The organism is Streptomyces spirodelae, assembly GCF_017676385.1.
Taxonomy (GTDB): domain Bacteria; phylum Actinomycetota; class Actinomycetes; order Streptomycetales; family Streptomycetaceae; genus Streptomyces; species Streptomyces spirodelae.
Genome location: NZ_JAFFZN010000001.1, coordinates 285,305 through 340,491, shown reverse-complemented (window position 1 = coordinate 340,491; position 55,187 = coordinate 285,305). Strand labels below are relative to the sequence as shown.

The following is a 55,187-nucleotide window of genomic DNA, read 5'->3' as shown; positions in this document are numbered from 1 at the left end:
AGATTGTCCGCGGCGTTGTCGCTCTGCCGGACAGCGGCCGCGCACAGGGCGCGCAGCGTCATCTCCTCACCCACGTGCTCACTGGTCACGGGGGAGTGCGGGAGCAGGTCGTCCTTGTTGACCTCGATCGTCTTGTCGAGGCCGTCGATCCGGTGCTTGTCCAGAACGGCGGCGGCCGTGAACGCCTTGTGGGTCGAAGCGTAGGCGAACCGCTGGTCCGCGTGGTAGGAGACCTTCCGGCCGCTGCCGGTGTCGACGGCCCGGACGCCGAGCCGCGCGTCGTACTTCCGCTCCAGCTTCTTGAACGCCGCCGCCACCTTCTTGTCCGTGGCCTTGTCCGGGGCTTTGTCCCTGGCGCTGTCCAGGGCGGTGGTTGCCGAGCCGGACGACTTGGCGGAGGCGTCGGCCGACCCGTCGGCGCCGCAGGCCGTCAGCGGCAGGACGAGTGCGAGCGTGCCGAGTGCGCCCATCGTGGTGCGCCGGAATCTGGTCGTACGCATGGGTGGTCGATACCTCCTGCTGTGCGGGTGCGGTGGCCCCGGGCCCCCGGGGGCCCCGCCAGGCTGCCGGGTGGTGCGTCATGCCGTCCAAGACCGGATCGCGCCGATCGATGCGGAAGCCGCATGGCCGGGCCCGCCGACGGCCACATAGAGTGGCGGGCGTGGATCTTGTCGGTGCCTGCCGCGCCTTCGTCCACGTCGGCGAGCGCGGCAGCTTCACGGTGGGCGCGGCGGCCGCCGGGATGTCGCAGTCGGTCGCCAGCCGCCGCGTCGCCGCGCTGGAGCAGCACCTGGGCGAGCGGCTCTTCGAGCGCGGCTCACGCCATGTCCGGCTGACCCCCTTCGGGCGGGAGCTCCTCCCCGCCGCGCGGCGGCTCGTACTCGCAGCCGAGGAGCTGGCACATGAGGCGGCGACGGCCCAGCGCAGGCCCTTCCGGCTCGCAGTGCCCGACACCTGCCCCGCTCCCACGCTCGCCCGGCTCGCGGCGGCGGCCCGCGGAGAGGGCATCACCCTGGAACTGCGCACCGCAGCGCCCGCGGTACGCCCCCACCTGGTCCGCTCCCAGCAGGTGCGGGCCGCACTCGTCGCGGTGCCGCCCGACCAGGCCCGCTGGCGCGTACCGCTCGGGCTCGCCTCGGTCGCCCGGCCGCACGCCCGCCGCCTCTACCTGGAGACGCTGCGCCCCCGCCGCACCGACCAGGGCCCGCTGCGCCGGGTGTGGCTCCAGCCCGAGGACGACGTACCGCACGTCCGGGACCGGATGGCACGGCTGCGGGACGCCGTCGGGCTGCGTCCCGCGCAGCTCTCCGTCGCCACCGGCCTCGCCCAGGCGGCCGCCGAGGTGTTCTCCTCTGCCGACCTGCTGCTGTGCTCGCCGGTGCAGGCTCAGGAGTTCGGCCTGCACTGGCGTCCGGTCGGGGAGCTGCGGCTGGAGCGCACGTTCGGCCTCATGGCAGCCGAGGAGAGCGACGCCGAACGCCTCGGGACCCGCCTGGGCGAAGTGCTCGCCGACTGCCTGGGCGCGGGAGCCGAAGCCGAGCACGAGAACGCCGAGCACGCCGAGAACGCCGAGGACGCCGAGGACGCCGAGGACGCCGAGAACGCCGAGGACGATGCGGCGCACACCGGCACCGCCGGGACCGAGGAGGAGGCAACCCGATGATGAGGGCCGACGATCTGCCGCGCGAGCTGCGCCGGGCCCTGCGGGACGGCGGACTGTCCGGCTCGTTCCTCGTCCGCGATCTGCGCACGGGCGAGGAACTGGGCATCGATCCGGACCTGGAGCTGCCGGTGGCCTCGCTGGTGAAGGTGCCGCTCGGGATCGCCACGCTCGACCGCGTCCGGCGGGGCGAACTCGACGGCGCTCAGCAACTGGAGGTGCGGCCGGGCCGCGTCACGACCCCGGGGCCCACCGGGATCACCCGGTTCCGGCACCCGGCCAGGGTCGCCCTGGACGACCTGCTCTATCTGAGCACGTCCCTCAGCGACAACGCCGCCGCCAACGCCCTGTTCGCCCTCACCCCGCCGGGCGAGGTGGACGCCATGCTGTGCCGGATCGGGATTCAGGGCATGGCCGTCCGGCACGCTCTCGGCGAGCTGACCGACACCCCCGCCGAGCACCTGTCGGCAAGCTCCGCCTATCTGGCGCACTCGCTCGCCATCGGCGCCGGAACCAGCGGCCACGGCCACCGGCTGCCGCAGCTCGATGTGACCCGCGCCAACTCCGGCACGGCGCGGGCCTTCGTCGATCTGCTGGAGGCGCTGTGGACCCCCTCGGCCGTCGACCCGGACGTGGCCGCGCGAATGCGCTCCCTGATGGCCGACAACGTGCTGCGCCAGCGGCTCGCCCCGGACTTCAGCTCCGATGCGGCCACTTGGGCGTCCAAGACGGGAACGCTCCTCAATCTCCGCCACGAGGTAGGCGTCGTCCACCATTCCGACGGTGCGCTCTTCGCCGTCGCCGCGCTCACCGAGTCGCAGGTACCCGCGGCGGCGCAGCCCGGAGCTGAGGCGCTGATGGCCCAGGTCGCCAGGGAGCTGCGGGACCACCTCAGGAACGGCTGAGCCGAGCTGCCGACGGCTGAGCCGAGCCACCAGCAAGGCCGATTCCGGCCCGATTCCGGCCCGACTCCGGGGTGACGCCGGGGGGGATTCTGCGTGAAGTTGCGCGCGCAGTCGCTGTTTCGAGCACTTTCGAGCTCTTGACACCGGGTGTTGGAGGTCGGTTTACTCCGTTGCACGTCGTAGGCGAGCACTCGACGTCAGAGGTACGCCCAGCCGGTATGCGGTGCGCCGCGAGCCCGGACTGAGTCGCCAGGACCCTGTGTGTCCGAGGCGGGGACGTGCCCTCCACCCCTGGAGTTCGACGATGTATCCCGACCGTCGACGTCCGTACCGGGCTCTCGGCGCAGCTGCCGCGGCGGCGACCTTCCTGCTGGCGGCCGCCCAGGCGAGCAACTCCCCGGCCTCAGCCGAGACCGATACCGCGGCCGGACCCCGCGCGGCGGACGTGACCCTCCCTCCGGCACACGCCGGGTTCGACTACCAGATCGGCGGCCCTTACCCGCCCCCAGACGGCGTCGAGGTGGTCAGCCGTGACCACTCCGTACAGCCCGCCGAGGGCCTGTACAACATCTGCTACGTCAACGCCTTCCAGACCCAGCCCGGCGCCGCGGGCAGCTGGGATTCCGACCTGCTGCTGCGCGACAGGTCCGGCGAGGTCGTCTACGACGGCGAGTGGGACGGCGAGGCCCTCCTCGACATCCGGACCGAGGACAAGCGCGAGCGGATCGCCGCGAAGGTCAACACCTGGATCGACTCCTGCGCGGCGAAGGGCTTCCAGGCCGTCGAGCCGGACAACTTCGACAGCTACGACCGCTCCGAGGGCCTGCTGACGGCCGATCAGGCCCAGGACATGATCCGCCGTCTGGCCGACCACGCGCACAGCAAGGGACTGGCCATCGGCCAGAAGAACGCCGCCGAGCTGGCCGACTCCCGCAAGGCCAACGGGCTGGACTTCGCCGTCGCCGAACAGTGCGGCGAGTGGAACGAGTGCGACACCTACACCGAGGCGTTCGGCGACAAGGTCGTGGTGATCGAGTACACCAGGGACGGGATGGCCACGGCGTGCAAGGGCTGGGGCGACCAGCTCAGCATCGTCCGCCGCGACCGGAACGTCGTCACCCCGGCCGACGACGCCTACGTACGGGAGACCTGCTGACGGCCGTCCGTCGGCACGCCCCGCAGCGGTCGAAGCCTCTTTCCACCACCTGTTCCCGGCCCGGCCACCGTGCTGTGCGCGGCGCGCCCGTGCAGCTCTCTCCGCACTGATCCCCGGGGCCCGCGCTCCGCACCGTGACGCCCCGGCCCCGCGTCGGGAACGCACTCCCCTTGCGTTCCCGGCGCACCCCGCACACCCCGCTCCGCGGGGTCCCGGCCCCGTTCATCCAGCACATCCGCGGCCGCGATGTCGCCCGCACCCCTTCACCGGAGGTACAGATGGCCGTACCCCAGAGCGTCCCCCTGACGGCTCCCTCACGTCGCCGGGTACTGCGCCGCGGCGGCGCGTTGGCGCTCACGGCGCTGACCGGGTCCGCCGTGTCCGGCTGCGCCACCGGCAAGGACGACGGCGTCGGTGCCGACGGCCGGGTCACCATCGAGCTGTGGCACGGCCAGGCCGACACCGCGCGGGCGGCGCTGCGGCGCCTGGTCGCCGACTTCCACCGCAGCCATCCGCACATCCGGGTGGACATGGGCGGCGGCGTGCTGGCCGACTCGATGCTCCAGAAGATCACCGCCTCCCTCGCCTCGGGCGCCTACCCGGACATCGCCTATGTCTTCGGCTCCGACCTGGCCAACGTCGCCCGCAGCCCCCAGGTCGTCGACCTGACGGACACGGTCGGCTCCGCGCACACGCCCTGGCGGAACTACTGGTCCCCGGCCCGGGAGGCGGTCACCCTCAACGGCCGGGTCAGGGCGGCGCCCGCGCTGCTGGACGCGCTCGCCGTCGTCTGCAACAAGAAGCTGTTCGCGCGGGCGGGCGTACCGCTGCCCAAGGCCGGCTGGCGGTGGCACGACTTCGTGGACGTCGCCCGCAAGCTGACCGACAGGGGCGGCGGCCGCTTCGGCACCGGCTGGCCCGGCGCGGGCGACGAGGACACCGTCTGGCGGCTGTGGCCCATGGTCTGGGACCTGGGCGGGGACGTGATCGGGGAGGACGGCCGCAGCATCGGCTTTGCCAAGGAGGGGGTGCGAGCCCTCCAGGTCGTCGAGCAACTCGTACGGGACAAGAGCGTCTACGTCGATCCGAAGCCCGGCGGCGAGCAGATGTACCAGGTGTTCCAGGGCGGCCGGATGGCCATGGCCGTCACCGGGCCGTGGCAGCTCCCGGACATCCGGAAGGCCGGGATCGACTACCACGTGGCCCCGCTGCCCAGCTTCTCGGGCCGCCCCGTGACCATCTCGGGCCCCGACACCTGGACCGTCTTCGACAACGGCTCGGCGCGGGTGCGCGCAGCCCGCACCTTCGTCGACTGGCTGATGCGCCCGGCGCAGGACGTGCGCTGGGGCGCCGAGGCCGGCAGCCTGCCGCTGAGCAGGCAGGCGCAGGGACTGCCGAGCTGGCGGCGCGAGGCACGCCGCACCGAGGGACTGGCCACCTTCACCCAGGCGCTGGAGGGAGCCAGGGTGCGCCCCACGCACCCCGCCTACCCCGAGGTCTCGCAGGCGCTGGGGCAGGCCCTCATCTCCGTACTGCTCGGCCGGAGCAGCCCGCGTGCCGCGATGCGCGCCTGCGCCGACGAGGCCGACGCCGCCCTGCTGATACCCCGCTGAGGAGCCCCGATGCCACACCATCCCGCGCCGTTGACAGTGGCGGACCCACCCGGCCGGCCCGTGACCACGCCGGGCGGCACCGCGCAGGAGCCGGAGACCGGCCGCCGCAGGTGGCGTGCGGCCAGTCTGCGGCAGGCGCACCGCAGGGAAGCGTCCACGGCGTGGGCCTTCGTCTCACCCGCTGTGCTGATCATCCTGGGCCTGAGCGTGCTGCCCGTGGTCTGGTCGCTGCTGCTGTCCTTCCAGGCCAACGACCTGGTCACCCCGAGCCGTTGGGTCGGTCTGGACAACTACCGGGCGCTCGCCGCCGACCCGCACTTCAGCCAGGCGATTCGCAACACCCTGCTGTACACGGCGCTGTTCGTACCGCTCAGCCTGGTCGGCGGCCTGGCGCTGGCTCTCGCGCTGAACCGGCGGATCCGCCTGGTCGGGGCCTACCGCACGCTGATCTTCGTGCCGTTCGTGGTGTCGGCGACGGCCCAGGGGGTGCTCTTCTCCTTCATCCTCGACCCCGAGTTCGGCGTCGCCAACTCGATGCTGTCGCGGATGGGGCTGTCCGCGCAGGGCTTCCTCACCGACCCGGGACAGGCTCTCGCCGTGCTCGTGGCCATCACGCTGTGGAGCGGCACCGGCTTCTGCGTCGTCGTCTACCTCGCAGCCCTCCAGGACGTCCCCCAGTCGCTGATCGAGGCGGCGCGGCTGGACGGTGCGGGCCGCCGGCATGTGCTGCGGCACGTCACCCTTCCCGCGCTCGCCCCGGTGACCGTCTTCCTGGTGCTGTGGCAGACCATCCAGTCCCTCCAGGTGTTCGACCTGGTCTACGTCACCACCAAGGGCGGCCCGCTCGGCTCCACCACGGTGATCGTCTACTTCATCTGGGAGCAGGCGTTCAAGAGTTTCACCGCCGGATACGGGGCCGCCGCCGCGTATGTGCTGGCCGTGGCGCTGGGTCTGGTCGGCGTCGTGGCGCGGATCGTCCGGGGCCGTACGCACACCGAAGGAGCCGTACGATGACCCTCACGGCGCCGAGAGCCGGCACCACGCACCCCGCCACGGCGGACGAGCCCCGGCCCGGCAGCGCACGGCGGCGGATACGGCTGCCCTTCAACGCCTGGCATCTCCTGCTGGCGCCGCTGGCCCTGGTGTTCGCGCTGCCGCTGGTGTGGCTGCTGCTCAGCTCGGTGATGAGCGACGCGGAGATCAACCGGTTCCCCCCTGCGCTGTGGCCCTCGGGTATCGACCTGGGCGGGTACCGGTACGTACTGGGCAATGCGCTGTTCCCGCGCTGGTTCCTCAACTCGCTGATCGTCTCGGCCGTCGCCGTCGCCGCCAATCTGCTGTTCGGCTCGCTGGGCGGTTACGCCTTCGCCCGGATGCGGTTCGCCGGCTCCAAGGTGCTGCTGGTCCTGATGCTGGCGACGATGGCCGTGCCGTTCCAGCTCACCATGATCCCCACGTTCCTGGTGATGAAGCGGCTCGGGCTCATCGACACCCTCGGTGCGCTGATCGTGCCGTCCCTCGTCACCCCGTTCGCGGTCTTCCTGCTGCGGCAGTTCTTCCTCTCCCTGCCCCGGGAGCTGGAGGAGGCGGCCTGGATGGACGGCTGCTCCCGGCTGCGGGTGCTCTTCACGATCGTGCTCCCGCTGTCCCGGCCCGCGTTGAGCACCGTGGCCGTGCTGACGTTCCTGACCACGTGGAACGACCTGACCTGGCCGCTGATCGCCATCAACCACGACACGCAGTACACGCTCCAGCTCGGCCTGACCACCTTCCAGGGGCAGCACCACACGCGGTGGTCGGCCGTCATGGCCGGGAACGTGCTCACCGTGCTGCCCGTGCTGCTGGCCTTCCTCGGTGCGCAGAAGTCGTTCATCCGCTCCCTCACCTCAACCGGCCTCAAGGGGTAACAGCAACCATGCCGCACAGCCACGATCTGGTCGTTCTCGGCGACGCCAACCCGGATGTCGTCGTCGGACCAGTGGACGAACCGCTCGCCTTCGGGCAGCGCGAACAGCTCGTCGACTCCGGTGCGCTCACCCTCGGCGGCTCTGCCGCGATCATGGCCTGCGGCGCCGCGCGGCTGGGGCTGTCGGTCGCGCTCGTGGGCCGCGTGGGCGACGACGGGGCGGGGCACTTCGTACGCGACGCGCTCGCCGCACGCGGCGTCGACATCTCGGCGCTCCGGGTGGACCCCGAACTGCCCACACCCCTCACGGTCGTGGTCACCCGGGGCAAGGGCCCGGCCGGTGACCGGGCCATCCTCACCAGCCCCGGCGCCCTGGCCGCCACCGACAGAGACGACGTACCGCCCGGGCTGCTCAGCTCGGCGCGGCACGTCCACGCCGCCTCCTACTTCCTGATGCCCCGGCTGGCGCGCGCCCTGCCCGCGCTGCTGCGTACGGCACGCCGCCACGGCGCCACCACATCGCTGGACACCAACGACGACCCCGCGGGCCGCTGGGACCCGGAGGGGCTGGCCGCCGTGCTTCCCGTCACGGACTTCCTGCTGCCCAACGCCGCCGAGGCCGTCGCCCTGGCCGGCGCGGGCACGGGAGCGCGACCCGGCGCCGGGAGCTCGCTCGCCGAGGCCGCGGCACGGCTGGCCGCGCGGGGGCCGGTTACCGTCGTCAAGAACGGTGCGGACGGCGCCTTCGCCCACGACGGCCGCACCCTGGTGCACACCCGCGGTATCACCGTCACCCCGCGCGACACCGTCGGCGCCGGAGACAGCTTCGACGCCGGTTTCGTCGCCGCCATCCTCGCCGGACTTCCGCTCTCCGGGGCGCTGGAGACGGCCGCCGCCTGCGGTGCGCTCTCCACCCGCGCGCACGGCGGCACGCCCGCGCAGCCCACCTGGGAGGAAGCCCGCGCCCACACAGCCCTTCTCGCCACCACCGACTGAGAGAGCGTCATGACCACCAGCACCACCCCCAAGATCAGTTTCATCGGGGCCGGCAGCGTCGTCTTCACCCAGGGCCTGCTCGCCGACCTGTTCGCCTTCCCCGAGTTGCGGGGCGCCCGTATCGCCCTGCACGACATCGACCCCGAGCGGCTTCGGACCGCGGAGGCCGCGGCGCGGCAGATCGCCCAGGTGTGTGGCGCCGCCCCCCACATCACCGCGCACGCCGACCGCCGCGCGGCCCTCACCGGTGCCGACTTCGTCATCAACAGCGTCCAGATCGGCATGGGCGAGGCCACCCGCACCGACTTCGAGGTGCCGGCCCGCTTCGGGGTGCGCCAGACCATCGGCGACACCCTCGGCGTCGGCGGCATCTTCCGTGGGCTGCGGACGTTCCCGTTCCTCAAAGCGCTCGGGAAGGACATCGCCGAGGTCTGCCCGGAGGCGTGGCTGCTCAACTACACCAACCCGATGGCCATGAACGTCCAGTATCTCGCCCAGGCCACCGGGCTGACCCGGGTTGTGGGGCTGTGCCACTCGGTGCACTGGACGATGCACGGCCTGGCCGAACTGGTGGGGGTGCCGTTCGACGAGGTGACCTACCGCGCCGCGGGCGTCAACCACCAGGCATGGGTCCTGCAGTTCGAGCACAGCGGCATCGACCTGTACCCCGAGCTGGACGCCCTGATCGACCAGGACCCGCAGCTTCGCCGCCGCACCCGCGTCGACATGTACCGCAGGCTCGGCTATTACCCGACCGAGACCAGCGAGCACTCCGCCGAGTACGTCCCCTGGTATCTGCACCACGACAGCGAGATCGAGCGTCTCAGGCTGCCGGTCGGCGCCTATCTGGACATCGTCGCTGAGAACGTGGCCGAGTACGAGCGCACCCGCGACACCCTCGCCGCCGGGCGTCGCCTGGATGCCGAGGGAACGATGGAGTACGCGCCGCAGATCATCCACTCCGTGGTGACCGGCACACCCCGGACCGTCTACGGCAATGTGCCCAACCGTGGACTGATCGGCAACCTGCCCTCCGAGGGCACCGTCGAAGTGCCCTGCCTGGTGGACGGCTCGGGCGTCCAGCCGACCAGGAACGGTCCGCTGCCCGCCCAGTTGGCCGCCCTCAACCGCACCTATCTGAGCACCACCGAGCTGGTCGTACGCGCTGCCCTGAAGGACGAGCCGACCGCCATCCGGCAGGCCGCCATGACCGACCCCGCCACGGCCGCCACCCTCTCGCCGGAGTGCATCTGGGAGCTGTGCGACGCCATGGTCGAGGCCCACGGGGACCGCCTCCAGCCGGGGCTGCGCACCCTGCTGGGGAGCTGACGGGGGCCGGGCGGCTCTTCGTACGCGGGGCCGCCCGGCCGGCGCGCTACCCGGCTGTGATGCCCCCGCCGACCGTGTACCCGCGGCCCCCGGCGGTGGCCGAGACGGTGTACCCGTCGTCCGCGCTGCTCCGCTTCCCCGAGCCGTGGTCGTACTGCCCGGCGAAGACATGCCGTCCCGGCGGCACGGTGCGGCCCTTCTTGAGCGTCCACCGGTAAATGAGAGCGCCGTTCTCGTGCCGTACGTCCTCCTCGAAGTCGCCTGGCGGCCGGGTGCGCCAGGAGCCGGTGGACGTCAGCGGAGTCCGCTCCGCGAGGCGCAGTTCCACCGTCAGCGCGGAGAGCGGTTCCTCGGTGCGGACGGTGACCTCGGTCTGGGACCAGTAGTCGTTGCCGCCCGGGTCGAGCGCGCCGCTGGACCGCAGCGGCCCCGCGACCGCCGGGGGCCGGCCGGTCCTGGGCTGCCCGGCGCTCGGCGCCGGCTCCGTGGAGGTACGGACGGTCGGAGGGCGGCCGTCCCCGGCGGCGGACCGGTCCGGGTGCTGTGCCCACAGCGCCGTGGTGCCGCCGAGCGCCAGCACCACCACGAGGGCGCCGGCCGCGGCCGCCACCCGTGGCCAGGTACGGGTACGGGGCCGCTGCCGGTGCGTGGGTCGGGGCCCACGTCGCGGGCCGCGGTGCGGCTGCCGGGAGGCGCCGGGCTCCTCGACGGCACGCGCGATCCGGGCGAGCATCCGCGCGCGGTCCGGCTGGTGTGCGGCGGCCGCGGCACGCAACCGGGCGTCGAGCGGCTGCTGGGTGCCGGGCTCCTCAGGCTCTTGGCGCACGTTCATCAGGTGTACCGTCCTGTCTTCCCTCCGCGCAGCGCCAGAACGGTCTCCACGCTACGGGCCGCGTCCTGCTCGGTGGGTGTCAGCAGCCTGGCTAACTCCGCCATGCCCCGTGAGGTCTGGCTCTTCACCGTGCCGGTCGATATCCCCAGCACCCGTGCTGTCTCCCGTTCCGAGACGTCGAAGGCGTGCCGCAGCACCACGCAGGCGCGCCTGCGGAACGGCAGCCGGGCGAGCGCCTCGCGTACGTCCAGGACCGCGGGGACGTCGGGGCCGTCGGCGGGCTCCTGATGCCGCGTCCAGAACAGCGCGATCCTGCGGCGTTCGCGGACGCGGCTGCGGACGTGGCTGCGCGCGAGGTTGGTGACGACTCCGCGTGCGTAGGCCAGGGGGTGCTCGGCCGTGCGGACGCGGTCCCACTGGTTCCAGATCACCACGAAGGCGTCCGCGGCGAGGTCGTCCGCCTCGTCGGAGTCGCCCAGCAACAGATGGGCCAGTCGGGCGAGTTCGGCGTGGCACCGCTCGAAGAAGGCATGGAACTCGCTCGTCGGGGAATGCACGGAGCCCCTCCCGTTCGATATACCGGTCACCTACCGCTATTCCGCACACCCCCGTGCGGCGGTGAGGTTACCAGGGAGTCGGGGGGCTCCGGAGGCTGTTGTGCCGACCCGGCGAACCGGCCCGTTCCCGCGGCCGGCAGCGAGCGGTTTAGGCTCGGCGGATGGCCAAGTACTTCGACGTGCACCCCGAGAACCCGCAGCGCCGCACCATCAGCACCGTGGTCGAGAGCATCCGCGCAGATGCCCTGATCGCGTATCCGACCGACTCCTGTTTCGCTCTGGGGTGCCGACTGGGCAGCCGGGACGGCATGTCCCGCATCCGCTCCATCCGCAACCTCGATGAGCGGCACCACTTCACCCTCGTCTGTCAGAACTTCGCGCAGCTCGGACAGTTCGTGCACGTCGACAACGATGTGTTCCGCGCGATCAAGGCGGCCACCCCCGGCCGCTACACCTTCATCCTGCCCGCGACCAAGGAGGTGCCCCGCAAGCTGCTGCACCCGAAGAAGAAGACGGTCGGTGTGCGCATCCCCGACCACGTCGTCGCGCAGGCACTGCTGACGGAACTCGGTGAGCCGCTGCTCTCCAGCACTCTTCTCCTGCCGGACGAGGAGGAGCCGATGACGCAGGGCTGGGAGATCAAGGAGCGGCTCGACCACGTGGTGGACGCCGTGGTCGACTCGGGCGACTGCGGCACCGAGCCGACCACGGTGGTGGACTTCTCCTCGGGCACCGCCGAGATCGTCCGCACCGGGGCCGGGGACACCGCGCGCTTCGCGTAGGTACGCCGAACGGGCACGGGGAGTGTTGTACCGGGCCGCAGCCGGGTACCCCGGCAGGGGCCGGACGATCCGGGAAGAGCCCCGCACCCACCCCACAATGAAGGAGCAGCAGTGAGATTCGGTGTCTCGACCTTCGTCACCGACCAGGGCATCGGGCCCGCCGCGCTGGGGCGCGCCGTCGAGGAGCGCGGCCTGGACTCCCTGCTGATCGCCGAGCACACCCACATCCCGGTGGCCCGGCGCACGCCCTACCCGGGCGGCGGGGACCTGCCGGACGTCTACTACCGCACCCTCGACCCGTTCGTCGCGCTCAGCGCGGCCGCCTCGGTCACCGAACGGCTGCTGCTGGGCACCGGCGTCGCACTGGTGGCCCAGCGCGATCCGATCACCACGGCCAAGGCGGTGGCCTCCCTCGACCTGGTCTCCGGCGGACGGGCCGTCTTCGGGGTCGGCGTCGGCTGGAACCGGGAGGAGATGGAGAACCACGGCACCGACCCGCGCAGCAGGGGGCGCCTGGTGGACGAGCGGCTGCGGGCCATCCGTGAGCTGTGGACGGCGGACAAGGCCGAGTTCCACGGGGAGTTCGTGGACTTCGATCCCGTCTACTCGTGGCCGAAGCCGGTCCAGCGGCCGCACCCGCCCGTGTACGTGGGAGGCGGCGAGGGCGCCTTCCACCGTGTGGCGGCGCTCGGCGACGCCTGGCTCGCCAACAGCGTCCCGCCCGGGGAACTGGGCCCGCAGATCGAGAGGATGCGCGCCGTCGCGGGCCGGGACGTCCCCGTGACCGTCTACGCGGTCTCGAAGAAGCCGGAGGTCATCGAGGAGTACACCCGGCTCGACGTGGAGCGGCTGCTGTTCCACCTGCCGACCAGGCCGGAGGCCGACACCCTCGCATACCTCGACCGGCTCGCCGACGTGGCCGGGCGCTTCAGCTGAGCGGCCGGGAGCGGCTGTGCCGGGAATGACGGGGGAGGAGGCGCGCCGGCGATTCGCCGGGGCCCGCCTCGCCCACCTCGCGACGGTCGACGGCTCCGGCCGCCCGCACCTGGTTCCGGTGGTGTTCGCGGTGCGTGGCGACACCGTGGCGTTCGCCGTCGACCACAAGCCGAAGCGCACCTCCCGGCTGAAACGGCTCGCCAACATCGGAGCCGACCCCCGGGTCAGCCTCCTGGCCGACCACTACGACGAGGACTGGGACCTGCTGTGGTGGGCTCGTGCCGACGGCACGGCCGCGGTGCTGCCACCCGCTGACGCGTCGGCCGCCTCCGCCGGGCATGTGCGCCTCCTGAGGGAGAAATACCGGCAGCAGTACGGCGATCACCCGCCCGCGGGGCCCGTTGTGGAGATCGCCGTGGCGCGCTGGACCGGTTGGCGGGCCACCGGCTGACACCTCCGGCGCCGACTGCACCGCCGGGCGCCTGCCGGCCGTTCAGGACGACGGCGTGGGGCGGACGGCGAGGATCGCGATGTCGTCGTCGCTGTCGGCGCCCAGCCCGATGAGGAGTTCGTCGCAGAACTCGGTACGTGCGTGCAGTACCGCGTTGGTCGCCAGCTCGCTGAGCAGCAGTTCGGCGGTCTCCGCCGGCGGGGTGAGGGGCGCGGCGGGCATGACTGAGCTTCAGGGCCGCGGCGGTGCCGTTGCCGGCCAACTCTCCGGCGTGGCGCGCCGGAGCTTCCCGGGTGGTCAGACCTGTGGGTGACGGATGAGCGACAACGGCACACGAGCGGGCCGACCCTGTCAGCTGCCCAGCGTGCGGCCTATGGCCTGAGAGCCCGCTCCAGCCGGAACCGTTCCAGGACCACCGGGGTGGAGTCGTCCACGGTGAAGGAGGGGTCGCCCAGCAGGCGGCGCAGCTCATCGCCGTGCCAGAACCGCTCGTGTGCCGCACGCCACTCCGCCAGCGTGGTGTGACCCTCGCCCTCGTCCACCGCGTGCGCGGTGTCGACCTCGCCGAGCGGTACGACGCGTACCGCGACCACCTCGACGACGGCGACCGGCCGTTCCTCGGAGTCCACCACGACGGCGCGTCGGCCCACCTCGGGCAGCGGCTCGCCCTCGGCCTCGTACGCCCGCAGCAGTCCTGTGGTGGCGGTCTTCCTGCCGTCGAGGATCGCCGCCACCAGCCGGTCGCGGAGCGGTCCGGGGAAGGCGAACTCCTCCCGCGGCAGTGCGTCGAGATCCGGTTCGAAGGTCATGGCGCATGAGTTTACGGCTCGGGCGGCCGCCAGCCGCACGCGCGTTCGGCGGGTCAGCGGGGGAGGGGCAGGCGGGACTTGGAGGCGGCCACCAGTTCGGGGACGGTGGCCAGCTTGGCCCGCGGCCGGCCGGTCCGGCTGCCGCGGGACTGCTCGGCGCGGTCGATCGCGGCCATTCCGCGTGCGTCGACCAGGTGTCGGCTGCGGCGGCGCGCCAGGCGCCGGAACGCCTTCCCCGAGTGGGCCGGCTCCGGGAGCGAGCCCTCGGCGGCGTCGCTCAGCAGCGCGGCGACGGTCTCCGCGGCGCAGGCCCGGTTGGCGCCGATGCCACCGGAGGGGCCGCGCTTGATCCAGCCCACCACATAGGTGCCCGGGTGGCCGGTCACCCGGCCGCCCAGGTGCGGGACGGTGCCGCTCTCCTCGTCGAACGGCAGTCCGGGAACGGGTGCGCCGCGGTAGCCGATGGCCCTCAGCAGCAACCCGGCCCGGATGTCGAGCTCCCCGGTGCTCCCGGTGACGCGTACGGTCTCGAGGGCGGAAGCCGTCCCGCCCGTGCCGCCGCGCATCCGCACGGGAGCGGAGTGGAAGCGGAAGACCAGCCGCCGGGCCGCCGCCGTCGGCGGCCGGGAGTAGTCGACTTGTGCGCGCGGGAGGTTCCGCAGCAGCGCTGCCTTGTCCTGCTGACCCGCGGCGTCGAGCGCCGCGCCGGTACGCGGGTCGTGGTCGTCGATGACCTGTTCCACGCCGGGCAGCTGTGTCAGGGCGAGGAGTTCGGGTCGGGTGCAGGCGGCGTCCTGGGGCCCTCTGCGTCCCAGCAGCACGACTTCCCGGACGGCGCTCGTCCGCAGGGCGGCGAGCGCGTGGTCCGCGATGTCCGTCCCGGCCAGCTCCTCGGGGTCCGTCAGCAGGATGCGGGCCACATCGAGGGCGACGTTGCCGGTTCCGACCACCACGACCCGCGATGCTGACAGGTCGACGGCGTCCGCCGGGACATCCGGGTGGGCGTTGTACCAGGCCACGAAGGTGGTTGCGGCGATGGCGCCCGCCGACTCCTCGCCGGGGACGTCCAGCCGCCGGTCGCCGGGGGCGCCCACCGCGTAGATGACGGCGTCGTGGTGGGCGGCCAATTCCTCGGCTGTGATGTCCTCGCCCACGTGCACGCCCAGCAGCATCCGCACGCGCGGGTGGTCGTGGAACCGCGCGAAGGCGTCGCCGATCTTCTTGGTCGCCGGGTGGTCCGGTGCCACGCCGTACCGGATGAGCCCGCCCGCCACCGGGAGCCGGTCCAGCAAGGTCACCTCGGCGGCGGTGTGCAGCAGCAGGTCCTCCGCCGCGTACATACCGGCAGGCCCGGTGCCGACGACGGCCACCCGGGGCGCGGTGAAGTCGGCGGGCAGGGTACGGGTGAAGGCCGGCGCGCTCCAGGCGTGGAAGACCGGGCTGCCGGTGTCGGGGCGCGGCCTGGGGAAGTCCGCGTAGTAGGCGGCGTTGATCTCGGCGTAAGCGCGCTGCGGGCCGGTGAGGCTGTCGACGGGGAAGACGGCGTCGACCGGGCAGGCGTCGGCGCAGGCGCCGCAGTCGATGCAGGTCTCGGGGTCGATGTAGAGCATCTCGGTGCTGCCGAAGTCCCGCTCGCCGGGGGCGGGATGGATGCAGTTGACCGGGCAGACGGACACACAGGTGGCGTCGTTGCAGCAGTTCTGGCTGATGGCGTACGTCATGGGACCAGTTCCGTGAGCGGCGGGCGGCGGGACGCAGAAGGCGGGGTCGGGGGACGGAGTGCCCGGGGGCGGGCGGGTCAGATCAGGTGGGCCCGCTTGTAGAAGGCGAGCGCCGGCCTGGTCAGCAGCCGGGCCGAGGCGAGGAACTCCATCAGGCCCGCGCAGCTCGAACGCAGCATCGACTTGTGGTGCTCGTTGGCCCGCGCTTCGGCGATCGCGCGCTGTTCGTCCAGCCCGGCGTTGGCGTACACCTTCCTGTGCACCATGCTGGTGACGATGACGTAGGAGGCGACGGCGATCACGAAGGCGTTGATCTGACGGCGCAGCCATCCCGCCTTGGCCAGCCGTTTGCGGGTCTCGTCGCGGGCGAACTTCATGTGCCGCGACTCCTCCACGACATGGATGTTGTTGATCGTACGGACGAACGGCACGACCCGCTGGTCCCGCATCCAGTCCCGCTGCATCACATCGAGGACCTCCTCGGCGACCAGGATCGCGGCGTAGGCGGCCTCGCCGAACGCGAGCGTCTTGAAGGCCCTGCCCAGTTCCCGGGCGACCCGGCGCGGCTGGTAGGCGGGCGCCCCCAGCTTCTTGGCGCCGCGGGCGAACATGATCGAGTGCCGGCACTCGTCGGCGATCTCCGTGAGCGCCCACTGGACGGTCTCCTGCGACGGGTCCTTCGCGTAGACGTCGCGCAGGATCATCTGCTGCAGGATCAACTCGAACCAGATGCCCGTGCCGGCCACCGAGGCGGCCTCCTGGCGGGTGAGCTCCTTGCGCTGCGCGTCGGTCAGCTCGGCCCAGTACGCGGTGCCGAACAGGGTGCTCCACTCCGGGCTGGTGCCGTGGAAGTCCTTGTCCAGCGGGGTGTCCCAGTCGACTTCGGTCTGCGGGTCGTACGACAGCGTCGCGGAGGAGTCCAACAGACGCCGGGCGACACCGTCTTCCTCGGTGCTGTGCGGAATCTCCGGCCGGGTGGTGCTGCTTGCCATGCTGCGACTCCTCGGTTCGGATAGCGGGCCGTTCCCTGCTGGCCGTCGGCGTGCTGAGGCGCCCCAGGAGGCGCCTCGGGGCCTCTTGTTAGACGGACTGTATAACAAGGGAAATGCCGTGCCTACCCTCCAGTAAGGAGCGCCGGTGGAGAAGGGGCGAGCGTGATGTCGTCGTGGCCCGGGAGCGTCACCGCGGTCAGCGGGGGAGCGCCCTGGAGCTCCGCGTGCAGCAGCTGCCGCAGCCGGTGTGCGCTCTCCCGGTAGAAGCGGTGCTGCGTCCAGCGGCCGAACAGTGCGAACCCGGTCCGGATGACGGGATTGGACATCGGCGCCCGCCGCGAGTAGCCGGTGATGCGGAACTCCACGGCTCCGGTCCGCAGCCGCTTGACGACCCGGTAGGTGAGTTCACCCTGTTCGAGATGGCCCTGCAGGGTCCGGTAGGCCCACCCCCACACGCGCGAAGCGGTCTCGCCGCTGCCGGCCGTCTCGTCGATCACGGAGGTCACCCGTACGCCCATGTCGAAGCGGAGTCCGGCGAACCTGCCCTCCAGAAGCATGTCCCGGCCCAGCAGTGCGGCGTCGCTGCGGTAGAGCGCGCGCAGGATTCCCGGCTCGGCGAACTGGTAGTCGCGTACCAGGCGGCAGGCGATGTCCCAGGCCCCGCCCCGCACCGGGTCACCGGCCGGCTCGTGGGCCAGCGGCTGGCGGAGCGAGTCGACGTGCCAGCCGCAGTTCCAACTGGGCAGGCGGTTCCCGGTCGGAGGGTCGTAGTTGACCTCGCGGTCGGACAGGGAGTGCAGCGCGGCCACGGCCGGTGCACGGTACAGCCGCCGGTCACGCAGCATGGGCGCTGCCGGGGCGGGAGCGCGTGCCGCCCCGCCCGAGGCGCCGCTTGCCACCCGGCCGGAGCCGATTGATTCCCGGCCGGCAGCGCCGGGTCTGTTCGTATTCCCCCAGCGTCTGACCCATCATCCACAGCGTGGGCGCCCACAGGCCGACGAACAGGGCGCGGCGCTCGGCGTTGCCGCGTTCGTCCTGGTCGAAGCTGGCGGCACGCATCCAGAAGACGATGCAGAGTCCGACGGAGCCCATGGACGCCAGTTGCAGATGTGTCCCACGAAGCCCGAACCGGTACATCAGCTTTTCGAACAGCACGCCGACCTCCTGGGGACTGTGGATGGGCGCAGACGAACCTCGATACGCGCTCATGTCCTATTCATGGTGTCATAGGTGTTATGTTCCTACATCGTCAGATGTGGCTCGGAGCGTACGCCCTGGCCCGGATCGGCTCTGACGACTCGCCCGCGCGGCAGCCAGGCAAGCCGTCGCCGAGGCGGCGGATCGGTACGCTGCTGCGCTTCCCGGCGGGCGTCGTACTGGTCTCCTGGGAGTACATGTGGCGGGTGACGGCGCTGCACCGCAGTGAGGTGGAGGGGGGCGACGGTGATCTGCCGCCGCCGCTGCCCGCCGAGCTCGTCGACGAGCTCACCAAGCGGCTCGCCGACGGGGTGGGGCCGATGTTCCACCGCCGCTTCAGCGTCCTGGTCCAAGGCGCGCGGGCGACCCCCGAGGCGCTGATCGACGCCATGGCAGCCGACCTGAACCGGCCCGCGCCCTCGACCGTCGCCGTCTTCCACAAGACGCTGGGCGACGGCGCGCCCGCGCGGGTGGGCGACGAGTACCGCGTCCAGATGCCCGGCCCCTGGGACGGTCCCGTCCGGGTGCTCCACCGCGACCCGGTCACGATCCGGCTGGGCACGCTGCACGGCCACCTGGAGGCGGGTCAGATCCAGTTCGCGGCCCACGACGACGGGGAGGGACTGCGGTTCTCGGTCGAGGCATGGGCCCGTGCCGGTGACCGGTGGGTCGACCTGCTCTACAGCCGGCTGCGGGTGGCCAAGGAGATCCAGTTCAACATGTGGGTCCACTTCGCCCTCGGCGCCGCGGCGCTCGCCGGCGGCCGCCCGCGCGGGGGTGTCTCCATCGAGACCCGCCGCATCCCGCCGGAGGTCTGCGAGGCGGCCGAGCACTGCTGAGGCCCGGGGAGCACCCGGCGAGGGCTCGTCCGCCGGGGCCGCTCGTCACGGCTCCCGGTGCACCTTGGTGTTGGACGCCTGCGCACGGGGCCGGACGACCAGCAGGTCGACGTTGACGTGGCTGGGACGGGTGACGGTCCACGCGATGGTGTCCGCGACATCGTCGGCGGTCAGCGGCTCGGCCACGCCCGCGTACACCTTCGCCGCCTTCTCCTCGTCGCCGTGGAAGCGGGTCAGCGCGAACTCCTCGGTCCTGACCATCCCGGGGGCGATCTCGATCACCCGTACCGGCTCGCCGACGATCTCCAGCCGCAGTGTCTCCGCGAGGACGTGCTGGGCGTGCTTCGCCGCGACATATCCGGCCCCACCCTCGTACGTGGCGTGCCCGGCGGTGGAGGAGAGCACCACGACCGTGCCGTCCCCGCTCGCGGTCAGCGCGGGCAGCAGGGCCTGGGTGACGTGCAGGGTGCCCAGCACGTTCGTCTCGTACATCTGCCGCCACTCCTCCGGGTTCCCGGAGGCGACAGGGTCGGCGCCCAGCGCGCCGCCCGCGTTGTTCACCAGGACGTCCAGCGCCTCGAACCGCTCGGCGAACGCGTCGACTGCCGCGCGGTCCGTCACATCCAGCCCGTACGCCTCGGCCTCGTGCCCCGCGTCGCCGAGCTGCGCGGCCAGCTCCGCGATGCGGTCCGCACGCCGCGCCGTGAGCACCACCCGGTAACCGGACGCCGCGAGCCGGCGGGCGGTGGCGGCACCGATACCGCTGCTCGCGCCGGTGACGACGGCGGTGCGGGACGAAGTGGCGCGCGCGGGGGTGCTCATCGACTCTCCTGGTGCTGTGAATGGGCGGTCTGCTCCCGCAAAGGCTATGCGTGCGGAGCGACGTGGCAGGCAGGCGCCCTGGGGTTCACGGGCCGGTAGGGGCGAGCGGGCCGAGCTTCTCGTGGAAGCAGACGCGGTCCTGCCCCGGACCGTCCTAGTCGCTGTGCACGGGCAGCCCGTCGACCTCGCGGTCCCCGGCGAGGTGGCGAAGGGGGCGGGGCGATGTCCGACTACAGGGAGTCGAGCCAGCGCAGGAGGCGGGTTCCCTCGCGGGTCATGATCTCCGGGTCGCGCAGCGCGTTGGCCAGCAGCGACATGCCCTGGTAAGCCCCGACGAGGGTGACCGCGTGGTCGTCCGCGTCGGGCAGGCCCAGCGCGCGGAACTGGGTTGCCGCCCAGTCCAGCAGCAGCCGGATCACCGCACCGGCTTCCATGTCGAGGCTTCCGTCCGCGCGCTTGTCGAGCTCGACGGCCAGGGTGCCGGTGGGACAGCCGTGGCGTGCGGCGATGTCGCGCTGTTCGACCCAGCCCTCGACCAGGGCCTTGAGACGGGCCCGGGGGTCGGGCAACTGGTCGAGCCGCTGGGTGAGTTCGGCCAGGTGTGTGCTGTGCTCGGACAGTGCCGCCTGGACCAGCTCGTCCTTGGTCCTGAAGTAGTAGTAGAGGTTGCCCACGGGGACGTCGGCGGCGCGTGCGATGTCGGCGAGTGTGGTGCGCTCGACGCCCTGCTCGTGCAGGACCTGGGCCGCCGCGGCAGTGAGCCGGCGGCGCTTGTCGGCTGCCCGCGCCCTGGGCTTCGTCGAGTTGGTCACCCAACCAACTATAGGCAGGACCGCATCGGCCGTGCTACTGTCCTCTCACTTAGTCAGTCAACTAACTCACTTCGGGGTTGCGATGATCGTTGTGACAGGAGCCACCGGCAACATCGGCCGGACACTGGTGGAGCGGCTGGCCGCGGCCGGTCAGGAGACACTGGCCCTCTCCCGCCGTCCGGGGCCCGCCGAGACGCCCGCCGGTGTCCGGTATGCGCAGGCGGACATCGCGGACTCCGCGAGCATGCGGCCGGTCCTCGAAGGCGCCGACGCCCTCTTCCTCCTGCTGGGCGGCGAACTGAACATGCGCGGGGAACCGGCGAGTGAGCTGCTGGAGGTGGCGCGGAGCGCGGGGGTCGGGCGGGTGGTCCTGGTCTCGTCCCAGATCAACCGCACCCGCCCGGCGGCCCCTTCACACGCTCGGCTGCGCGAGTTCGAGGCTGCCGTACGTGACTCGGGGCCGGAGTTCACCGTCCTGCGCCCGGCCGGCTTCGCCTCCAACGCGTTCGCCTGGGCCGAGTCGGTCCGCGTCAAGCGCACGGTCTTCGCTCCGTTCGCCGATGTGGCGCTGCCGGTCGTCGATCCGGCGGACATCGCGGAGGTCGCCGCCGTCGCACTGTGCGAGGGCGGTCACGCGGGTCGTACGTACGAGCTGACCGGCCCCGAGGCGATCAGTCCGCGCCGCCAGGCCGAGGCCCTCGCCGAGTCGCTGGGCGAGGAGGTCGCCTTCGTGGAGCTGTCCCGGGAGGAAGCCCATGCGCACCTGGCGCAGTTCATGCCGGAGGAGGCCGTCGGCGGCACCCTGGACATCCTCGGCGCACCGCTCCCGGCCGAGCAGGAGATCAGCCCCGACATCGAGCGCGTGCTCGGCCGCCCCGCGGGCTCGTTCGGCGCATGGGCCGGACGCAACGTGTCGGCTTTCCGCTAGTTCCCGCCCGGGCGGGAAACTCCGGGGGAAAGGCTGCGGGAAAGGCCGGGCAGGCACCCGCCGGACAGCAACCCCGAAGAGGGCTAGGGCGCCGACGAGGGCTCCTGCCAGTGGGACCAGGGCAGGGCCTCGCGCCAGCCGGGCCGGTCGAAGGCCCATGCCTGGAGCACCCTGGCCACCGGTTCACAGCCGATGATCGGTGGCTGCGCGGGGACGTGGGCCTGGAAGTGCCGCTCGGCGCTGCCCTCGCGGTACTCCACCTGGTAGCTGAAGTCGTCGTTGAGGTAAACCTGCATGTAGTGCTGGCCCACGGGCTGTTGGCGGGGCCGCTCAACGATGACGAACCGGAACCGCAGATTCATGTCCGCCAGCAGGTCGTACAGCTTGTCCTCCGAGGGATCGTCCCATTGGGTGCCGTCCCACTCGATCGCGCGCAGTTCCGGTGTCGCCATGCGGGGGACTGTACAGACCGCGCCCCCTGGCCCAGGGGGCGCGGTCCCGGTCGGCGGACCTGAGACGCGGGGCCCGCGCGCGACGGTCCGGCCGACAGGTCACAGGAAGCTGACGTTCTGGGCGAGGGAGAGTTCGCTGGAGTAGTTGATGGTGTTGGTGGCCGAGCGCATGTACGCCTTCCAGGCGTCGGAGCCCGACTCGCGCCCGCCTCCGGTGTCCTTCTCCCCACCGAAGGCGCCGCCGATCTCGGCACCTGAGGTGCCGATGTTGACGTTGGCGATGCCGCAGTCGGAGCCGGCGGCGGAGAGGAAGATCTCGGCTTCCTGCTGGTCACGGGTGAAGATGCTGGACGACAGCCCCTGAGGTACGTCGTTGTGCAGCGCGATCGCCTCCTCCAGGGTGTCGTAGGTGAGTACGTAGAGGATCGGCGCGAAGGTTTCCTCCTTGACGACGTCGGTCTGTTCGTCGACGCGGACGAGCACCGGCTCGGCGTAGGCGGCCTGCGGGGCGGCCTCGGACAGCCGCCGGTTGCCGCCTGCCAGGACCTTGCCGCCCTGCGCCTGCACCCGTGCCAGCGCGCTGTTCATCGCCTCCAGCGCCACGGCGGAGATGAGCGGGCCGACCAGCGTGTTCTCGTCGAACGGGTCGCCGATGGGGAGCTTGCGGTAGGCGGCGGTCAGCCGTTCGGTCAGCGTCTCGGCGATGTCGCGGTGGACGATGAGACGGCGCAGCGTCGTACAGCGCTGCCCGGCGGTGCCGGCGGCGGCGAACACGATGCCCTGGACGGCGAGGTCGAGGTCGGCCGAGGGGGCGACGATGGCGGCGTTGTTGCCGCCGAGTTCCAGCAGGCTGCGGCCGAAGCGGGCCGCCACCCGGGGGCCGACCTCGCGGCCCATACGGGTCGAGCCGGTGGCGCTGACGAGGGCGACGCGGGGGTCGTCCACCAGCCTTTCGCCGACGGCCCGGTCGCCGAGCAGCAGCCGGTGCACCTCGCGGGGCGCACCGACGTCCTCGGCAGCGCGGGCCAGCAGCCGGTCGCAGGCCAGCGAGATCAGCGGAGTGCGCTCGGAGGGCTTCCACACGACCGTGTCGCCGCATGCGAGAGCGACGGCGGTGTTCCACGACCAGACGGCCGCGGGGAAGTTGAAGGCGGAGATGACACCGACCACGCCGAGCGGGTGCCAGGTCTCGGCGAGCCGGTGGCCCGGGCGTTCGGAGGCGATGGTGCGGCCGTACAGCTGCCGGGACAGACCGACGGCGAAATCGCAGATGTCGATCATCTCCTGGACCTCGCCGAGGGCCTCGGAGCGGATCTTGCCGGCCTCGATGGTGACGAGGTCGGCCAGGTCGCTCTTGTGCTCGCGCAGCAGCTCCCCCAGGCGGCGTACGAGTTCCCCGCGGCGTGGGGCCGGAGTCGTGCGCCAGGTGAGGAAGGCGGTGCGGGCCTCGGCGACGGCGGCCTCGGCCTCGGCGGCTGTGGCGGCCCGCAGACCGAAGAGGTCGTCACCGGTGATCGGGGAGCGCGCGGAGAAGTCGCCGCCTTCGGGAACGGTGACACCGAGCGTGCCGAGGGCTGAAAGCGCGCGGGCACGCAGCTCGTCCGTGGTGGGCAGGGCGGTACCGGTCATGGGATTTCCTTAGGAAGAGGAGGGGCGGACGGAGGTCGGGTTCCGGAGGCGGTGAACTCAGCTGAGGGAGCCGTCGACACCCAGCTCGCGCGCCACCCGGGCGAGGGAGCGTTTCTGCTCCTGCTCGTAGAGCGCGAAGGGGTCGAGCACCTCGCGTCCGATGGCGTCGGAGAGCCAACCGGCGTCGTAGGCCGTCCCCTGCTGCTCGCTGTGGCGGGTGCCCTCGGAGCTGAGGTTGGACTGGAAGATGCCGGCGGCCGAGCGGGGCAGGAAGTCCTCGTAGACCACGGGCGCGGCCCGCACCCACCCCCGCCGTACCAGCTCGCTGACGCTCTCCGGTACGGGGCCGTCGTCGCGGGGCCGGCCGGCGGCCACCTGATAGGTGAAGTACGCCAGTCCCTGGGCGGCGAGTTCTTCTTCGGTGGCGGGCATGTGCCGTTCCCAGACGGAGCGGGCGATCTCGGCACGGGACGCGCCGGACTCAGCGCGGGTGCTCTCCTCGTCCACCAGGGCGAGCAGCTTGTCGTACAGGGCGCGGCCCGCGCGGGTGAGGGCGATGCCGCGCGCCTCCACCTCGCCGAAGCGCACCCGCAGCGCACCGCTGACGACGTCGCCGTCCGGGGTGCGCATCGCGCGGGGTTCGGCCAGTGCCCGGAAGGAGGTCTGACGCAGCAGGACGTCCGGCCCCCGCCACGCGGGCGGGCCCTGGATGGTGTCGATCATCTCGATGCCGCGTTCGGTCATCCGCCGGTACAGTTCGTCGATGTCCAGCACGCGCGGCGTGAGGTGGTTGATGTGCGTACTGCGCACCCCGCCGATGTCGGCGGCGACCGCCGAGACGCGCTCCAGCGTCTCGTACCAGGTCCTGTCGACCGGTTCCGGGGACAGTTCGAAGGCGCCTACGGCGAGTTCGAGGAAGCGCTCGGCTTCGTGGTGCGGGAGTCCCCGGTCGGCTGTGGCGCGGTCGGCCAGCGTGAGCAGCTCAGGGGGGAAGAGCTCACGGGAGGCGAGGAAGTTCTCCAGGCGCGCCCGCAGTCCGGGGTCGAAGAAGCGGGGGTCGGCCGGGGTGAGCATGGAGGTGAAGACCCGGAACGGGTTGCGGGCCAGCTCGTCGCCGTCGACCGGCCGGAAGGCGGTCGAGACGACGGGCACGGCGCTGGCGGCCGCCTCGCGCAGATCGTAGAAGCCGACCGGATGCATACCCAGGGCCGCGAAGACGCGCGCGACCTGCCCCAGCTCCCGCGGCGTGCCGACGCGGATGGCACCGTGCCGCTCGGCGGTCACCCGGCTGATCGACCCCAGCCGTTCTGCGTCGGCACCCTGGGCGCGCAGGACGTCCTCGTTGACCTCTTGCGAGACGTCCACCAGCGTGGTGTAGGCGGGCACTTCCCGCCCGTACATCTTGGAGAGCCGCGCGGCGAAGGCGGCCCGCAGCTGCCACTGGCTGAGCGTTGACATGGTTCGGCCTTTCGCTTCGGGGTTCAACGACGCCTTGCCGGGGGGCGACTGCGCCTCGCTTCGGGTTCAACCGCGCGCTCGGTTCACACCACATGGGCTTCCGGGCGGACCTCGGCGCCGGTACGGAACCGGTCCGCGCTCAGCGGGGAGATGTCGGCGAACGGCCGGCGTCCCAGAAACAGGTCGCGCATGACCTCGCCCACCGCGGGTGCCTGGAGGAAGCCGTGGCCGGAGAAGCCCGTGGCGTAGAGGAAGTTGTCGAGCTCGCCGGAACGGCCGATCAGCGCGTTGTGGTCCGGGGTGTTCTCGTACAGGCCCGCCCATCCGCCGACCGTGGTCATGTCGGCGAGTTCGGGTGCGCGGCGGCGCGCCACGGCGCGGAACAGCTCCAGCCATTCGGGGGTCCAGGTGGTGTCGAAGCCGTCGGGCTGGTCGGGGTCGGCCAGCCCGAGCAGCAGGCCGTCGTCGCTGTTGTGGAAGTAGGCGCTGGAGGCGAAGTCGATGGTGAAGGGTATGCGTGGCGCGGGCGGGTCGAGCGGTGCGGTGAAGGCCAGTTGGCGGCGTACGGGCCGGACGGGCAGGCTGATTCCGGCCATCTCGCCGATCTGCTGGGACCAGGCTCCCGCCGTACAGACGACGGTGCGGCAGGAGAGGGCACCGTGCTCGGTGTGCACCCGGGTCACGCGGCCGCCCGCCGTCTCGAGGCCGGTGACCTCCGTGTGGGTGGCGATGGTGACCCCGGCATCGGCGGCGGCCCTCGCGTATCCCTGGACGACCAGTCCCGGGCGGGCGTGGCCGTCGGTGGGGGAGTACGCGGCGGCCAGGAGGCCGTCGGTGCTGACGTAGGGGCACAACCGCTGTGCCTCCTCGGGGCCGGTCATGCGGGTGGGCACACCCAGACTGTTCTGCACGGCGACGCTGGTCTCGAAGTCCCGCAACTGTTCCTCGCTGGTGAGCAGGAACAGATAGCCGACGGACTCGAGCCCGATGTCGGTTCCGGGGCGGGTGGGGAAGTTCCGGTAGGCGTGCAGGCTGCGGTGGCCCAGCTCGATGTTGAGCGGGTCGGAGAACTGGGCGCGTACGCCGCCGATCGGCTTGCCCGAGCTGCCGCGGCCCAGGTCGCCGCGTTCGAGTACGACGATGTCGCGCACCCCGGCCTCGGCGAGGTGGAAGGCGGTGCTGGCACCCATCACCCCGCCGCCGATGATCACTACATCGGCGGAGTGCGGCACGGAGCGGAAAGCGGAGGAGGGCATGAGGCCGATCCCTTCCAACGGCCGGTCCCCGGCGGCGGAAGGGCGGACCGGCCAGGGAGCGGCGGGGCTGTCAGTGCGTGGCGTAGCTGATCAGCTGTCTGTCCCACATCGTGCAGCAGCCCAACCGTTGACGTCTATGAACAGTTACTGCTCCCATTCGTTTAGGCTCCCTATATGGAGTGGACGAGCGCGCAGCTGCGCTCCCTGGTGGAGCTGACCCGGCGCGGAACCGTCACCGCGGTGGCGAAGGCCCTGGGATACACCCCCGGCGGGGTGTCGCAGCAGATCGCCGCGCTGGAGAAGTCCACCGGCATGGTGCTGCTGCGACGGGTGGGACGCCGGGTCGAGCTGACCGACGCCGGGATGACCCTCGCCTCGCACGCCGAGCGGATTCTGGCCACCGAGGCCGAGGCCGTCGAGGCACTGGAGCGCACCCGCACCGAGGTCTCGGGGACGCTGCGAGTCGGGCTCTTCACCACGGCCGCCGCCGAGATCCTGCCGCCGGCGCTGCGACGCGCCAGGGAGGTGCACCCCGGCCTGACCGTGCGCAGCCGGGACATGGACGTGGACGACGTGTACGACGCGGTGGCCGGCGGCACGGTCGACCTGGCGCTGGGGCTGGACTATCCGGACGTGCCCATCCCGCGGGACCCGTCCCTGTGCGTGCTGCCGCTGGCCCGGGAGCGGTTCTCCCTCGCGGTGCCGGCCGGCGCGATGCCCGGCCGCAGGACCGCCTCCCTGGCACAGGTACGGGAAGAGGGCTGGATTCTGCCGTCCGCCGACAGCTACTACGGGCGCGCCGTGCTCACCGTCTGCCGCAGGGCCGGCTTCGAGCCACGGGTGCTGCACGAGGTGACCGACACGGCCGCCACCCTGGCACTGGTGGAGACCGGTGTGGGGGTCAGCCTGGTGACGGACCTGATGCTGCGCCTGCGCGCCTCGCGGCTCGATGTCGTCGCGCTGCGCGAGACCGTGGAGCGGCACATCGTGGTGGTGTTCCGCTCGTTCGCGGAGCACCGGCCCACGGTGGCCGCGCTGGTGGACGTGCTCCGCTCGACGGCCTTTGACCGAACGGCCGCCCCGCCTCAGCCGCTGCCGTCCCGGTCCGCCGCGGACCCGTCGGCCGAGGCGGACAGCAGGAGCTGAGCGCCCAGCGGGGTGAGGGTGTGGTGGGCCGTCCGCCCGGTGCGGCGGGTGGCGACCAGCCCCGGCACGGCGCGGCACCGCGGCGTGCTCGCTGGCCGACGCGGGGGAGTGCCCGGGCCGGGTTGGGCGACCACCTGGTAGAAGAAAGCGGGCTGCGGATCAGCCGCGTCGCAGGGCAGTTGCCGCCCCCATCTCTCCCGGTCCGCCGGGGACAACGGCCTCGGAGCCGATTGTTGCTTCGGCGAGAACCGAATCATCTACCGGTAAGGGAGCGGGGTCGCAAGGATGGCCGTCGGGGAGGAGGAGCGGGGCGGGACGGACGGGACGGGCGGGCGGATGGAGCGGAGGAGGCAGGTATGCGGGACGAGCGCACAGCGGACGAGGGGACGCCGGGTTCGGTTGCGGGCGGGCGAGGCCGGCGCGCGTACGGCGCACAACGGGGGTGTGCGCCGGTCCGCCGCACCCGGGGCAGGGCGACGGTGGTGGCCGGGTGCGCGGTGATGGCGCTGCTGTGCGCGTCGGTCGCCGCCCGGGCCGCGTCCGAGAGCCCGGCCGGCGACTCCGGCCGGGCGACGGGCGGCTGGCACGGTCCCGTCGTCACCCGGCCCGGGCAGCCCGAGATCGACTACCCGCGTGGTGAGGTGTGCCCGTTCCCCACGCACGCCACCTTCCCGGTGGTGGACATGGTGCAGAAGACGTGGACGAACGACGCGGGCGACCCCGTCTACGCAGTCATCAGCGGCCCGTTGGTGATGAAGGTGACCAACGAGGACACCGGGAAGACCGTGCGCCGTGACCTGTCCGGCACCGGGACCCTGACGTACCCGGAGCCGGGCAGCGACACCCACGTCCTCAGCGGGGGCGACTGGGGCGTGGGGCTGCACACCACGGACCGGCCCGCGCACAACAAGTGGCTGATCTCCCGTGGGTTCATGGCCGTCCGGATCACGGAAGGTCCGCACGGTACCAGCCGTCAACTGCTCGCGCTGGAGGGCCGCTACGAAGACCTCTGCAAGACGCTGGCCAAGTAGCGGTTACACGAGTGCGGGGCGGGTAGACGCAGCCCACCCCGCCGGCCCCCACCCCGTTCCGTCGTCGGCAGCGGCCCGCCGGCCACGGAGCACCGACCGGGGTGGGGTGACCAGGCGTGCCGCGTTCGGCCGGTTCAGCCGTGCTGCGCGGCCGCCTCCTCCTCGGCGCGCAGTACGCGATCCGGTCGCAGGGGCAGGTCCCGGTGGCGCACTCCGGTCGCGTGCCGGACCGCGTTGGAGATCGCCGCGGCGGCACCCACGATGCCGATCTCCCCGATGCCCTTGACCCCCACGGGGTCGTCGGGGACCGGGTCGTCGATGAAGTCCGCCTCGATCGCGGGCACATCGGCGTGTGCGGCCACGTGGTAGTTCGCGAAGTCCGCACCGAGCTGGCCGCCCGACGCCGGATCACGGACCGCTTCCTCGTGGAGCGCCATGGACAGGCCCCAGATCATGCCGCCGACGAGCTGGCTGCGTGCGGTGAGCGGGTTGACGATACGGCCGGCGGCGAAGATGCCCAGCATCCGGCGTACCCGGATCTCGCCGGTGGTCACGTCGACGGCGACCTCCGCGAACTGGGCCCCGAAGGAGTGGCGCTCCTTCTTGGCGAGCTCGGCGAGCAGCCCGGCGGTGTCCGTGCGCGCCGTGATGCCCTCCGGCGGGATGTCCCCGTCGGCCAGGGCAAGCCGGCCGCGCAGCTCACGCGCCGCGGAGCTGACGGCCAGCGACCAGGAGCGGGTGCCCATCGAGCCGCCGGCGACCCAGGCGGGGCCGAAGTCGCTGTCGCCGATCCGCACGGTGACGCGGTCCGGCTCCACATCGAGGGCCTCGGCGGCGATCAGGGTCAGCGCGGTGCGGGCGCCGGTGCCCACGTCCGCCGCGGTGATCCGCACGGTGAAGGTGCCGTCCGCCTCGGCGGTCACGGACGCCGTGGACGGTGCGGCGCCGGACGGGTAGGTGGCGGCTGCCGTGCCGGTGCCGAGCAGCCACCGGCCCTCGCGGCGGCTGCGCGGCCGCGGATCGCGCTCGGCCCAGCCGAACCTGCGGGCGCCTTCCCGGAAGCAGCCGAGCAGGTCGCGGCTGCTGAAGGGCAGCCCGGACAGCGGCCCGACGGTCGGCTCGTTGCGGGCGCGCAGCTCGATCGGGTCCATGCCGAGCCGGTCGGCCAGCTCGTCGAGGGCCGACTCCAGCGCGAACGAACCCGGCGCCTCGCCGGGGGCCCGCATCCAGGTCGGGGTCGGCATGTCGAGGTCGACCAGCCGGTGTGCCGTGTGGTGTGCCCGCGCGTCGTAGAGGACGCGGCCGAGCACGGCGCTCGTCTCGACGAAGGGCCGCAGCGTCGAGGTGAGGCTCAGGGCCTCGTGCTCCAGCGCGCGCAGCCGCCCGTCCGGGTCGGCGCCGAGCCGCACGCGCTGCGCGGTGGGGCTGCGGTAGCCGGTGATCGCGAACGTCTGACGCCGGGTCAGCGCCAGGCGCACGGGGCGCTGCAGCTCCGTCGCCGCCATCACAGCGGCCACCTGGTGCGGCCGTACGCCCTTGGAACCGAAGGCGCCGCCGATGTGCTCCGAGCGGACCCGTACCGATGACGGGTCGAGCGAGAACAGCTGGGCGAGCTCGCCGGCCACCCACATGGCGCCCTGGTTGGTGTCGATCACCTCCAGGCGTCCGCCGTCCCACCGCGCCGTGACCGCGTGCGGCTCCATGGCGCTGTGGTGCTCCTCAGGTGTGGTGTAGGAGGCGTCCACCACCACGGCCGAGGCGGCGAGTTCGGCCTCCAGGTCGCCCTTGCTCGCCACCGCGTTGGCGTCCTCGGGTATGTAGGTGTCGGGTCGGCCGGCGTGGAAGGCGACGTCGTGCGGCTCCTCGTCGTACTCGACCACCAGCGCTTCGGCCGCCTCGCGCGCCTGTTCGGGGGTCTCGGCCACGACCAGGGCAACCGGCCAGCCCTGGTGCGGCACCCGGTCGTGCTGGAAGAGTGCGAGGGTGGGGTCGGGCGGGCCGAGTATCGAGGTGTAGTCGGTCATCAGGCGCGGCGCGTTTCCGGAGTGGAACACCGCCAGGACGCCGGGCATGGCGCGCACCGCCGCATCGCCGACCGCGCGGACGCGGCCCCGGGCGATGGCCGACAGCACCAGCCAGCCGTGTGCGAGGTGGTCGAAGGGCTGCTCGCTGGCGTACCGCGCAGCGCCGGTCACCTTGTCCCGGCCCTCGACGCGGGTGTGGGCGACCCCGACGGTACGGGGTCCAGCCGTGGTGGTCATCGGTCGGTCTCCTCGGCCAGTTCGGTGAGCAGGGCGACGACGAGGTTGCGCATCAGGGGCAGTTTGTAGGCGTTCTGATCGAGCACCCTGGCCGCGGCGAGTTCGGCGTCGGCGGCCTCCGCGAAGGCGGCGCCCTCGGGCGGCCGTCCGGTCAGCACCCGCTCGGCTTCCCGGGCCCGCCACGGGCGGGACGCCACGGCGCCGAAGGCCAGCCGGACCTCGCGGACCATGCCGTCGGCCACATCGAGTGCGGCGGCCGCCGACCCGATCGCGAAGGCGTAGGAGGCCCGCTCGCGCACCTTGCGGTAGCGCGAGTGCGAGGCGACCTGGGCAGGCGGCAGCGTGACGGCCGTGATCAGCGCACCGGGCGGCAGCGCGGTCTCCAGGTGCGGGGTGTCGCCCACCGGCAGATAGAAGTCGGCCAGCGCCACCTCACCGCCGCCCTCGGTGGTCTCGTAGGAGACGACGGCGTCGAACGCGGCCAGCGCGACGCCCATGTCCGACGGGTGGACGGCCACGCAGTGCTCGGAGGCGCCGAGGATCGCGTGGTTGTGGTGCTCGCCGGTGACGGCCGGGCAGCCACTGCCCGGGGAGCGCTTGTTGCAGGGCAGCGAGGTGTCGGTGAAGTAGGCGCAGCGGGTGCGCTGGAGCAGGTTGCCGCCGACGGTGGCCATGTTCCGCAGCTGCCCGGAGGCTCCGGCCAGCACGGCCTGCGCCAGCGCCGGGTAGCGCCGCCGCACCTCGGGGTGTGCGGCCAGTTCGCTGTTGGTGACCGTGGCGCCGATCCGCAGTCCGCCGTCCTGGGTGGTCTCGATGCGGCCGAGCGGCAGTTCCCGTACGTCCACGAGGCGGTCGGGGCGTTCCACCCCCGCCTTCATCAGGTCGACGAGGTTGGTCCCGCCGCCCAGGAAGCGCGCCTGAGGGTCACCGTCGAGCAGGGCGACGGCGCCGCTGATGTCGGTGGCGCGCTGATAGACGAACTCCCTCACGCGGCAGACTCCTTCGTGGTGCTCTCCGTGGTGGCTTCCGCTCCGTGCCCGGGGTGTCCCGCCCGGTGCTCGGCGGCCCGGGCGACCGCCTGGACGATGGACACATACGCGCCGCAGCGGCACAGGTTGCCGCTCATCCGCTCCCGGATCTCCTCCGGGGTCAGCGGCGGCGGTCCTGCCTCGGGCCGTACGTCCGGCGTGGCGGCGCTCGGCCAGCCCGCCGCGTGCTCGTCGAGCACGGCGAGCGCTGAGCAGATCTGGCCCGGAGTGCAGTAGCCGCACTGGAACCCGTCCAGGTCGAGGAACGCCTGCTGGACCGGGTGCAGCGCGTCGCCGTCCGCGACGCCCTCGATGGTGGTGACCGCGCGCCCCTCGGTGGCGACGGCGAGTTCCAGGCAGGAGACGATGCGGCGCCCGTCGACCAGGACCGTGCAGGCCCCGCACTGGCCCTGGTCACAGCCCTTCTTCGGGCCGGTCAGATCGAGACGCTCGCGCAGTGCGTCCAGGAGGGTGGTGCGGTGGTCGACGGTCAGTGTGTGCTTCTCCCCGTTGACGGTCAGAGTGATCGCGCTGGCGGTGGCTGGGGTGGCTGGGGCCATGGGCAGCTTCTTTCGCGAGTGCGGTGCGGGGCGAATCGGCGCTGTGGAACAAGACGGGGCGAGCGGCGGCAGCCGTTGCCGGGCGTCCGACGCTATGGTGAGTACAGGAACCGGACAACAGTCCACTCAGTCCGTCATGAACGTAACGGACAGTTGTCCGGTTCGCAAGAGCAGCACAGGACGCCACTGCGCACCGCATTCCGCGCCGGGGCGGAGGGAGGAGGACGAGTGCGGCACCCGAACCGCGACGCACCGCTGCGCTCGGACGCGCAGCGCAACCGCGAGCGCATCCTTGAAGTGGCGCTCGCGGAGCTGACCCGCGCGGCGGACGCACCGCTGAGCGCCATCGCCAAGAAGGCCGGCGTGGGCCAGGGCACCTTCTACCGCAACTTCCCCAGCCGCGAAGCCCTGGTTCTGGAGGTGTACCAGTACGAGGTGCAGCAAGTGGCCGAGGCGGCTGAGCAGTTGCTGTGCACCCGGCCGCCGGACCGGGCGCTGCGCGAGTGGATGGACCGGCTCGCCCGGTACGCCCTGGCCAAGGCGGGCCTCGCCGACGCGCTGCGCGCGGCCACCAGCGCGTGCGGCACACTGGCCGGGCTGGGGCGCGGGCCCCTGACCCAGGCCGTCACCAGCCTGCTGGACGCGAACGAACGGGCCGGAACCATCCGCCCCGGGGTGACCCCGGAGGACTTCTTCCTCGCCATCGCCGGGCTGTGGCAGATCAGCTCGCACGACGACTGGCAGACGCGCGCCGACCGCCTGCTCGATCTGGTGATGGACGGCCTGCGAGCGGGAGCCCCCGGCCCCCCGGACGCGCGCGGCTGAGCGCCGATACGACGGTGCCCGAGCGGCCCGAATGGCGTAATCCGGCGACAGCGGCCACGATGGACAAGGGGCCGAAGTGAAGGGCTGAACTGCGTCGACAGGAGGACGCCATGACCACCGCAGCCGACATCATGCACCCCGGCGCCCGGTGGGTGCCCGCAACCGAGACCCTCGACCGCGCAGCGCAGCTCATGCGCGAGCTCGAAGTGGGTGCTCTGCCCGTCAGCGACCCCAACGACCCCAACGAGCGCATGTGCGGCATCATCACCGACCGCGACATCGTCATCAACTGCGTCGCCGAGGGCCGCGACCCCTCCCGCGTCACCGCGGGAGACCTGTGCGAGGGCACCCCGCGCTGGATCAGCGCCAATGCGGATGTGAGCGAGGTCCTGCGCGAGATGGAGACCCACCAGATACGGCGCCTGCCGGTCATCGACGAGAACAAGCGGCTGGTCGGCGTCATCAGCGAGACCGATCTCGCCCACCACCTCAGTGACGACCAGCTCGCCGAGTTCGTCGAGCAGGTCTACGCCTGACCCCGCCCCGTCACGGGACGGCCCGCCCGCGTCGGAACGCGGACGGGCCGGTCTGCCGTGCTGCGGGGCCGCCTTGACGGGGTGCCTCAGCGGGCGAGCTCCTTGGCGATGCGCTCCCGCATCAGCGCCGAGGACTCGCGGGCCCGCTCCTCCCAGGCGAAGACGCAGGCGGTGGCCACACCGTCGAACTCCAGCTCCCGCAAGGTGCCGAAGAAGGTGTCCCAGTCCACCTCGCCCTGGCCGATGTCGAGGTGCTGGTGGATACGCGCCGGCGTGCCCGGAGGGTTGAGGATGTAGCGCAGCCCGGACGAGCCCTTGTGGTTGAAGGTGTCGGCGATGTGCACGTGCCGCAGCTTGTCACCGGCGTAGCGCAGCATCGCCGCGATATCCGAGCCGGTCTGGCCGGGCCCGGAGAGGTGGAAGGTGTGCGGGGCGCAGTAGAGGTAGCCGACCCAGGGCTTGTTGATGGCGCGGACCAGATCGACCGCCGGAGCGTTCTCCTCGCAGAAGTCGTCCGGGTGCGCCTCCAGGTTCAGCGCGATGCCCTCGCCTTCGAAGACGGGCAGCAGCTCCTCCATCGAGCGCCAGAACGCCGCCTCGCTCTCTGCGGCCCGCTCCGGCCGGCCGTTGAACTCGGAGTTCATCAGCGGGCATTCGAGCTCCGCCGTGATCTCGATCATCCGCTTCCAGTACCGTACGGCGGTCTGCCGCTCGGTCTCCTCCGGCGAGGACCACTTGTACAGCGGCAGCACCGAGGAGAGTTTGACGCCGTGCCGCCGCAGCGAGTCCTTCAGCTCGGTGACGCGCTGGTCGTCCGCCCGCGGGTGCAGGAAGAACGGCATGAAGTCGTCGCGCGGCGACAACTCGATGTACTCGTAGCCGAGTTCGGCCACCGTACGCACCATCTCGTCCAGCGGCAGCGAGCGGAGCATATAGGGGTCGAGGGCGATCTTCACGCGGGGCCTCCGTAGAGAGCGGGCCGGGGCTTCATGTCGACGGTGACGGGCTGCTGGTCCGATTCGAGGGAGCGGACCGTGGCGTCGGTGATGACGGTGGCGGCGTAGCCGTCCCAGGCGGACGGACCGGTCGGCACGCCGCCCGCCTCGACGGAGGCGATCCACTCGCGGAACTCGGTGTCGAAGGCGTCGCCGAACCGGCCCTTCCAGTCCTGCGGCACCGCCGTGCCGTGCTGCCCTGCGGTGCGGACGCCGACGGCCGCCGGGTCGGGCAGCCGGGCCAGCCCGCTCTCGCCGACGGTCTCGCACTGGATGTCGTAGCCGTACTGGCAGTTGACGAAGACCTCCAGATCGATGCGTACGCCCTGCGCGGTCTCGAAGAGCATGATCTGCGGGTCCTTGAGGTGCTCGAACCGCTTGCTCGTGGGGCGCGGGGTGATCACCTGGGCCGAGACGATCTCGTCGTCCAGCAGCCAGCGCAGTACGTCGATCTCGTGCACGGCCGTGTCCTGGGCCGCCATGGCGGAGTGGTAGGAGTCCGGCACGCTGGGGTTGCGGTGGGCGCAGTGGACCATCAGCGGGGTACCGATGGAGCCGCCGTCCAGCACCTTCTTCAGCTGCCGGTATCCGGCGTCGTACCGGCGCATGAAGCCGACCTGGACCAGCCGGCGGCCGTGCGCGCGTTCCGCCTCCACGATGCGCAGACAGTCCTCGGCGGTGGTGGCCAGCGGCTTCTCACAGAAGACGGGCTTTTTGGCCGCGACGGCGTTCAGCACGTGCTCGGCGTGGGTGGGGCCCCAGGAGGTGACGAGCACGGCGTCGACGTCGTCCGCGGCTACGAGGGCCGGGCCGTCGGGCAGCGTACGGGCGCCGACCCGGGCCGCTGCCTCACCGGCGCGGCCGCCGTCGATGTCGGTGACCGCGGTGACCCGGGCCCCCGCGATGACGTCGGTGAGCCGGCGGATGTGATCCTGGCCGATCATTCCGGCGCCGATGACCCCTACACGCACAGTCATGGGGATTCCTTTCTACGGTCCCCGGGGCGCCGCCGGCCGGTGTCGGCCGACGGCGCTCCCGGAAACGGGACGGAGGGGATCAGGAGAAGCGGGCGCGCAGGTCGTCCTCGAGCTGTTCCAGGGTGCGCCCCTTGGTCTCGGGGACGAACAGCTTCACGAAGGCGAAGGAGAACAGGCCCGCCACGACGAACAGGAAGAAGGTGTTGGAGACCCCGATCTCGGAGACCAGGGACGGGAAGACCAGCCCGATCACGAAGTTGGTCAGCCACAGCACAACGGCCGCCACACCCATCCCGAAGCCGCGCATCCGCGTCGGGAAGATCTCCGAGAGCATCAGCCAGGTCACCGGGGATATCGCGCCCTGCTGGAAGGCGAGGAAGGTGATGGTCATCGCCAGCACCGCGAAGGCGCGTCCCGTACCGGAGTCCATGGTCAGCGAGAAGACGCCGATCAGCAGCAGCGCGGCGATGGTCCCCAGCTGCCCGGACATCAGCATCGGGCGACGGTTGACGCGGCCCAGCAGCCAGATGCCGACGAAGGTGGCCAGCACCGAGATCACACCGTTGGCGATGTTCGCGACCAGCGCGTTGTTCGACTCGAAACCGGCCTCGGTGAGGATCTGGGTGCCGTAGTACATGATCGTGTTCACGCCCGTGATCTGCTGCACGATCGCGATACCGAAGCCGACGAACATCAGCTTGCGCACCCACGGAGTGGCCTTCATGTCCTTCCAGCCGCCGAGCTTCTCCTGCTCGTCCTTGACGGCCAGCGCGGTGACCTCGCTCAACTCGGCCTCGGCCCGCGCCTGCGACCTGACCTGCTGGAGCACCTTGAGCGCGTCGGGGAAGCGGCCCTTGGAGGCCAGCCAGCGGGGGCTCTCCGGCATGACCAGCATGCCGAACCAGAGCACCACGGCCGGCAAGGTCGCCAGCACCAGCATCCACCGCCATACGCCGCCGGACTCGCCACCGACCTGGGCGAGGGCCGCGTTGCAGGAGAAGGCCAGCAGCTGACCGGTGACGATCATCAGCTCGTTCCGGGTGACCAGCGCACCGCGGCGTTCGGCCGGGGAGACCTCGGCCAGGTAGACGGGCACCGTCACAGAGGCGCCGCCGACCGCGAGGCCGAGCCCGAACCGGGCCACGATCATGACCTCGGTGCTGGGGGCCAGCGAGCAGCCCAGCGCACCGATGAAGAACACCACGGCCAGCAGCAGGATGTTCTTCCGCCGCCCCCGCGCGTCCGACAGCCGCCCGCCGGTGACCGCGCCGAGCGCCGCACCGAGCAGCAGCGAGCTGGTGACCATGCCCTCGGTGACCGGGGTCAGTCCCAGATCGTCGGTCATGTACGGCAGTGCGCCGTTGATGACGCCGGTGTCGTAGCCGAACAGAAGGCCGCCGAAGGTGGCGATCCAGGTGATCAGCCGCAGTCGGCGCCGGACGGCGGGCGGCGCGTCGTCGAGGGCGGTGGAGGGCACCGGAGGCGTCGGGTTCGGGGCTGCCTCGTTGCTTGTCGCGTCGTCTCTGACATCCATGGCCGCCTCCTACCGGTTGTTGTTCGGGCGCCGGGTTCCGGTCAGGCCGCAGCCGGCCAGGTGCTCCCGGGTACGCACCGCGATGGGGAGCGGCACCTCAGGAGCGCATGGGTACAGGTCCTGCTCGACGATCACGAAGAGCTCGGCGTCGAGCCGGGAGAGCGCGTCCACCACGTCGGCGGGGTCGGGCACCCCCTCGGGGGGTGACACACATACGCCTCGCTTGACGGCCTCCCCGAAGGAGAGGTTCTCGGCGGCCACCTGCGCCAGCACCGCCGGATCCATCTGCTTGATGTGCACATATCCCACGCGCTCGCCGAAGCGGCGCACGAGGTCGAGATTGTCACCGCCGCCGTATGCGACGTGCCCGGTGTCCAGGCAGAGATTGGTGTAGCGGCTGTCGGACTCGTTGAGCAGCCGCTCGATCTCGGACTGCGTCTGGATGTGGCTGTCCGCGTGCGGGTGGAGGACCAGCCGGATGTCGTACTCGTCGAGCAACAGCTTACCGAGCCGGTCGGCGTTCCGGCCGAAGCCGGCCCACTGCTCGGACGTCAGCTCGGGGGGCTCGGTGAAGTCGCCGGTCTTCTCGTCCCGGTACATGGGCGGAATCAGGACGAGGTGGTGGGCACCGGCCGCGGAAGTGAGCTCTGCCACCTTCCGGACGTGGGCCAGCATCTCGTCCCACACCTCGGGACGGTGCAGCGCGCCGAAGGCGGTGCCGCCGGAGACCTGCAGTCCGCGCACGGCGAGCTCCTCGGCGAGGACCGCGGGGTCGGTGGGCAGGTATCCGTACGGGCCGAGCTCCAGCCAGGTGTATCCGGCCTGCGCCAGCTCGTCGAGGAAACGGGTGCAGGGGACCTGGTGCTCGTCCTCGGGGAACCAGACGCCCCAGGAATCGGGCGCTGAGCCGAGGCAGAGATTGCCCGCGACGGTACGGAGCGGGGATGGCGCCGTAGCCATGGATCAGTCCTTACGGGAGGGGAGGGGAAGGGAGGGAAGGGGACGGGGGTGGTACAGGCAGAGGGGACGGGCTCCAGCGAGGTGCTCAGCTGGAGGTGGGGAAGGAGAACCCGGCAGCCGCCTGCTGTACCGCGGGCCGGGGCCAGCGGGTGGTGACGACCTTGGGGCGGGTGTAGAAGCGCACGCCTTCGGGGCCGTGGACGGGGGAGTCGCCGATGAGGGAGTCCTTCCAGCCGCCGAAGGAGTAGTACGACATCGGGACGGGCACGGGGACGTTGACGCCGATCATGCCGACCTTGATCTTGCGCTGGAAGCGGCGGGCGGCTTCTCCGGAGGCGGTGAACAGCGCGGTGCCGTTGCCGTAGGGGTTGGCGTTGATCAGTTCGATCGCCTCGTCGAGGGTGCCGACCCGGACGACGGCCAGTACGGGGCCGAACAGCTCCTGCTGGTAGGCGTCCATCTCGGCGGTGACGTGGTCGAGGAGGGAGGGGCCGGTGAAGAAGCCGTTCTCGTGGCCGTCGACCTTCAGACCGCGGCCGTCCACCACGACGGTCGCGCCCTGGGTGGCCGCCGTGCCGACGGCGTTCTCGACGCGTTCCTGTGCGGCCTTGGTGACCAGTGGACCCATGTCGGTACCGGGTGCGTCGCCGGGGCCGACCGTGACCTCGCGGGCCTTGCGCTCCAGGACCTCGACCAGAGCATCGGCCGCCTCGCCCACCGCCACGGCCACGGAGACGGCCATGCAGCGCTCACCGGCCGACCCGTAGGCGCCGGCCGTGATGTGGCCGGCGGCGAATTCCAGGTCGGCGTCGGGCAGTACGACGGCGTGGTTCTTGGCGCCGCCGAGTGCCTGGACACGCTTGCCGGCGGCCGTGGCGGTCTGGTGCACGTACTTGGCGATGGGCGTGGAGCCGACGAAGGAGACGGCTTCGATGCCGGGGTGGCCGAGGAGGGCGTCCACGGCGTCCTTGCCCCCGTGCACGACGTTGAAGACGCCGTCGGGCAGCCCTGCCTTCCGGTAGAGCTCGCCGACGAAGTTGGCAGCCGACGGGTCGCGTTCACTGGGCTTGAGGACGAAGGTGTTGCCGGTGGCGATGGCGACGGGGTGCATCCACAGCGGCACCATCGCGGGGAAGTTGAACGGGGTGATCCCGGCGACGACGCCGAGGGGCTGCCGGAAGTTGTGCACGTCCACGCCGCGGGAGACCTGGTCGGAGTAGCTGCCCTTGAGAACGTCTCCGAGGCCGCAGGCGAACTCGACCACTTCCCGGCCGCGCGTGATCTCGCCGCGCGCGTCCTCGACGGTCTTGCCGTGCTCGGCCGAGATGATCCGGCCCAGCTCCTCCTCGTTGTCCAGGAGGAGCTGCCGGAAGGCGAACATGACCTGGACGCGCCGGCTGAGGGACGACTCGGACCAGGATTCGAAGGCGGCGGACGCCGCTTCGACGGCGGTGTCCACGTCGGCGGCGCTGCCCAGCACCACATGGGACTGCTGCTCGCCGGTGGCCGGGTTGAACACCGGTTGGGTGTGCGTGCTGGAGCCCTCGATCGGGCTGCCGTTGATCCAGTGCGGGATGGTCTTCACGGTGCGGTTTTCCTCACAGGTGTGCGAGCGGGGCTCAGAGGTAATGGCGCTGGGTGGCCTTGTGCGCGGCGTAGGTCTCGTACGCGCTGCGGGTGGATTCCAGGGCCGACGTCTGGCTGACCGGCACGTCCCACCAGCCGTGGCCGGGCGGGTTGGGTCCGTACAGATCCGTCTCGACGTGGACGACGGTGGTGCGGCCGGCTGCCTTGGCCTTCTCCATGGCGGTGCGGAACTCCTCGACGGTGGTGGCGTGGAGGACGTCGGCGCCGAGGGAGGCGGCGTTGGCGGCCAGGTCGACGGGGAGCACGTCGCCGTCGAGCAGCCCGGAGTCGGCGCTGCGGTAGCGGTACTTGGTGCCGAACCGCTGCGAGCCCAGGCCCTGGGAGAGGGAGCCGATGGAGGCGAAGCCGTGGTTCTGGACCAGGACGATGACGACCTTCAGCCCTTCCGAGACCATGGTGACGATCTCCTGAGCCATCATCAGATACGAACCGTCTCCGACCAGGACGACGACCTCACGCGTGGGGTCGGCCATCTTGGCGCCGACGCCCGCGGCTACCTCGTAGCCCATGCAGGAGTAGGCGTATTCGACGTGGTACGCCTTGGGGTCGCGGGCCCGCCACAGCTGTTGCAGGTCGCCGGGCATGGACCCGGCCGCGTTGATGACCACGTCGCGGTCGCCGAGGGCTTCGTTGAGCGCGCCGAGGATCTGGGTCTGGGCCGGCAGGCCGCCGGTATCGCGGTCGGGGGCGAAGCACTCGTCCTCGATCTGCCGGGTGCGGGCGATCAGTTCACGGGTGCGGGTCCTGTACTCCGGACCGACCTGCCAGCCGGTCAGCGCGCCCGCGAGGGCCTCGATACCGAGCCTGGCGTCGGCCACCACCGGCTCGGCCGAGTGCTTGACGGCGTCCAGGCGGGCCACGTTGAGGTTGACGAAGGTCACGTCCGGGTTGCCGAAGACGGTGTGGGAAGCAGTGGTGAAGTCGCTGTAGCGCGTCCCGATGCCCAGCACCACATCCGCCTCGCGCGCCAGCTCGTTGGCCGCGTACGCGCCGGTGGAGCCGATGCCGCCCACCGCGCAGGGGTGATCCCAGGCCACCGCACCCTTGCCCGCGTGGGTGTCCGCGACCGGGATACCGGTCGCCTCCGCGAACGCCCGCAGCTGGGTGTGGGCGCCGGAGTAGACGACGCCGCCGCCCGCCACGATCAGCGGCTTCTTCGCCGCGCGCAGCAGCCGGGCGGCCCGCTCGACCGCCGCGGGTTCCGGCGCCGGGCGGCCCACATGCCACACCCGGCGCCGGAAGAAGGACTCCGGCCAGTCGATGGCCTCGGCCTGCACATCCTGCGGCAGGGCCAGCGTAACGGCCCCCGTCTCGACCGGATCGGTCAGCACCCGCATCGCCGCCAGCGCGGCCGGGATCAACTGCTCGGGCCGCGAGACGCGGTCGAAGAACTTGGACACCGGACGGAAGGCGTCGTTGACCGTCACGTCCCCGCCCCTGGTGTCCTCCAGCTGCTGGAGCACCGGGTCGGGCGTGCGAGTGGCGAACATGTCGCTGGGCAGCAGCAGCACCGGCAGCCGGTTGGTCGTCGCCAGCGCGGCACCCGTGAGCATGTTGGTCGAGCCGGGCCCGGTCGAGGCCGTACAGGCGTAGGCCGCAAGCCGGTCGCGCATCTTCGCGAACGCGGTGGCCGCGTGCACCATGCCCTGCTCGTTCCGCGCCAGGTAGTAGGGCAGCTCGGCCTCCTCGGCGACCGCCGCCTGCAGCAGCGCCTGCCCGACGCCGGCCACGTTGCCGTGACCGAAGATCCCCCACACACCGGGGATCAGCCGCTGCTCGTGCCCGTCGCGCTCGCTGTACTGGGCGGCCAGGAAGCGGACGAGAGCCTGGGCCGTGGTCAGTCGTACGGTGTTCATCGATCCTGGTCCCCTCCGAAGGGCAGCCGCGCATCGACGTCCTGGGTCCCCCACGTCGAGCGCACCCAGCCGTGTGCCGGGTCGTCGCAGATCAGCCAGGCGCGGTCCTGTCCGGGACCCGCCATCACGTTCAGGCAGTAGAGGTCGTAGCCCGGCGCGGCGGCCGACGGGCGCAGCGCGAACCTGCCGCCTGACGCGCTGTTGAGGACGGCCTCCGACTCCGGGGGGAGGTACACGAAGTCGGTGACCGAGTCGAAGACGTCCCTCCGGCCCTCCAGTTCGAAGGTCCGGCCGTCGACGGTGACCGTGCAGCCGCCCGTCAGCGGGAGGACGAGGAACTCCGAGTCCCCGGTGGCCAGCGTGTGGGCCCGGCCAGGACCCAGGGCCAGGGTCCTGAGCCCTGAGTGTCCCCAGCCCGCCGACTCGGGCGTGACCAGGAGGTCGTACGGGCCCTCGGCCGCGGTGCCCGCGGGCAGGTGGTACGTGCTCGTCTCGCTCACAGCAGGCTCACCGCCCGGTCCACGGCGCCGGCGACATCGCCGTCCGCGGGGTAGAGCAGGGAACGCCCCACGACCAGCCCCTGTGCGGTGGGCAGCTTCAGCGCACGGCTCCACGAGGCCAAGGCGGCCTCCGGGTCCTCGACCTCGCCGCCCAGCAGCAGCGCGGGCAGCGTGGCGGAGGACAGGACGCGTTCCATCGCCTCGGGGTCGGGCACGACCGGCAGCTTCAGCCAGGTGTAGGCGCTGCGGCGGCCCAGGCCCGAAGCGGTGGTGACGGACTTGATGACGGCCTCGGGGGAGAGGTCGTTGCGGATGCGCCCGTCCTGCCAGAACGACCAGAACGGCTCCACCATGGCGATCAGCCGGCGGTCGTTCAGCTCGTCGACCGCCCGCGCGGTGTTCGCCAGCGCGGCGGGGGTCGCCGGGTCGTCGAGGGCGATACGGGCGAGCATCTTGCCGCCGTCGAAGCCCATCGCGGCGATCGTCTCCGCGTCGTAGCCGGTGAACCGGTCGTCGATCTCGAAGACCGAACCGGCCAGCCCGGCCCGGTTCATCGACCCGAAGACACTCTTGCCGTCCAGCACACCCAGCAGCAGCAGGTCCTCCAGGATGTCGGCCGTGGCCAGCACCCCGGTCACGCCCGGCCGCTCCAGCGCCAGGCACATCCGCTCCAGGAGTTCGAAGCGGTCGGCCATGGCGAACGGGTCGGAGCCGACCGCGTTGGCGCCGCGCGCTGGATGGTCGGCGGCGATGATCATCGCCTTGCCGTGCCCGCCGAACAGGGAGGTCGCCCTTACCCGTCGGTCGGCCGCCGCGGCGATGGCGCCGGGGTCGTTGACCCGGGCCGCCACGATGCGGCTCACGTCGTCAGACAGCACTGTTCACCTCGTGGCTCGTTCGGCCGCTCACCGCGCGCAGCTTCTCCTCGACCTCGGCCTCGGTGGGCATGGCGTCCGAGCAGGCCAGCCGGCCCGCGACGAGCGCACCGGCCGCGTTGGCGAACGCCACCGTGCGCGCGGTGTCCCAGCCGGACAGCAGCCCGTGACACAGCGCCCCGCCGAACGCGTCACCGGCACCCAGGCCGTTGACCACGTCCACCGGCACCGGCGGGATCTCCACAGCCGTGCCGTCCCGGTCCATGGCCAGCACGCCCTTCGGCCCTTGCTTGACGACGGCCAGCTCCACCCCGGCGGCCAGCAGCGCCTTGGCGGCGGCGTACGGTTCGCGCTCCCCGGTGGCCACCGCGCACTCGTCCGAGTTGCCGACAGCGACGGTGGTGCCACGCAGCGCCTCGGCGTAGTGCGCACGAGCGGCCGCCGCGTTCCCGTCGGGCCAGAACATCGGACGCCAATCCAGATCGAAGACCGTCACACCCGCCTTCGCCCGCTCCTCCAGCGCCGCCAGGGTGGCCGAGCGGCTGGGCTCCTCGGCCAGCCCGGTCCCCGTCATCCAGAAGATGCCCGCGCCCCGAACTGCGTCCAAGTCCAGCTCCGCCGGACGTATGTCCAGGTCGGGCGCCTTCGGCAGCCGGTAGAAGTAGAGCGGGAAGTCGTCCGGCGGAAAGATCTCGCAGAAGGTCACCGGCGTGGGCGCGATGTCCGAGGTGCCGACGAAGCGGTCGCTGACGCCGTAACCGGCGAGGGCCGACCTGACGAAGTCGCCGAACGGGTCCCGGCCGGTCTTCGTGACCACGGCGGCGCTGCGCCCGTGGCGCGCGGCGGCCACCGCCACATTGGTCGGGCTGCCACCCAGGTACTTGCCGAACGAGGTGACCTCCGGCAGCCCGACGCCCGTCTGGAGCGGATACACATCCACTCCCACACGGCCCATGGTCAGCACTTCGAACGACATCACGCTGGATTCCCTTCGCACCGGAAGACCCCGGGATCACGGGGCGGCGGCTGGACTGGCGCGCTCTACTAGCGCGCTCTAGTTCGAGTACGATGGCCCCTGTACAAATGTCATGTCAATAGGTTGTTGGCAGGGGATTCCCCGAGCGTTCAGCCAGCCGCCCCGAGGGGCGCACCACAGCCGCGCGATACCGTGCGGGCGGACGGGAAGGAACAGGGCCGAACCGGACGCGGTCGAACCGAGGAACGCGGCAGCGCGGGGAAGACCACGGGAGAGTGAGACGACAGGTGGATGCGACGGGCAGGCAGCGCCCCACGATGGCGGACGTCGCCGCGAGAGCAGGCGTCTCCCGCGCGCTGGTCTCGATCGTCTTCCGCAACCAGCCCGGCGCCAGCCAGGAGACCCGCGACCGGGTGCTGCAAGTGGCCGACGAAATCGGCTACCGCCCCGACAGCGCGGCCCGGCTGCTGGCCCGGGGGCGCAGCCGGGCCCTCGGTGTGCTGTTCACCGTGCACCAGACCTTCCACGCCGACCTCGTCGAGGGCATCTACGCTCAGGCCGAGCACCACGGCTACGACGTCCTGCTCTCCGCGACAGCTCAGGGCCGGAGCGAGGCGAAGGCCGTCGAGGCGCTGCTCAGCCACCGCTGCGAGGCGGTCATCCTGCTCGGTGCCGACGCGACCACAGCGGACCTCGACGTGCTGGGCCAGCGCACGGTCGCCGTCTCGGTCTCGCGCCGGATGCCCGGCTCCCTGATCGACTTCGTCCACAGTGCCGAAGGCAAGGGCGTCCGGCAGGCCATGGACCACCTCGTCGGGGAAGGGCACCGCCGCATCGTCCACATCGACGGTGGCCGCGGCCCCGGATCGGCCGAGCGCCGCCGCGCCTACCGCGCCGCGATGCGCCGCCACGGTCTGGAGGCCGAGATCCGGGTGATCCCCGGCAACCACACCGAGGAGTCGGGCATCGAGGCCGGCCGTCTCCTGGTGGCCGAACGCGACGCCGGCGAACCGCTGCCGACCGCCGTCCTGGCGGCCAACGACCGGTGCGCCATGGGCCTGATGATGGCCCTCGCGCGGAGCGGCGTCGAGGTCCCCAAAGAGGTGTCGGTCATCGGCTACGACGACAGCCACCTCTCGCATCTGATGCCGGTCGGCCTCACGACGGTCCGCCAGGACGCCGGGCTCATGGCCGAGCACGCGGTCGGATTCGCGGTGCGGCGCCTGGAGAACAAGACGCTGGAACCGCAGGAGGCCGTGATCGACCCGAAGCTGGTGATCCGCGACACCAGCGGCCCGCCCCGCGAAGTCTGATGCTCAGAAAACCGACCAGCCGGTCAGCGAGGTGAAGGCGTCCAGCGCTGCGACTCCGGCCACCGAGTTGCCGCGTACGTCGAGACCGGGGCTCCACACGCACAGCGTGCACCGGCCCGGCACCACGGCGAGGATGCCCCCGCCGACCCCGCTCTTCCCCGGCAGCCCCACCCGGTAGGCGAAGTCCCCCGCGGCGTCGTAGGTTCCGCAGGTGAGCATGACCGCGTTGATCCGCTTGGCCTCGCGTGCCGCCAGCAGCCGGGAGCCGTCCGTACCCAGCCCGTGCCGCGCCAGGAAGGAGCCGGCCAGTGCCAGATCGCGGCAGCTCATGGCGACGGAGCACTGCCAGAAGTAGTGGTCCAGCACGGTCGGTACCGGGTTGTCGAGATTCCCGTAGCTGGCCATGAAGTGCGCCAGTGCCGCGTTGCGGCTGCCGTGGTCGGACTCGGAGGAGGCCACGGCCGGGTCGAAGGCGACCGCCGGGTTGCCGCTCTGCACGCGCAGGAAGTCCAGCATAGAGGTGCTGGCGTCCCCGGTGAGCGACTGCAGCCGGTCGGTGACCACCAGCGCGCCCGCGTTGATGAAGGGGTTGCGCGGGATGCCGTTCTCGTACTCCAGCTGCACCAGGGAATTGAAGGGCGTGCCGGACGGCTCCCGTCCCACACGCCCCCACAGGCTCTCGCCGTCCTGGGACAGCACCAGCGCCAGGCTGAACGTCTTGGAGATGCTCTGTATCGAGAACGGCACCTCCCAGTCGCCGACTCCGGTGACCGAGCCGTCCACATCCGCGACCGCCATGCCGAACCCGCCCAGGTCCACCGCGGCCAGCGCGGGAATGTACCCGGCCGCCTGCCCGCGGCCGACCTGGGGCGCCACGGTCGCCGCGACCTCCTCGAGCACTGCCTGGTAGTCCATCGTCCGCGCTTCTCCTGAGCTTCCTGTGCATCTACGCCGACCCGGCGCGAGCCGCCGCCGAGGGCAGCACAGGTTCGCACATCAGGCCCGGTCGGAGACTCTAACCTGCACAAAGCCCGTGCCCGCGCACACCCCGGACAGGGGCGCGGGGAACTGCGCGAGCAGCCTGGGGGCGCTGGGGCACTCCAAGGGCGCCTGGGGGTGCCCCCTCCGCGGAACCAGGCCGGAAACACCCTAGCGGCGGTCCGTGGTGTGCACCGTCAGGAGTGCCACCCCGCTCAGCAGGACGACGCGGGTGGCGGCCTCCAGGCCGTTCCACTTCTCCGACTGCCACATGGCGAACCACTCGCCACCGATGGCGATGAACCCCGCGCCGAACAGCAGCAGAAGCATCAGCAGGCCGGCGCTCGAGACGGTGCGCGCTCGCCGCGAGTCGCGGCGCAGCCACAGCCAGGTCGCGGCGATCAGCACGAGAGCTGCCGCGGTCTCCCAGACGATGATCGCGACGTAGGCCGCGTCCTGCCACGCCCGCGAGGTGATCGCGCGCCACATCAGGTCCTCGTCCCGGAAGGTGGTGTCCATCGCCAGCACATGGCGTACGAACTGCCGGTTGGTGTCGAAGTCCGTGATGTTGCCGAACGCGACAAGTGCGATGTACAGCGCGACGGTGGCGGTCAGCACGGCGGCCGCTGCCTCGCGTGTCCCGAACGGGGCACGGGTGCGGGAGGCGGCCGGCTCGTTGCCCCGGCCCTGGGAGTGATCCGATGAGACGCTCATGACTCGACTATGAGCCGGCGGACTTGCTGGCTGAAGGGCGCCTGCAGATGGCGGCGGGGCGGGAGGGGGGGCCGGACCGGCCGGGGTGGCCGGACCCGCGATGTGTGGATGAAGCCGCCCGGCGAGTCCGACGGGTCCAGCACCGAGATCCCCAACGACGAGGGCAAGGGCTCCGACGCCGCGGCGATCCAGGCCGCTCGAAACACCGCTGCGGGGGGCGTCGCCCGAGAGGCCGGCTCCGGATCGCGGGCTCACGCGGTATGAGCAGTCACCTGTTTGCCTCGGTGCGGCTGCGGATTTACCGCTGTTTCTATTGTGATACTGAGCGAAGAGGCCGGGCCCGCGTACTCGGGGCAGGAAACGCGGACCCGGCCTGAAATGGGGCGGGTATTCAGGAGAGCGGGCCGGGGCCGGGGAAGCCGGAATGCGCACGCCGGAATACGCGGATCGGAATCCGGACCGGAACGCGGGGCGGCCGGTCTCCGCCGCTCGGTCCGCTGGGAGGACGTGGGGTGCATCGTCGTTGGGCGAGCCTCGGGCACCGTGTGGCGAAGTCCCCGGGCGGGCGGGTGTGGCAGCACGGTGCCGAGTTCGAGCTCCTGCGCAGAGCCATGAGTTTCGCGGTACTCGCCTTTGTGGCCCTGGTGCCGCTGCTGATCGTGGTCGCTGCGCTGGATCCGGTCAAACGCGCCGGTTTCGACGAGTGGATCGTCAACGGAATGGGCCTGGAAAATCCCTCGGCGGCGGACAATGTGCGCGATCTGTTCTCTCCGCCGCGCCAGGTGATCAATACCACCAGCGTGCTGAGCGCCGTCCTCCTCGCGCTCTTCGGGGTGACTTTCGCCGCGAGTGTCCAGACCGGTTACGAGAAGATCTGGGGCCTTCCGCCGAGCCGTACGCCGCACAAGGTATGGCGCCAAGTGGTGTGGCTCGCCGTTCTGACGGGATATCTCTTCGCGGAGGTCGAGAGCGAGGACGCGCTGCAGCCCGGTGTGGCCAGAAGTGTGGCAAGGGTGGTACTGACGCTTCTGACGGGAATGCTCTTCTTCTGGTGGAGTCAGCACTTCCTGCTCACCGGTCGGGTTTCCTGGCGGTGTCTGCTTCCGGGAGCGGTGGCCACCATGCTCGGGCTGACGGGGCTCAGAATCTTCTCCTACTTCGTCTTCTCGCCCCTGATCATCAGCAGCAGGAACTCCTACGGTGCTGCCGGAACGCTGCTCATTGTGCAGTCCTGGCTCATCGGGGTGGGTTTCGTTGTTTTTGGTGGCCCGCTGTTCGGTCACCATGTGCGGAATTGGCTGACGGGTACCGTACGTTCGTCCGACAGCGGTGACTCATCGGCTCGGTGAGCGGCGGGGAAGAGCGGGGCAGCGGGCCCTGAAGGCGCCGGTTGGGGAAGGCCGCCGGACACCGGGCATATGCCGTTTCGAGAATGGAGTGGTCGGGTCCCTCTCTCCCGGCTCATTATGCCCACTGACAACCTTCCGCCCCACTAGGCTCATGGAACGAGCCCTGGGAGTACTTGCCCGTCGACGCAGAGGAGAAGAACGTGCGCAGGACAGTCTCGGCAGCGGCCTTGGTCATGATCGGTGTTCTGGTGAGCGGCTGTGGCGGCGACTCCGGAAGCGGCGGTGACTCCGGCGCAAAGGCGCAGAGCGCTGACAAGCCGGACTCGGCGGAGAAACCGAAGTGGGGGCCGCCCGAGACCCATGAGGTGACCCTGAAGGTTCAGGGCACGGGCTCCTCGCAGATCGGATGGGCGGCGGGCAGCAGCGAATTCGATTCGGCGACACTGCCCTGGAAGAAGACGGCCAAGGTGACTCTCGAAGGGGCCGAACTGAAGAAGGGCGTGCAGTTGTATGTCACTCCGCAGGCGGTGAAGGGGACCAGCGGGACCTTCGTCTTTCCGCCGTGTGCCATCGAGGTGGACGGCAAGACGGTGGACAAGAACGCGGGCGGCAAGAGCTCACACGGCTGCAAGTACACACTCAAGGGCTCCTGAGGTCACATCGCCGGGCCCTGTCTTCCCCTCCGGCCGGACCGGAGGGGAAGACAGGGGGAAGACGTGGAGAAGACCGGGCCGGAGCGGGCCTTCGGGGGACCCGTTCGAGCCGGGCCAGAACGGGTTGGAGCTGTCGGTGTTGCCGACGACCTTGGCGTTCGACCCGTCACCCGTTGCGGCACGAGACGTTGCCGTACATGTCCGCGCTGTCGCGGGCGCGGACCCGAGACGCCTTACGCCGCTGCCGTGGCCTCGTACTGCTTCTTGACCAGTTCGTAGGAGGCGAGGCGGTGCTGGAGGTCGTAGACCGGCGTGGTCAGCATCAGTTCGTCCGCTCCGGTCGCTGCGGCCAGTTCCCTCAGCCGGCGCACGACGGTCGCGGCTGTGCCCCGTGCCTGCTGGGCCCGGAAGCCGGCCAGCGCCTGTTCCTCCTGCGGTGTGAAGCGGTGGGCGGCTGCCTGCGCGGGCGTCGGGAAGGGCTCCTCACTCGCTCCTTTGAGAAGCCCTGCCTTGACGACGTCCATCGGCCCGGCCAGCCGGGCGGCTTCCTCCTCCGTTCCGGCGCACACGGTCTCCACGCACACCAGCACCCGGGGGTGTTCGCACCAGCGTGAGGGGGTGAATGCCGCTCGGTAACGTTCCAGGACCGCCTGGGTGTTGTCGGGGCGGATGTGGTGCGCGACGGCGACCGGCAGGCCCAGCTCAGCGGCGAGAGCGGCACCTGCGGTGCTGGAGGCCAGCAGCCAGGGCTCCGGCAGGGGGCCGAGCGCGACCTGGTCGTCCCTCAGATGGGCGAGAGTCTCGGCGATATCGTCCCGGTACTCCGTATCCGTCACCGGATCGGCTCCACGGCGCAGCGCCCGTGCGATGGCCTCGTCGAAGGTGCCGGGGCCGCGGCCGATGCCCAGGTCGACCCGGCCGGGGTGCAGGGCGGCCAGCGTCGCGAACTGTTCGGCCAGCAGCAGCGGCGCGTGGTGGGGGGCCAGGACCCCGCCTGAACCGAGACGGACGGAACGCGTCGAGGCGGCCGTGTGTGCGATCAGCACGACTGGTGGAAACGCGCCGATCGCGGGCGAGTGGTGGTGCTCGGCGTACCAGATCCGGTGGTAGCCCAGGCGTTCGAGGTCCTGGGCGAAGGCCGCGGTGTCCCGCAGCGTCTCCACCGCCGCGGTGTCCGTCTGGACCACCGCGACTTCCAGCGCCGAAAGAGGTATGTCCACCATGTCGCCAGCATAGAGATCGCGCCCGGGACGGGGGCGGCCGGGTGACGCTCTCTCCGGCGCGCCCGGACGGCTCTCGTGCCCGGACGGCTCCCGCGCCCGGCCGGGCGGGAGTTGGGGACGGGAGCCGTACCGGGCCCTGCCGCGCCGGTGCCTAGCGTGCGGCGGGCGGGGTGACCTCGACGGCGACGTGGTCGACGAGGAGCGAGCCCCCGGAGGCGGTGGCCGCGGTGGGCGTCGCGTGGCCGGCCGCGCCGTCGGGGAACGCGCCCCCCATCGCCAGGTTCAGCAGGATGAAGTGGCCGTGATCTGTGGCCTTCTGCCAGGTGGCGGCGTCCATGTCGGATTCCCGCACGGTGTGGAAGAGCCGGCCGTCCTGGTACCAGCGCAGTTCCTCGGTAGCACCGGTGCGGTCGAGTTCGAGGGCGTACTCGTGGAAGCCGCCCTGGCAGGAGTCGCCGCATGTGGCGCTGTTGCCGAGGCCCTGGGTCTCGTTGCAGGGCCCGCCCGGGTTGACGCCGCAGTGCAGAACGCCGTGCGCGGCGCTCTGGCCGTTGACGTTCTCCATGATGTCGAACTCGCCTATGCCGGGCCAGTTCTGGTAGTTGCCGCGGTAGTCGGCACCCAGCGTCCAGAAGGCCGGCCAGTAGCCCAGCGCCCCGTCACCGGAGACCTGGGGCAGTCTCAGGCTCGCGGAGATGCGCAGCTTGCCGCCTTCGGGCGCCGCGAAGTCCGTGCGCCGGGTCTCGATACGGGCCGAGGTCCACGAGTCGCCCTTCTTGAGAGCGGTGATCTTGAGATGGCCCTCGCCGTCGAGTTGCAGGTTCTCGGGGCTGTCGGTGTACGACTGCACTTCGCCGGTGCCCCAGTTGGGCGGGCCGCCGGGGTAGCCGTGGCCGGTGTCGATGATCCAGTCGTCCCCGGAGGGGAGGGAACCGGCGGCGCCGTCGAAGTCGGTCCGCCACACCTCCTGCGCGACCTGCGTGTCCTCGGCGGACTGGGTGTGCTGTTGCGCCGGGGCTTCGTCGGCCTGGGCCGTCGGCAGCGCCAGCACACCCAGCGCCGTCATCATCGCGGCGGCCGCCGGAAGGATGCCGAGCCTGTGGTGTCCTCTGCCGGTACGGAAGATGCCCGTACGGAACATGACGATGCGCTCCTTTGGAGTGGGGGGTGGGTGAGCGCTCTCACGGCACAGCACCGTGCCGAAGGTCTGGACCATCGTCAAGGCTTGTGTGTGAACGGGCAGATACGGGCAGATACGGGCACCGGCTTCGGCTGCCGCCGACCCGACGGAGAGGACCCTGGGCCTGGGCGCGCACACGCTCACCACCGCGGGCGGCGCGCCGGTCCGCTGAGGCCGATCGGGAGAGCCGCTCAACACGCCCTCGCCACCGGAGCCCGGGCGCGAGGTCGCCGCGTAGCCTCTGCTTCGGTCGGTCCCGTGGGCCGGTGTGCGCCGGTCGTGCGGGCCGGTCGTGCGGGTCAGCCATGGGGGCCGACCGCAGGGGCCGGTCGCGAGAACGGCGGAGAGGAGCGGGTTGTGGAGCCGCGCGCGGCGTTGGAGCGGATCGCCTTTCTGCTGGAGCGCACTCAGGCGCCGACGTACCGGGTGCGGGCCTTCCGTACCGCCGCGCAGGTGCTGGCCGGGCTGCCCGAGGGTGAGATCGCCGCGCGGGTGGCGGCAGGCTCACTGGAATCGCTGAAGGGCGTGGGGCCCAAGACCGCGCAGGTGGCCGCTGAGGCACTGGAAGGCAACGTACCGAGCTACCTGGCGAAGCTGGAGGCCGAAGCGGAGCGGGAGACCCCGCTGCCCGAGGCGGCCCGGACGTTGCGGGCCGCGCTGCGGGGGGACTGCCATCTGCATTCGGACTGGTCCGACGGCGGCAGCTCCATCGAGGAGATGGCTGCGACGGCGAAGGCGATCGGCCACGAGTGGGCCGTGCTCACGGATCATTCGCCGCGGCTGACCATCGCGCGGGGCCTGTCGGCCGACCGGCTGCGCGCGCAGTTGGATGTGGTCGCTCAGGTCAGCGAGCGGTTGGCGCCTTTCCGGCTCCTGACGGGTATCGAGTGCGACATCCTGGAGGACGGCAGCCTCGACCAGGATGAGGAGTTGCTTGGCCGCCTCGATGTGGTGGTGGCCTCGGTGCACTCGAAACTGCGGATGCCCAGGGAAGAGATGACCCGGCGCATGGTCCGGGCAGCGGGCAGCCCTCTCGTCGACATCCTGGGGCACTGCACGGGACGGCTGCTGTCGGGGCGAGGACGGCCGGAGTCGGAGTTCGACGCGGGGGAGGTCTTCGCCGCGTGCGCGGAGTCCGGAGCGGCAGTGGAGATCAACTGCCGTCCCGAACGCAGCGATCCGCCTCGCCGTCTGCTGCGGCAGGCTCTCGATGCGGGCGTCCGCTTCGCCGTCAACACCGACGCGCACGCCCCCGGCCAGCTCGACTGGCAGCCTGGCGGCTGTCTGCGTGCGGCCGAGTGCGGAATCCCGGCCGAGCGGATCGTCAACACATTCTCGGCAGACCGACTGCTGCGGTGGACAGGGGGAGCCGTGTGAGGTTACCCGCCGCCGGTCAGGCCGCCTTGCCGTGGTGCCTGCGCTTGCCGCCGCGGCCCCGGTGTGAGGAGTCCTCCTCGGAGCGGCTCTCGTCGGAGGGCTCGTAGCGTTCCTGGGCGAGGTCCTCGGCTGTGGGAAGGCCGGTCACCTGCAATTCCGGAAGCACCATGGCCGGATCGCGCAGCGGCGCGGCCGGGTCAGGCGGCAGCGGGCCGGTGAACCGGGCGCCGGCCTCGGCCTTGGCCGCAGCCTCCGCCGCCCGGGCCCTCTCCGTACGTCGCTCCCGTTCGGCGGGCCGGAACGTTGCCGCTATCTCTTCCTCTTCCTTCCCGAGCTCGCTCCTGAGCCCGAGGCGTTCCTCGCTGCCGCGCCGCGTGTCCTCCTCGGCCTCGCGGTCGGTCTCTCCCAGGGCCGCCGGCTCGGTGCCTGCCTCCGCGTCCGTCTCCGCGTCCTCTTCGGGCTGTTGCGCACGCTCCAGGAAGCGCAGCAGTTCGACCGGGAAGGGGAGTACGAGGGTCGAGTTCTTCTCGGCGGCGACGGCCGTGATGGTCTGGAGCAGCCGCAGTTGCAGGGCCGCCGGCTGGACGGACATCTGCTGAGCCGCTTCCGCGAGCCGCTTGGACGCCTGGAGCTCCGCGTCGGCGTTGATCACCCGCGCACGGCGCTCACGATGGGCCTCGGCCTGGCGGGCCATGGACCGCTTCATGGTGTCCGGCAGCGACACGTCCTTGATCTCCACCCGGTCGATCTGCACTCCCCAGTCGACCGCTGGGCTGTCGATCATCAGCTCCAGGCCCTGGTTGAGCTTCTCGCGGTTGGAGAGCAGGTCGTCCAGGTCGCTCTTCCCGATGATCGACCGCAGGGAGGTCTGGGCCATCTGGGAGACGGCGAACTGGTAGTTCTCGACCCGGATCACCGCGTCGGCCGGTTTCACCACCTTGAAGTAGACGACCGCGTCCACGCGTACCGTCACGTTGTCCCTGGTGATGCCCTCCTGGGCCGGGACAGGCATGGTGACGATCTGCATGTTCACTTTGCGGAGTCGGTCGATCACAGGAACGATCAGAGTCAGTCCGGGACCGCGTATGTCCCGGTGCAGACGTCCGAGGCGCAGCACGACACCGCGTTCGTACTGTTTGACGACGCGAATCGCTGACAGGGCACCCATCACTGCCAGCAGGCCCACGAGGACGATGACAGTTATCGCAGCTTGCATGACGCCACCAATCCATCCCAAGAAGGTAATACCAGACTAAATCGGGCAGCCGTGAGCATGCGAGCGACGGTCACGGGCGGGAGCGTACAGCCCATTCTGTCACCGAGGGTGACGAATTCGTCACGACGATGCGTGCCGCCTCCAAGTAGGCGCTGTCTACTGCCGGGTGGTAGGCAGTGCGCATGGAAACCGAGAACTCGCTCCGGGAGCGGCTGGTCGACGTCGGAGTGGAACTGGTCACCACCGAAGGGACCGCCGCGCTGGGGCTGCGGGAGATCGCCCGCAGGGCAGGCGTCTCGCACGGAGCGCCGCGCCGTCACTTCCCGACCCACCAGGCCCTGCTCAGCGCCATCGCCCACCGGGGTTATGCCGATCTCAGGGAGCGGTTCGCCGCAGCGGACAGCTCCGCCGGGTCTGCCGCAGGGCCTCGCGAGCGGTTGGCGGCCCTCGCCATGGCCTATGCGCGGTTCGCTGTCGAGAACCGCGCCATGTTCGAGCTGATGTTCCGCCACGATCTGCTCAACAGCGAGGAACAGGGCGTCGACGGGCCCCGGCTGCGCGATACGACACTCCCGCTGTTCCGGGAGATGGTCGCACTGGTCGCCGAGCACCGGGAACAGCGGACCGCCGACGCGCAGCGGGCGGCCGACAGCGCCGGCGGGGCCGCGAACCGTTCCGGCAAGGTGGCCGACAGCGCCGGCCCGGTCGACGACCCCGCGACGGCGACGGCAGCGCTGTGGGGGAATGTGCACGGCATCGCCCAACTTTGGGCGTGGCGCAGCCTGCCCCTGATGCTGGGCACCGATCCGTCGAACACGGACCGCCTCGCCGGACTCGTCGGGGCGGCCCTGGACGCGCACCTGGGTCCTGACCGGTGATCACTGAGCTTGTTCCATCCTCACCCTGGTCTGGCCAGATGAAGGGTGAGGAAGGCTTGGACAAGGCTGGTGATCCGGGTGGTCGAGCAGCGCAGTTTGCGGAGGAGCCGCCAGGACTTCAGGGTGGCGACGGCCTTCTCGACGAGGGCCTGGATCTTCGCGTGGGATCGGTTGACCGCCTGCCGACCTGCCAGTCGCGTATTTCGAGCGAGGGGAGCCACCCGCCCCGGCGCTTCACTGTTCGGTGAGCGAACACACCAGGGAGTGAGGAGACCGTACGGACCGCGATTCAGATGACGCTGGCAACCAGCAGCAGAGCCGCGGAGGCGGACAGCAGCACCGGACAGATCTTGAACCACACGATTCTCGTGCGGGCGCCGGTAAGAGCCGTCAGCACCGCCAGGACCACCAGCGCTCCCGCAACGACGCGGTATGCCCACTCGGTGGCGCTTGTCCCGGCACCCACGGCCGTCACCACGATGACCAGCGTAGCGAGAGAGAACATGGTCACCGCCTCGGCCAGCCACTCCTGGACCAGGATCCGGCGGTTGTCGGCGGTCA

At 71.4% G+C, this 55,187-nt stretch carries 55 protein-coding genes and 1 pseudogene (2 of these 56 running past the window's edge); 22 read left to right on the top strand and 34 right to left on the bottom strand.

The window, feature by feature from the left end:
• Nucleotides 1–500, bottom strand: partial view of a class A beta-lactamase gene (bla, locus tag JW592_RS01545; RefSeq protein ID WP_209262972.1) — the 5' portion only. Its footprint begins 460 nt before the window's first position; the window shows 500 of its 960 coding nt (coding positions 1–500); it begins with the start codon at nt 498–500; the stop codon falls past the left edge of the window.
• Between the two features lie 161 nt (nt 501–661).
• Between bla and JW592_RS01540 the strand changes: the two genes are divergently transcribed.
• The 8 genes from JW592_RS01540 to JW592_RS01505 all read left to right on the top strand — a co-directional run bounded on the left by JW592_RS01540 (nt 662) and on the right by JW592_RS01505 (nt 9,565).
• The gene (locus JW592_RS01540) at nt 662–1,663 is read left to right on the top strand and encodes a LysR family transcriptional regulator (protein ID WP_209262971.1); all 1,002 of its coding nucleotides are present in this window, start codon (nt 662–664) and stop codon (nt 1,661–1,663) included.
• Nucleotides 1,663–2,565, top strand: coding sequence for a serine hydrolase (locus JW592_RS01535; RefSeq protein WP_209263133.1), 903 nt, complete (start codon nt 1,663–1,665; stop codon nt 2,563–2,565). The genes JW592_RS01540 and JW592_RS01535 overlap by 1 nt, the downstream gene beginning before the upstream one ends.
• 304 nt (nt 2,566–2,869) lie before the next feature.
• The gene (locus tag JW592_RS01530; protein WP_209262970.1) at nt 2,870–3,721 is read left to right on the top strand and encodes an endo alpha-1,4 polygalactosaminidase; all 852 of its coding nucleotides are present in this window, start codon (nt 2,870–2,872) and stop codon (nt 3,719–3,721) included.
• A 278-nt stretch (nt 3,722–3,999) separates the two neighbouring features.
• Nucleotides 4,000–5,334 (top strand): ABC transporter substrate-binding protein, encoded by a 1,335-nt coding sequence (locus JW592_RS01525; protein WP_209262969.1) that lies wholly within the window; start codon nt 4,000–4,002, stop codon nt 5,332–5,334.
• A 9-nt stretch (nt 5,335–5,343) separates the two neighbouring features.
• Nucleotides 5,344–6,348, top strand: coding sequence for a carbohydrate ABC transporter permease (locus JW592_RS01520; protein ID WP_209262968.1), 1,005 nt, complete (start codon nt 5,344–5,346; stop codon nt 6,346–6,348).
• On the top strand, nt 6,345–7,241 hold the full coding sequence (locus JW592_RS01515) for a carbohydrate ABC transporter permease (protein WP_209262967.1): 897 nt from the start codon (nt 6,345–6,347) through the stop codon (nt 7,239–7,241). Before JW592_RS01520 ends, JW592_RS01515 begins: the two co-directional genes overlap by 4 nt.
• An 8-nt stretch (nt 7,242–7,249) precedes the next feature.
• Nucleotides 7,250–8,236 carry a carbohydrate kinase family protein gene (locus JW592_RS01510; protein ID WP_209262966.1) on the top strand — a complete coding sequence of 329 codons (987 nt, stop codon included), beginning with the start codon at nt 7,250–7,252 and terminating at the stop codon, nt 8,234–8,236.
• 9 nt (nt 8,237–8,245) lie between these two features.
• The gene (locus JW592_RS01505) at nt 8,246–9,565 is read left to right on the top strand and encodes an alpha-glucosidase/alpha-galactosidase (protein WP_209262965.1); all 1,320 of its coding nucleotides are present in this window, start codon (nt 8,246–8,248) and stop codon (nt 9,563–9,565) included.
• A gap of 46 nt (nt 9,566–9,611) precedes the next feature.
• On the opposite strand, the gene JW592_RS01500 is transcribed toward JW592_RS01505, so the two are convergent.
• Nucleotides 9,612–10,397 (bottom strand): hypothetical protein, encoded by a 786-nt coding sequence (locus tag JW592_RS01500; protein WP_209262964.1) that lies wholly within the window; start codon nt 10,395–10,397, stop codon nt 9,612–9,614.
• Nucleotides 10,397–10,954 (bottom strand): SigE family RNA polymerase sigma factor, encoded by a 558-nt coding sequence (locus JW592_RS01495; RefSeq protein ID WP_307805253.1) that lies wholly within the window; start codon nt 10,952–10,954, stop codon nt 10,397–10,399. The genes JW592_RS01500 and JW592_RS01495 overlap by 1 nt, the downstream gene beginning before the upstream one ends.
• A 161-nt stretch (nt 10,955–11,115) precedes the next feature.
• On the opposite strand from JW592_RS01495, the gene JW592_RS01490 reads away from it, so the two are divergent.
• The 3 genes from JW592_RS01490 to JW592_RS01480 all read left to right on the top strand — a co-directional run bounded on the left by JW592_RS01490 (nt 11,116) and on the right by JW592_RS01480 (nt 13,123).
• Nucleotides 11,116–11,736: an L-threonylcarbamoyladenylate synthase gene (locus JW592_RS01490; RefSeq protein WP_209262963.1), complete on the top strand. Its 621-nt coding sequence runs from the start codon at nt 11,116–11,118 to the stop codon at nt 11,734–11,736.
• 111 nt (nt 11,737–11,847) lie between these two features.
• The gene (locus tag JW592_RS01485) at nt 11,848–12,672 is read left to right on the top strand and encodes an LLM class F420-dependent oxidoreductase (protein WP_209262962.1); all 825 of its coding nucleotides are present in this window, start codon (nt 11,848–11,850) and stop codon (nt 12,670–12,672) included.
• 25 nt (nt 12,673–12,697) lie between these two features.
• The gene (locus tag JW592_RS01480; RefSeq protein ID WP_229375047.1) at nt 12,698–13,123 is read left to right on the top strand and encodes a TIGR03668 family PPOX class F420-dependent oxidoreductase; all 426 of its coding nucleotides are present in this window, start codon (nt 12,698–12,700) and stop codon (nt 13,121–13,123) included.
• Between the two features lie 42 nt (nt 13,124–13,165).
• On the opposite strand, the gene JW592_RS01475 is transcribed toward JW592_RS01480, so the two are convergent.
• The 6 genes from JW592_RS01475 to JW592_RS32410 form a co-directional block, all read right to left on the bottom strand.
• On the bottom strand, nt 13,166–13,345 hold the full coding sequence (locus tag JW592_RS01475; protein WP_209263144.1) for an ATP-binding protein: 180 nt from the start codon (nt 13,343–13,345) through the stop codon (nt 13,166–13,168).
• Between the two features lie 149 nt (nt 13,346–13,494).
• A complete protein-coding gene (locus tag JW592_RS01470; protein ID WP_209262960.1) occupies nt 13,495–13,932 on the bottom strand; it encodes an ASCH domain-containing protein in 438 nt (145 codons plus the stop codon).
• A 53-nt stretch (nt 13,933–13,985) separates the two neighbouring features.
• Nucleotides 13,986–15,653 carry an FAD-dependent oxidoreductase gene (locus JW592_RS01465; RefSeq protein WP_209262959.1) on the bottom strand — a complete coding sequence of 556 codons (1,668 nt, stop codon included), beginning with the start codon at nt 15,651–15,653 and terminating at the stop codon, nt 13,986–13,988.
• 77 nt (nt 15,654–15,730) lie between these two features.
• Nucleotides 15,731–16,645, bottom strand: coding sequence for an AurF N-oxygenase family protein (locus JW592_RS01460; protein ID WP_209262958.1), 915 nt, complete (start codon nt 16,643–16,645; stop codon nt 15,731–15,733).
• Between the two features lie 122 nt (nt 16,646–16,767).
• Nucleotides 16,768–17,490, bottom strand: a complete 723-nt coding sequence (locus JW592_RS01455) for a DUF1990 family protein (RefSeq protein ID WP_209262957.1) — start codon at nt 17,488–17,490, stop codon at nt 16,768–16,770.
• Entirely contained in the window at nt 17,480–17,800 is a 321-nt protein-coding gene (locus tag JW592_RS32410; protein ID WP_229374977.1) for a hypothetical protein, read from the bottom strand. Before JW592_RS32410 ends, JW592_RS01455 begins: the two co-directional genes overlap by 11 nt.
• Nucleotides 17,801–17,880: 80 nt before the next feature.
• On the opposite strand from JW592_RS32410, the gene JW592_RS01445 reads away from it, so the two are divergent.
• Nucleotides 17,881–18,681 (top strand): DUF1990 family protein, encoded by an 801-nt coding sequence (locus JW592_RS01445; protein WP_229374976.1) that lies wholly within the window; start codon nt 17,881–17,883, stop codon nt 18,679–18,681.
• A 45-nt stretch (nt 18,682–18,726) separates the two neighbouring features.
• On the opposite strand, the gene JW592_RS01440 is transcribed toward JW592_RS01445, so the two are convergent.
• Complete coding sequence (locus tag JW592_RS01440; protein WP_209262956.1) at nt 18,727–19,503, bottom strand: SDR family NAD(P)-dependent oxidoreductase; 777 nt, start codon at nt 19,501–19,503, stop codon at nt 18,727–18,729.
• Nucleotides 19,504–19,733: 230 nt separating this feature from the next.
• A complete protein-coding gene (locus tag JW592_RS01435; protein WP_209262955.1) occupies nt 19,734–20,315 on the bottom strand; it encodes a TetR/AcrR family transcriptional regulator in 582 nt (193 codons plus the stop codon).
• An 82-nt stretch (nt 20,316–20,397) separates the two neighbouring features.
• Between JW592_RS01435 and JW592_RS01430 the strand changes: the two genes are divergently transcribed.
• Nucleotides 20,398–21,243 (top strand): SDR family oxidoreductase, encoded by an 846-nt coding sequence (locus JW592_RS01430; RefSeq protein WP_209262954.1) that lies wholly within the window; start codon nt 20,398–20,400, stop codon nt 21,241–21,243.
• An 83-nt stretch (nt 21,244–21,326) separates the two neighbouring features.
• On the opposite strand, the gene JW592_RS01425 is transcribed toward JW592_RS01430, so the two are convergent.
• The 4 genes from JW592_RS01425 to JW592_RS01410 form a co-directional block, all read right to left on the bottom strand.
• Nucleotides 21,327–21,695, bottom strand: coding sequence for a hypothetical protein (locus tag JW592_RS01425; protein WP_209262953.1), 369 nt, complete (start codon nt 21,693–21,695; stop codon nt 21,327–21,329).
• 99 nt (nt 21,696–21,794) lie between these two features.
• Nucleotides 21,795–23,324 (bottom strand): L-piperidine-6-carboxylate dehydrogenase, encoded by a 1,530-nt coding sequence (gene amaB, locus JW592_RS01420; RefSeq protein WP_209262952.1) that lies wholly within the window; start codon nt 23,322–23,324, stop codon nt 21,795–21,797.
• Between the two features lie 57 nt (nt 23,325–23,381).
• The gene (hglS, locus tag JW592_RS01415) at nt 23,382–24,782 is read right to left on the bottom strand and encodes a 2-oxoadipate dioxygenase/decarboxylase (protein WP_209262951.1); all 1,401 of its coding nucleotides are present in this window, start codon (nt 24,780–24,782) and stop codon (nt 23,382–23,384) included.
• A gap of 83 nt (nt 24,783–24,865) precedes the next feature.
• The gene (locus JW592_RS01410; protein WP_209262950.1) at nt 24,866–26,038 is read right to left on the bottom strand and encodes an NAD(P)/FAD-dependent oxidoreductase; all 1,173 of its coding nucleotides are present in this window, start codon (nt 26,036–26,038) and stop codon (nt 24,866–24,868) included.
• A 174-nt stretch (nt 26,039–26,212) separates the two neighbouring features.
• Between JW592_RS01410 and JW592_RS01405 the strand changes: the two genes are divergently transcribed.
• Both JW592_RS01405 and JW592_RS01400 read left to right on the top strand, forming a co-directional pair.
• Nucleotides 26,213–27,184, top strand: coding sequence for a LysR family transcriptional regulator (locus JW592_RS01405; RefSeq protein WP_209262949.1), 972 nt, complete (start codon nt 26,213–26,215; stop codon nt 27,182–27,184).
• A gap of 356 nt (nt 27,185–27,540) precedes the next feature.
• Nucleotides 27,541–28,215, top strand: coding sequence for a hypothetical protein (locus JW592_RS01400; RefSeq protein WP_209262948.1), 675 nt, complete (start codon nt 27,541–27,543; stop codon nt 28,213–28,215).
• Nucleotides 28,216–28,349: 134 nt separating this feature from the next.
• Here the strand turns inward: JW592_RS01400 and JW592_RS01395 are convergent, their stop codons facing one another.
• The 3 genes from JW592_RS01395 to JW592_RS01385 are packed head-to-tail and all read right to left on the bottom strand — an operon-like array spanning nt 28,350 to nt 32,064.
• Nucleotides 28,350–30,476: a xanthine dehydrogenase family protein molybdopterin-binding subunit gene (locus tag JW592_RS01395; protein WP_209262947.1), complete on the bottom strand. Its 2,127-nt coding sequence runs from the start codon at nt 30,474–30,476 to the stop codon at nt 28,350–28,352.
• Nucleotides 30,473–31,465: an FAD binding domain-containing protein gene (locus JW592_RS01390; RefSeq protein ID WP_209262946.1), complete on the bottom strand. Its 993-nt coding sequence runs from the start codon at nt 31,463–31,465 to the stop codon at nt 30,473–30,475. Before JW592_RS01390 ends, JW592_RS01395 begins: the two co-directional genes overlap by 4 nt.
• Nucleotides 31,462–32,064: a (2Fe-2S)-binding protein gene (locus JW592_RS01385; protein ID WP_209262945.1), complete on the bottom strand. Its 603-nt coding sequence runs from the start codon at nt 32,062–32,064 to the stop codon at nt 31,462–31,464. The genes JW592_RS01390 and JW592_RS01385 overlap by 4 nt, the downstream gene beginning before the upstream one ends.
• A gap of 228 nt (nt 32,065–32,292) precedes the next feature.
• Here JW592_RS01385 and JW592_RS01380 point away from each other — a divergent pair, with 228 nt between their 5' ends.
• Entirely contained in the window at nt 32,293–32,889 is a 597-nt protein-coding gene (locus tag JW592_RS01380; RefSeq protein ID WP_209262944.1) for a TetR/AcrR family transcriptional regulator, read from the top strand.
• A 110-nt stretch (nt 32,890–32,999) separates the two neighbouring features.
• Nucleotides 33,000–33,425 (top strand): CBS domain-containing protein, encoded by a 426-nt coding sequence (locus JW592_RS01375; RefSeq protein ID WP_209262943.1) that lies wholly within the window; start codon nt 33,000–33,002, stop codon nt 33,423–33,425.
• Between the two features lie 86 nt (nt 33,426–33,511).
• Here JW592_RS01375 and JW592_RS01370 read toward each other — a convergent pair whose 3' ends face one another.
• From JW592_RS01370 to iolC, 9 genes are all read right to left on the bottom strand, one after another.
• Nucleotides 33,512–34,381, bottom strand: a complete 870-nt coding sequence (locus JW592_RS01370; protein ID WP_209262942.1) for a sugar phosphate isomerase/epimerase family protein — start codon at nt 34,379–34,381, stop codon at nt 33,512–33,514.
• Entirely contained in the window at nt 34,378–35,397 is a 1,020-nt protein-coding gene (locus JW592_RS01365; RefSeq protein WP_209262941.1) for a Gfo/Idh/MocA family protein, read from the bottom strand. The genes JW592_RS01370 and JW592_RS01365 overlap by 4 nt, the downstream gene beginning before the upstream one ends.
• Before the next feature lie 79 nt (nt 35,398–35,476).
• A complete protein-coding gene (locus tag JW592_RS01360; RefSeq protein ID WP_209262940.1) occupies nt 35,477–36,931 on the bottom strand; it encodes a sugar porter family MFS transporter in 1,455 nt (484 codons plus the stop codon).
• Between the two features lie 9 nt (nt 36,932–36,940).
• Entirely contained in the window at nt 36,941–37,891 is a 951-nt protein-coding gene (locus JW592_RS01355; RefSeq protein WP_209262939.1) for a TIM barrel protein, read from the bottom strand.
• 85 nt (nt 37,892–37,976) lie between these two features.
• Nucleotides 37,977–39,476 carry a CoA-acylating methylmalonate-semialdehyde dehydrogenase gene (locus JW592_RS01350; RefSeq protein WP_209262938.1) on the bottom strand — a complete coding sequence of 500 codons (1,500 nt, stop codon included), beginning with the start codon at nt 39,474–39,476 and terminating at the stop codon, nt 37,977–37,979.
• A gap of 34 nt (nt 39,477–39,510) precedes the next feature.
• Entirely contained in the window at nt 39,511–41,394 is a 1,884-nt protein-coding gene (iolD, locus tag JW592_RS01345; RefSeq protein ID WP_209262937.1) for a 3D-(3,5/4)-trihydroxycyclohexane-1,2-dione acylhydrolase (decyclizing), read from the bottom strand.
• Entirely contained in the window at nt 41,391–41,894 is a 504-nt protein-coding gene (locus JW592_RS01340) for a 5-deoxy-glucuronate isomerase (protein WP_209262936.1), read from the bottom strand. The genes iolD and JW592_RS01340 overlap by 4 nt, the downstream gene beginning before the upstream one ends.
• Complete coding sequence (locus tag JW592_RS01335; RefSeq protein WP_229375041.1) at nt 41,891–42,769, bottom strand: Cgl0159 family (beta/alpha)8-fold protein; 879 nt, start codon at nt 42,767–42,769, stop codon at nt 41,891–41,893. Before JW592_RS01335 ends, JW592_RS01340 begins: the two co-directional genes overlap by 4 nt.
• Nucleotides 42,762–43,745 (bottom strand): 5-dehydro-2-deoxygluconokinase, encoded by a 984-nt coding sequence (gene iolC / locus JW592_RS01330; protein WP_209262934.1) that lies wholly within the window; start codon nt 43,743–43,745, stop codon nt 42,762–42,764. The genes JW592_RS01335 and iolC overlap by 8 nt, the downstream gene beginning before the upstream one ends.
• A 317-nt stretch (nt 43,746–44,062) precedes the next feature.
• On the opposite strand from iolC, the gene JW592_RS01325 reads away from it, so the two are divergent.
• Nucleotides 44,063–45,058, top strand: a complete 996-nt coding sequence (locus tag JW592_RS01325; RefSeq protein WP_209263130.1) for a LacI family DNA-binding transcriptional regulator — start codon at nt 44,063–44,065, stop codon at nt 45,056–45,058.
• A 3-nt stretch (nt 45,059–45,061) separates the two neighbouring features.
• Here JW592_RS01325 and JW592_RS01320 read toward each other — a convergent pair whose 3' ends face one another.
• Both JW592_RS01320 and JW592_RS01315 read right to left on the bottom strand, forming a co-directional pair.
• On the bottom strand, nt 45,062–45,973 hold the full coding sequence (locus tag JW592_RS01320) for a glutaminase (RefSeq protein ID WP_209262933.1): 912 nt from the start codon (nt 45,971–45,973) through the stop codon (nt 45,062–45,064).
• 234 nt (nt 45,974–46,207) lie between these two features.
• A complete protein-coding gene (locus tag JW592_RS01315; protein ID WP_209262932.1) occupies nt 46,208–46,750 on the bottom strand; it encodes a DUF2165 domain-containing protein in 543 nt (180 codons plus the stop codon).
• A 545-nt stretch (nt 46,751–47,295) separates the two neighbouring features.
• On the opposite strand from JW592_RS01315, the gene JW592_RS01310 reads away from it, so the two are divergent.
• Nucleotides 47,296–48,099: a YhjD/YihY/BrkB family envelope integrity protein gene (locus tag JW592_RS01310; protein ID WP_307805252.1), complete on the top strand. Its 804-nt coding sequence runs from the start codon at nt 47,296–47,298 to the stop codon at nt 48,097–48,099.
• Between the two features lie 200 nt (nt 48,100–48,299).
• Nucleotides 48,300–48,752: a hypothetical protein gene (locus JW592_RS01305; RefSeq protein WP_209262931.1), complete on the top strand. Its 453-nt coding sequence runs from the start codon at nt 48,300–48,302 to the stop codon at nt 48,750–48,752.
• A gap of 233 nt (nt 48,753–48,985) precedes the next feature.
• Here the strand turns inward: JW592_RS01305 and JW592_RS01300 are convergent, their stop codons facing one another.
• A complete protein-coding gene (locus tag JW592_RS01300) occupies nt 48,986–49,975 on the bottom strand; it encodes an MsnO8 family LLM class oxidoreductase (protein ID WP_209262930.1) in 990 nt (329 codons plus the stop codon).
• A 151-nt stretch (nt 49,976–50,126) separates the two neighbouring features.
• Nucleotides 50,127–51,116: a glycoside hydrolase family 16 protein gene (locus tag JW592_RS01295; protein ID WP_209262929.1), complete on the bottom strand. Its 990-nt coding sequence runs from the start codon at nt 51,114–51,116 to the stop codon at nt 50,127–50,129.
• A gap of 396 nt (nt 51,117–51,512) precedes the next feature.
• Here JW592_RS01295 and JW592_RS01290 point away from each other — a divergent pair, with 396 nt between their 5' ends.
• The gene (locus JW592_RS01290; protein WP_209262928.1) at nt 51,513–52,532 is read left to right on the top strand and encodes a PHP domain-containing protein; all 1,020 of its coding nucleotides are present in this window, start codon (nt 51,513–51,515) and stop codon (nt 52,530–52,532) included.
• A gap of 16 nt (nt 52,533–52,548) precedes the next feature.
• Here the strand turns inward: JW592_RS01290 and JW592_RS01285 are convergent, their stop codons facing one another.
• Nucleotides 52,549–53,748 carry a slipin family protein gene (locus JW592_RS01285; RefSeq protein WP_209262927.1) on the bottom strand — a complete coding sequence of 400 codons (1,200 nt, stop codon included), beginning with the start codon at nt 53,746–53,748 and terminating at the stop codon, nt 52,549–52,551.
• A 182-nt stretch (nt 53,749–53,930) separates the two neighbouring features.
• On the opposite strand from JW592_RS01285, the gene JW592_RS01280 reads away from it, so the two are divergent.
• A complete protein-coding gene (locus JW592_RS01280) occupies nt 53,931–54,626 on the top strand; it encodes a TetR/AcrR family transcriptional regulator (protein ID WP_209262926.1) in 696 nt (231 codons plus the stop codon).
• 20 nt (nt 54,627–54,646) lie between these two features.
• Here JW592_RS01280 and JW592_RS01275 read toward each other — a convergent pair.
• Nucleotides 54,647–54,829, bottom strand: a pseudogene (locus JW592_RS01275) (IS5/IS1182 family transposase); the annotation flags it as partial.
• A gap of 86 nt (nt 54,830–54,915) precedes the next feature.
• Nucleotides 54,916–55,187, bottom strand: the 3' portion of a protein-coding gene (locus JW592_RS01270) for a hypothetical protein (RefSeq protein WP_209262925.1). It continues 100 nt past the right edge of the window; the window shows 272 of its 372 coding nt (coding positions 101–372); the start codon falls outside the window, past its right edge; the stop codon is at nt 54,916–54,918.

Bases quoted from the DNA above. Each gene is read 5' to 3' on its own strand.
- JW592_RS01295 (WP_209262929.1), bottom strand. From the start codon at position 51,116: ATGTTCCGTACGGGCATCTTCCGTACCGGCAGAGGACACCACAGGCTC.
- JW592_RS01465 (WP_209262959.1), bottom strand. From the start codon at position 15,653: ATGACGTACGCCATCAGCCAGAACTGCTGCAACGACGCCACCTGTGTG.
- JW592_RS01315 (WP_209262932.1), bottom strand. From the start codon at position 46,750: ATGAGCGTCTCATCGGATCACTCCCAGGGCCGGGGCAACGAGCCGGCC.
- JW592_RS01365 (WP_209262941.1), bottom strand. From the start codon at position 35,397: ATGACTGTGCGTGTAGGGGTCATCGGCGCCGGAATGATCGGCCAGGAT.
- JW592_RS01440 (WP_209262956.1), bottom strand. From the start codon at position 19,503: ATGAGCACCCCCGCGCGCGCCACTTCGTCCCGCACCGCCGTCGTCACC.
- JW592_RS01500 (WP_209262964.1), bottom strand. From the start codon at position 10,397: ATGAACGTGCGCCAAGAGCCTGAGGAGCCCGGCACCCAGCAGCCGCTC.
- JW592_RS01520 (WP_209262968.1), top strand. From the start codon at position 5,344: ATGCCACACCATCCCGCGCCGTTGACAGTGGCGGACCCACCCGGCCGG.
- JW592_RS01490 (WP_209262963.1), top strand. From the start codon at position 11,116: ATGGCCAAGTACTTCGACGTGCACCCCGAGAACCCGCAGCGCCGCACC.
- JW592_RS01480 (WP_229375047.1), top strand. From the start codon at position 12,698: ATGACGGGGGAGGAGGCGCGCCGGCGATTCGCCGGGGCCCGCCTCGCC.
- JW592_RS01395 (WP_209262947.1), bottom strand. From the start codon at position 30,476: ATGACCACCACGGCTGGACCCCGTACCGTCGGGGTCGCCCACACCCGC.
- JW592_RS01405 (WP_209262949.1), top strand. From the start codon at position 26,213: ATGGAGTGGACGAGCGCGCAGCTGCGCTCCCTGGTGGAGCTGACCCGG.
- JW592_RS01505 (WP_209262965.1), top strand. From the start codon at position 8,246: ATGACCACCAGCACCACCCCCAAGATCAGTTTCATCGGGGCCGGCAGC.
- JW592_RS01355 (WP_209262939.1), bottom strand. From the start codon at position 37,891: ATGGCTACGGCGCCATCCCCGCTCCGTACCGTCGCGGGCAATCTCTGC.
- JW592_RS01375 (WP_209262943.1), top strand. From the start codon at position 33,000: ATGACCACCGCAGCCGACATCATGCACCCCGGCGCCCGGTGGGTGCCC.
- JW592_RS01360 (WP_209262940.1), bottom strand. From the start codon at position 36,931: ATGGATGTCAGAGACGACGCGACAAGCAACGAGGCAGCCCCGAACCCG.
- iolC (WP_209262934.1), bottom strand. From the start codon at position 43,745: ATGTCGTTCGAAGTGCTGACCATGGGCCGTGTGGGAGTGGATGTGTAT.
- JW592_RS01455 (WP_209262957.1), bottom strand. From the start codon at position 17,490: ATGCTGCGTGACCGGCGGCTGTACCGTGCACCGGCCGTGGCCGCGCTG.
- iolD (WP_209262937.1), bottom strand. From the start codon at position 41,394: ATGAACACCGTACGACTGACCACGGCCCAGGCTCTCGTCCGCTTCCTG.
- JW592_RS01285 (WP_209262927.1), bottom strand. From the start codon at position 53,748: ATGCAAGCTGCGATAACTGTCATCGTCCTCGTGGGCCTGCTGGCAGTG.
- JW592_RS01385 (WP_209262945.1), bottom strand. From the start codon at position 32,064: ATGGCCCCAGCCACCCCAGCCACCGCCAGCGCGATCACTCTGACCGTC.
- hglS (WP_209262951.1), bottom strand. From the start codon at position 24,782: ATGTCAACGCTCAGCCAGTGGCAGCTGCGGGCCGCCTTCGCCGCGCGG.
- JW592_RS01535 (WP_209263133.1), top strand. From the start codon at position 1,663: ATGAGGGCCGACGATCTGCCGCGCGAGCTGCGCCGGGCCCTGCGGGAC.
- JW592_RS01320 (WP_209262933.1), bottom strand. From the start codon at position 45,973: ATGGACTACCAGGCAGTGCTCGAGGAGGTCGCGGCGACCGTGGCGCCC.
- JW592_RS01475 (WP_209263144.1), bottom strand. From the start codon at position 13,345: ATGCCCGCCGCGCCCCTCACCCCGCCGGCGGAGACCGCCGAACTGCTG.
- JW592_RS01510 (WP_209262966.1), top strand. From the start codon at position 7,250: ATGCCGCACAGCCACGATCTGGTCGTTCTCGGCGACGCCAACCCGGAT.
- JW592_RS01515 (WP_209262967.1), top strand. From the start codon at position 6,345: ATGACCCTCACGGCGCCGAGAGCCGGCACCACGCACCCCGCCACGGCG.
- JW592_RS01325 (WP_209263130.1), top strand. From the start codon at position 44,063: ATGGCGGACGTCGCCGCGAGAGCAGGCGTCTCCCGCGCGCTGGTCTCG.
- JW592_RS01430 (WP_209262954.1), top strand. From the start codon at position 20,398: ATGATCGTTGTGACAGGAGCCACCGGCAACATCGGCCGGACACTGGTG.
- JW592_RS01470 (WP_209262960.1), bottom strand. From the start codon at position 13,932: ATGACCTTCGAACCGGATCTCGACGCACTGCCGCGGGAGGAGTTCGCC.
- JW592_RS01445 (WP_229374976.1), top strand. From the start codon at position 17,881: ATGTTCCTACATCGTCAGATGTGGCTCGGAGCGTACGCCCTGGCCCGG.
- amaB (WP_209262952.1), bottom strand. From the start codon at position 23,324: ATGACCGGTACCGCCCTGCCCACCACGGACGAGCTGCGTGCCCGCGCG.
- JW592_RS01410 (WP_209262950.1), bottom strand. From the start codon at position 26,038: ATGCCCTCCTCCGCTTTCCGCTCCGTGCCGCACTCCGCCGATGTAGTG.
- JW592_RS01280 (WP_209262926.1), top strand. From the start codon at position 53,931: ATGGAAACCGAGAACTCGCTCCGGGAGCGGCTGGTCGACGTCGGAGTG.
- JW592_RS01425 (WP_209262953.1), bottom strand. From the start codon at position 21,695: ATGGCGACACCGGAACTGCGCGCGATCGAGTGGGACGGCACCCAATGG.
- JW592_RS01460 (WP_209262958.1), bottom strand. From the start codon at position 16,645: ATGGCAAGCAGCACCACCCGGCCGGAGATTCCGCACAGCACCGAGGAA.
- JW592_RS01400 (WP_209262948.1), top strand. From the start codon at position 27,541: ATGCGGGACGAGCGCACAGCGGACGAGGGGACGCCGGGTTCGGTTGCG.
- JW592_RS01530 (WP_209262970.1), top strand. From the start codon at position 2,870: ATGTATCCCGACCGTCGACGTCCGTACCGGGCTCTCGGCGCAGCTGCC.
- JW592_RS01300 (WP_209262930.1), bottom strand. From the start codon at position 49,975: ATGGTGGACATACCTCTTTCGGCGCTGGAAGTCGCGGTGGTCCAGACG.
- JW592_RS01525 (WP_209262969.1), top strand. From the start codon at position 4,000: ATGGCCGTACCCCAGAGCGTCCCCCTGACGGCTCCCTCACGTCGCCGG.